The sequence below is a fragment of the Pedobacter kyonggii genome (genome assembly GCF_004310665.1).
Lineage (GTDB): Bacteria > Bacteroidota > Bacteroidia > Sphingobacteriales > Sphingobacteriaceae > Pedobacter > Pedobacter kyonggii.
The window spans coordinates 1-56,807 of the sequence record NZ_SIXF01000012.1 but is presented as its reverse complement, the minus strand read 5'-3'; the positions used below and the strand labels follow the sequence as shown (position 1 = coordinate 56,807).

At 38.5% G+C, this 56,807-nt stretch carries 60 protein-coding genes (1 of these 60 running past the window's edge); 36 read left to right on the top strand and 24 right to left on the bottom strand.

From position 1 onward, the window contains the following. Positions 1-533 carry the 3' portion of a Crp/Fnr family transcriptional regulator gene (locus tag EYS08_RS13675; protein WP_131030575.1) on the top strand. The gene continues 34 nt to the left of window position 1, outside the view, so only the last 533 of its 567 coding nucleotides appear in the window; the start codon falls outside the window, past its left edge; the stop codon is at positions 531-533. A 70-nt stretch (positions 534-603) separates the two neighbouring features. After that, the gene (locus EYS08_RS13670) at positions 604-924 is read left to right on the top strand and encodes a DMT family transporter (RefSeq protein WP_057931064.1); all 321 of its coding nucleotides are present in this window, start codon (positions 604-606) and stop codon (positions 922-924) included. Between the two features lie 352 nt (positions 925-1,276). Here EYS08_RS13670 and EYS08_RS25745 read toward each other — a convergent pair whose 3' ends face one another. Next, on the bottom strand, positions 1,277-1,417 hold the full coding sequence (locus EYS08_RS25745) for a hypothetical protein (protein WP_165456456.1): 141 nt from the start codon (positions 1,415-1,417) through the stop codon (positions 1,277-1,279). Positions 1,418-1,639: 222 nt separating this feature from the next. On the opposite strand from EYS08_RS25745, the gene EYS08_RS13665 reads away from it, so the two are divergent. Together EYS08_RS13665 and EYS08_RS13660 are read left to right on the top strand one after the other, a co-directional pair. Continuing rightward, positions 1,640-2,221, top strand: a complete 582-nt coding sequence (locus tag EYS08_RS13665) for an RNA polymerase sigma factor (RefSeq protein ID WP_131030574.1) — start codon at positions 1,640-1,642, stop codon at positions 2,219-2,221. Continuing rightward, positions 2,218-2,700, top strand: coding sequence for an anti-sigma factor family protein (locus tag EYS08_RS13660; RefSeq protein WP_131030573.1), 483 nt, complete (start codon positions 2,218-2,220; stop codon positions 2,698-2,700). The genes EYS08_RS13665 and EYS08_RS13660 overlap by 4 nt, the downstream gene beginning before the upstream one ends. 97 nt (positions 2,701-2,797) lie before the next feature. Here EYS08_RS13660 and EYS08_RS13655 read toward each other — a convergent pair whose 3' ends face one another. The 6 genes from EYS08_RS13655 to EYS08_RS13630 form a co-directional block, all read right to left on the bottom strand. Next, on the bottom strand, positions 2,798-3,325 hold the full coding sequence (locus EYS08_RS13655) for an RBBP9/YdeN family alpha/beta hydrolase (RefSeq protein ID WP_131030572.1): 528 nt from the start codon (positions 3,323-3,325) through the stop codon (positions 2,798-2,800). Between the two features lie 103 nt (positions 3,326-3,428). Then, complete coding sequence (locus EYS08_RS13650) at positions 3,429-3,620, bottom strand: cold-shock protein (protein ID WP_025141747.1); 192 nt, start codon at positions 3,618-3,620, stop codon at positions 3,429-3,431. A gap of 104 nt (positions 3,621-3,724) precedes the next feature. Next, positions 3,725-4,651, bottom strand: coding sequence for a hypothetical protein (locus EYS08_RS13645; protein ID WP_131030571.1), 927 nt, complete (start codon positions 4,649-4,651; stop codon positions 3,725-3,727). Between the two features lie 69 nt (positions 4,652-4,720). Then, on the bottom strand, positions 4,721-5,596 hold the full coding sequence (locus EYS08_RS13640) for a phosphodiester glycosidase family protein (RefSeq protein WP_131030570.1): 876 nt from the start codon (positions 5,594-5,596) through the stop codon (positions 4,721-4,723). 163 nt (positions 5,597-5,759) lie between these two features. Beyond that, positions 5,760-8,264: a zinc-dependent metalloprotease gene (locus EYS08_RS13635; protein ID WP_131030569.1), complete on the bottom strand. Its 2,505-nt coding sequence runs from the start codon at positions 8,262-8,264 to the stop codon at positions 5,760-5,762. A 92-nt stretch (positions 8,265-8,356) separates the two neighbouring features. Beyond that, positions 8,357-9,445, bottom strand: coding sequence for an aspartyl protease family protein (locus tag EYS08_RS13630; RefSeq protein ID WP_165456455.1), 1,089 nt, complete (start codon positions 9,443-9,445; stop codon positions 8,357-8,359). A gap of 210 nt (positions 9,446-9,655) precedes the next feature. Here EYS08_RS13630 and EYS08_RS13625 point away from each other — a divergent pair, with 210 nt between their 5' ends. From EYS08_RS13625 to EYS08_RS13610, 4 genes are read left to right on the top strand one after another with little or no spacing between them, the layout of a single operon-like run. Further along, positions 9,656-10,984: a D-alanyl-D-alanine carboxypeptidase gene (locus EYS08_RS13625; protein ID WP_131030567.1), complete on the top strand. Its 1,329-nt coding sequence runs from the start codon at positions 9,656-9,658 to the stop codon at positions 10,982-10,984. 30 nt (positions 10,985-11,014) lie between these two features. Next, on the top strand, positions 11,015-12,031 hold the full coding sequence (locus EYS08_RS13620; protein ID WP_131030566.1) for a glycosyl hydrolase family 18 protein: 1,017 nt from the start codon (positions 11,015-11,017) through the stop codon (positions 12,029-12,031). 1 nt (position 12,032) lies between these two features. Beyond that, positions 12,033-13,079 carry an aminotransferase class I/II-fold pyridoxal phosphate-dependent enzyme gene (locus EYS08_RS13615; RefSeq protein ID WP_131030565.1) on the top strand — a complete coding sequence of 349 codons (1,047 nt, stop codon included), beginning with the start codon at positions 12,033-12,035 and terminating at the stop codon, positions 13,077-13,079. Positions 13,080-13,117: 38 nt separating this feature from the next. Next, positions 13,118-13,618: a histidine phosphatase family protein gene (locus tag EYS08_RS13610; protein WP_131030564.1), complete on the top strand. Its 501-nt coding sequence runs from the start codon at positions 13,118-13,120 to the stop codon at positions 13,616-13,618. 311 nt (positions 13,619-13,929) lie between these two features. On the opposite strand, the gene EYS08_RS13605 is transcribed toward EYS08_RS13610, so the two are convergent. The 4 genes from EYS08_RS13605 to porX form a co-directional block, all read right to left on the bottom strand. Continuing rightward, entirely contained in the window at positions 13,930-14,613 is a 684-nt protein-coding gene (locus tag EYS08_RS13605; protein WP_131030563.1) for a M15 family metallopeptidase, read from the bottom strand. A 170-nt stretch (positions 14,614-14,783) separates the two neighbouring features. Further along, positions 14,784-16,010, bottom strand: coding sequence for an alanine dehydrogenase (locus tag EYS08_RS13600; RefSeq protein ID WP_131030562.1), 1,227 nt, complete (start codon positions 16,008-16,010; stop codon positions 14,784-14,786). A 74-nt stretch (positions 16,011-16,084) separates the two neighbouring features. Continuing rightward, positions 16,085-16,501 (bottom strand): tRNA (adenosine(37)-N6)-threonylcarbamoyltransferase complex ATPase subunit type 1 TsaE, encoded by a 417-nt coding sequence (tsaE, locus tag EYS08_RS13595; RefSeq protein WP_131030561.1) that lies wholly within the window; start codon positions 16,499-16,501, stop codon positions 16,085-16,087. A gap of 171 nt (positions 16,502-16,672) precedes the next feature. Beyond that, positions 16,673-18,226, bottom strand: a complete 1,554-nt coding sequence (gene porX / locus EYS08_RS13590; RefSeq protein ID WP_057931049.1) for a T9SS response regulator signal transducer PorX — start codon at positions 18,224-18,226, stop codon at positions 16,673-16,675. 111 nt (positions 18,227-18,337) lie between these two features. On the opposite strand from porX, the gene EYS08_RS13585 reads away from it, so the two are divergent. The 10 genes from EYS08_RS13585 to EYS08_RS25740 all read left to right on the top strand — a co-directional run bounded on the left by EYS08_RS13585 (position 18,338) and on the right by EYS08_RS25740 (position 26,665). Further along, positions 18,338-19,561: an HD domain-containing protein gene (locus tag EYS08_RS13585; protein ID WP_165456454.1), complete on the top strand. Its 1,224-nt coding sequence runs from the start codon at positions 18,338-18,340 to the stop codon at positions 19,559-19,561. Between the two features lie 122 nt (positions 19,562-19,683). Continuing rightward, positions 19,684-20,760, top strand: a complete 1,077-nt coding sequence (lpxD, locus tag EYS08_RS13580; RefSeq protein WP_131030560.1) for a UDP-3-O-(3-hydroxymyristoyl)glucosamine N-acyltransferase — start codon at positions 19,684-19,686, stop codon at positions 20,758-20,760. After that, positions 20,750-22,162, top strand: coding sequence for a bifunctional UDP-3-O-[3-hydroxymyristoyl] N-acetylglucosamine deacetylase/3-hydroxyacyl-ACP dehydratase (locus tag EYS08_RS13575; protein WP_131030559.1), 1,413 nt, complete (start codon positions 20,750-20,752; stop codon positions 22,160-22,162). The genes lpxD and EYS08_RS13575 overlap by 11 nt, the downstream gene beginning before the upstream one ends. Further along, positions 22,162-22,947 carry an acyl-ACP--UDP-N-acetylglucosamine O-acyltransferase gene (gene lpxA, locus EYS08_RS13570; RefSeq protein ID WP_029274294.1) on the top strand — a complete coding sequence of 262 codons (786 nt, stop codon included), beginning with the start codon at positions 22,162-22,164 and terminating at the stop codon, positions 22,945-22,947. Before EYS08_RS13575 ends, lpxA begins: the two co-directional genes overlap by 1 nt. A gap of 69 nt (positions 22,948-23,016) precedes the next feature. Then, a complete protein-coding gene (locus tag EYS08_RS13565; RefSeq protein WP_131030558.1) occupies positions 23,017-23,499 on the top strand; it encodes a GNAT family N-acetyltransferase in 483 nt (160 codons plus the stop codon). 5 nt (positions 23,500-23,504) lie between these two features. Beyond that, positions 23,505-24,119 (top strand): ABC transporter ATP-binding protein, encoded by a 615-nt coding sequence (locus EYS08_RS13560; RefSeq protein ID WP_131030557.1) that lies wholly within the window; start codon positions 23,505-23,507, stop codon positions 24,117-24,119. A 446-nt stretch (positions 24,120-24,565) separates the two neighbouring features. Continuing rightward, entirely contained in the window at positions 24,566-25,126 is a 561-nt protein-coding gene (efp, locus tag EYS08_RS13555) for an elongation factor P (protein WP_131030556.1), read from the top strand. Positions 25,127-25,257: 131 nt separating this feature from the next. Further along, positions 25,258-25,818 (top strand): elongation factor P, encoded by a 561-nt coding sequence (efp, locus tag EYS08_RS13550; RefSeq protein ID WP_131030555.1) that lies wholly within the window; start codon positions 25,258-25,260, stop codon positions 25,816-25,818. 117 nt (positions 25,819-25,935) lie between these two features. Next, positions 25,936-26,496 carry a 5-formyltetrahydrofolate cyclo-ligase gene (locus EYS08_RS13545; protein ID WP_131030554.1) on the top strand — a complete coding sequence of 187 codons (561 nt, stop codon included), beginning with the start codon at positions 25,936-25,938 and terminating at the stop codon, positions 26,494-26,496. A 10-nt stretch (positions 26,497-26,506) separates the two neighbouring features. Beyond that, positions 26,507-26,665 carry a hypothetical protein gene (locus EYS08_RS25740; RefSeq protein WP_157255332.1) on the top strand — a complete coding sequence of 53 codons (159 nt, stop codon included), beginning with the start codon at positions 26,507-26,509 and terminating at the stop codon, positions 26,663-26,665. Positions 26,666-26,899: 234 nt separating this feature from the next. On the opposite strand, the gene EYS08_RS13540 is transcribed toward EYS08_RS25740, so the two are convergent. The 3 genes from EYS08_RS13540 to EYS08_RS13530 all read right to left on the bottom strand — a co-directional run bounded on the left by EYS08_RS13540 (position 26,900) and on the right by EYS08_RS13530 (position 29,969). Continuing rightward, the gene (locus EYS08_RS13540) at positions 26,900-27,892 is read right to left on the bottom strand and encodes a formimidoylglutamase (RefSeq protein ID WP_131030553.1); all 993 of its coding nucleotides are present in this window, start codon (positions 27,890-27,892) and stop codon (positions 26,900-26,902) included. Further along, complete coding sequence (gene hutI / locus EYS08_RS13535) at positions 27,885-29,126, bottom strand: imidazolonepropionase (RefSeq protein WP_131030552.1); 1,242 nt, start codon at positions 29,124-29,126, stop codon at positions 27,885-27,887. The genes EYS08_RS13540 and hutI overlap by 8 nt, the downstream gene beginning before the upstream one ends. Positions 29,127-29,201: 75 nt before the next feature. After that, positions 29,202-29,969, bottom strand: a complete 768-nt coding sequence (locus EYS08_RS13530) for an exodeoxyribonuclease III (RefSeq protein ID WP_131030551.1) — start codon at positions 29,967-29,969, stop codon at positions 29,202-29,204. A 90-nt stretch (positions 29,970-30,059) separates the two neighbouring features. On the opposite strand from EYS08_RS13530, the gene EYS08_RS13525 reads away from it, so the two are divergent. Continuing rightward, positions 30,060-30,290, top strand: a complete 231-nt coding sequence (locus EYS08_RS13525; protein WP_131030550.1) for a hypothetical protein — start codon at positions 30,060-30,062, stop codon at positions 30,288-30,290. Beyond that, positions 30,281-30,571 carry a type II toxin-antitoxin system RelE/ParE family toxin gene (locus EYS08_RS13520; RefSeq protein WP_131030549.1) on the top strand — a complete coding sequence of 97 codons (291 nt, stop codon included), beginning with the start codon at positions 30,281-30,283 and terminating at the stop codon, positions 30,569-30,571. The genes EYS08_RS13525 and EYS08_RS13520 overlap by 10 nt, the downstream gene beginning before the upstream one ends. Here the strand turns inward: EYS08_RS13520 and EYS08_RS13515 are convergent. Then, on the bottom strand, positions 30,564-31,286 hold the full coding sequence (locus EYS08_RS13515) for a peptidylprolyl isomerase (RefSeq protein ID WP_131030548.1): 723 nt from the start codon (positions 31,284-31,286) through the stop codon (positions 30,564-30,566). The two genes, EYS08_RS13520 and EYS08_RS13515, sit on opposite strands and share 8 nt — an antisense overlap. A gap of 94 nt (positions 31,287-31,380) precedes the next feature. On the opposite strand from EYS08_RS13515, the gene EYS08_RS13510 reads away from it, so the two are divergent. The 8 genes from EYS08_RS13510 to EYS08_RS13475 all read left to right on the top strand — a co-directional run bounded on the left by EYS08_RS13510 (position 31,381) and on the right by EYS08_RS13475 (position 37,072). Then, positions 31,381-31,782, top strand: a complete 402-nt coding sequence (locus EYS08_RS13510) for an HYC_CC_PP family protein (RefSeq protein ID WP_131030547.1) — start codon at positions 31,381-31,383, stop codon at positions 31,780-31,782. Positions 31,783-31,868: 86 nt separating this feature from the next. Further along, the gene (locus EYS08_RS13505) at positions 31,869-32,405 is read left to right on the top strand and encodes a heavy-metal-associated domain-containing protein (protein WP_131030546.1); all 537 of its coding nucleotides are present in this window, start codon (positions 31,869-31,871) and stop codon (positions 32,403-32,405) included. 1 nt (position 32,406) lies between these two features. Further along, complete coding sequence (locus tag EYS08_RS13500; protein WP_131030545.1) at positions 32,407-33,219, top strand: hypothetical protein; 813 nt, start codon at positions 32,407-32,409, stop codon at positions 33,217-33,219. 97 nt (positions 33,220-33,316) lie between these two features. Then, entirely contained in the window at positions 33,317-33,820 is a 504-nt protein-coding gene (locus EYS08_RS13495; RefSeq protein WP_131030544.1) for a DUF3347 domain-containing protein, read from the top strand. Beyond that, positions 33,820-34,383 (top strand): helix-turn-helix domain-containing protein, encoded by a 564-nt coding sequence (locus tag EYS08_RS13490; protein WP_131030543.1) that lies wholly within the window; start codon positions 33,820-33,822, stop codon positions 34,381-34,383. Before EYS08_RS13495 ends, EYS08_RS13490 begins: the two co-directional genes overlap by 1 nt. Before the next feature lie 196 nt (positions 34,384-34,579). Next, entirely contained in the window at positions 34,580-35,152 is a 573-nt protein-coding gene (locus EYS08_RS13485) for a YceI family protein (protein WP_131030542.1), read from the top strand. Positions 35,153-35,274: 122 nt separating this feature from the next. After that, a complete protein-coding gene (gene ygiD, locus EYS08_RS13480) occupies positions 35,275-36,099 on the top strand; it encodes a 4,5-DOPA-extradiol-dioxygenase (RefSeq protein WP_131030541.1) in 825 nt (274 codons plus the stop codon). Positions 36,100-36,352: 253 nt separating this feature from the next. Continuing rightward, positions 36,353-37,072, top strand: a complete 720-nt coding sequence (locus EYS08_RS13475) for a heavy-metal-associated domain-containing protein (protein ID WP_131030540.1) — start codon at positions 36,353-36,355, stop codon at positions 37,070-37,072. A 2-nt stretch (positions 37,073-37,074) separates the two neighbouring features. Here the strand turns inward: EYS08_RS13475 and EYS08_RS13470 are convergent, their stop codons facing one another. The 3 genes from EYS08_RS13470 to EYS08_RS13460 all read right to left on the bottom strand — a co-directional run bounded on the left by EYS08_RS13470 (position 37,075) and on the right by EYS08_RS13460 (position 39,671). Next, complete coding sequence (locus EYS08_RS13470) at positions 37,075-37,551, bottom strand: DUF6265 family protein (protein ID WP_131030539.1); 477 nt, start codon at positions 37,549-37,551, stop codon at positions 37,075-37,077. Further along, a complete protein-coding gene (locus EYS08_RS13465) occupies positions 37,533-38,072 on the bottom strand; it encodes a YfiT family bacillithiol transferase (protein WP_131030538.1) in 540 nt (179 codons plus the stop codon). Before EYS08_RS13465 ends, EYS08_RS13470 begins: the two co-directional genes overlap by 19 nt. 138 nt (positions 38,073-38,210) lie before the next feature. Then, on the bottom strand, positions 38,211-39,671 hold the full coding sequence (locus EYS08_RS13460; protein ID WP_262711733.1) for an aldehyde dehydrogenase family protein: 1,461 nt from the start codon (positions 39,669-39,671) through the stop codon (positions 38,211-38,213). Positions 39,672-39,773: 102 nt separating this feature from the next. Between EYS08_RS13460 and EYS08_RS13455 the strand changes: the two genes are divergently transcribed. The 5 genes from EYS08_RS13455 (at position 39,774) to EYS08_RS13435 (ending at position 45,050) form a co-directional block, all read left to right on the top strand. Beyond that, positions 39,774-40,961: a hypothetical protein gene (locus EYS08_RS13455; protein WP_131030536.1), complete on the top strand. Its 1,188-nt coding sequence runs from the start codon at positions 39,774-39,776 to the stop codon at positions 40,959-40,961. Positions 40,962-41,137: 176 nt separating this feature from the next. After that, positions 41,138-43,522, top strand: a complete 2,385-nt coding sequence (locus tag EYS08_RS13450; protein ID WP_165456453.1) for a S9 family peptidase — start codon at positions 41,138-41,140, stop codon at positions 43,520-43,522. 324 nt (positions 43,523-43,846) lie between these two features. Next, the gene (locus EYS08_RS13445; RefSeq protein WP_131030535.1) at positions 43,847-44,479 is read left to right on the top strand and encodes a peroxiredoxin; all 633 of its coding nucleotides are present in this window, start codon (positions 43,847-43,849) and stop codon (positions 44,477-44,479) included. 14 nt (positions 44,480-44,493) lie between these two features. Beyond that, positions 44,494-44,802: a thioredoxin family protein gene (locus EYS08_RS13440; protein WP_025141703.1), complete on the top strand. Its 309-nt coding sequence runs from the start codon at positions 44,494-44,496 to the stop codon at positions 44,800-44,802. Then, a complete protein-coding gene (locus EYS08_RS13435) occupies positions 44,802-45,050 on the top strand; it encodes a DUF6952 family protein (protein WP_131030534.1) in 249 nt (82 codons plus the stop codon). The genes EYS08_RS13440 and EYS08_RS13435 overlap by 1 nt, the downstream gene beginning before the upstream one ends. 313 nt (positions 45,051-45,363) lie before the next feature. On the opposite strand, the gene EYS08_RS13430 is transcribed toward EYS08_RS13435, so the two are convergent. From EYS08_RS13430 to EYS08_RS13410, 5 genes are all read right to left on the bottom strand, one after another. After that, positions 45,364-47,949, bottom strand: a complete 2,586-nt coding sequence (locus tag EYS08_RS13430) for a phosphoenolpyruvate carboxylase (RefSeq protein WP_131030533.1) — start codon at positions 47,947-47,949, stop codon at positions 45,364-45,366. A gap of 262 nt (positions 47,950-48,211) precedes the next feature. Beyond that, the gene (locus tag EYS08_RS13425) at positions 48,212-49,759 is read right to left on the bottom strand and encodes a DHA2 family efflux MFS transporter permease subunit (protein ID WP_131030532.1); all 1,548 of its coding nucleotides are present in this window, start codon (positions 49,757-49,759) and stop codon (positions 48,212-48,214) included. Between the two features lie 7 nt (positions 49,760-49,766). Then, positions 49,767-50,846 (bottom strand): HlyD family secretion protein, encoded by a 1,080-nt coding sequence (locus EYS08_RS13420; protein WP_131030531.1) that lies wholly within the window; start codon positions 50,844-50,846, stop codon positions 49,767-49,769. Positions 50,847-50,853: 7 nt separating this feature from the next. Next, the gene (locus EYS08_RS13415) at positions 50,854-52,173 is read right to left on the bottom strand and encodes a TolC family protein (protein ID WP_131030530.1); all 1,320 of its coding nucleotides are present in this window, start codon (positions 52,171-52,173) and stop codon (positions 50,854-50,856) included. After that, positions 52,170-52,796 (bottom strand): TetR/AcrR family transcriptional regulator, encoded by a 627-nt coding sequence (locus EYS08_RS13410; protein ID WP_131030529.1) that lies wholly within the window; start codon positions 52,794-52,796, stop codon positions 52,170-52,172. The genes EYS08_RS13415 and EYS08_RS13410 overlap by 4 nt, the downstream gene beginning before the upstream one ends. Before the next feature lie 117 nt (positions 52,797-52,913). On the opposite strand from EYS08_RS13410, the gene EYS08_RS13405 reads away from it, so the two are divergent. The 3 genes from EYS08_RS13405 to EYS08_RS13395 all read left to right on the top strand — a co-directional run bounded on the left by EYS08_RS13405 (position 52,914) and on the right by EYS08_RS13395 (position 56,380). Then, entirely contained in the window at positions 52,914-55,418 is a 2,505-nt protein-coding gene (locus EYS08_RS13405; RefSeq protein ID WP_131030528.1) for a glycoside hydrolase family 9 protein, read from the top strand. 71 nt (positions 55,419-55,489) lie between these two features. Further along, the gene (locus EYS08_RS13400) at positions 55,490-55,675 is read left to right on the top strand and encodes a hypothetical protein (RefSeq protein ID WP_025141696.1); all 186 of its coding nucleotides are present in this window, start codon (positions 55,490-55,492) and stop codon (positions 55,673-55,675) included. Between the two features lie 135 nt (positions 55,676-55,810). Beyond that, positions 55,811-56,380: a DUF2911 domain-containing protein gene (locus EYS08_RS13395; RefSeq protein ID WP_131030527.1), complete on the top strand. Its 570-nt coding sequence runs from the start codon at positions 55,811-55,813 to the stop codon at positions 56,378-56,380. A 143-nt stretch (positions 56,381-56,523) separates the two neighbouring features. On the opposite strand, the gene EYS08_RS26055 is transcribed toward EYS08_RS13395, so the two are convergent. Further along, a partial coding sequence (locus tag EYS08_RS26055) for a hypothetical protein (protein WP_208745856.1) occupies positions 56,524-56,807 on the bottom strand: 284 nt, incomplete at its 5' end.

The window sequence follows — 56,807 nt, the reverse complement described above, 5'->3', positions numbered from 1 at the left end:
AGCCGCTCAGCAATGAAGCTTTAGAAAAGCTAGCTGCTGTTTCTAAACGGGTAGAACATCAGAAAGGAACGATTTTAATTTATGCCGATAAAATAGAGCCTTATTTCTATATCCTCGAAAGTGGTATTGCCAGAGCCTATTCTGACGGCGAAAACCAGCAGATAACCTTTTGGTTCGGACAAAGTGGTGCCGTTCTTTTTTCTTTTAACAGCTATATTAATAATGGTCCGGGGTACGAGAACATTGAGTTATTGGAAAACTGCAGTTTAATTCAAATCAGGCTAACCGATCTTTTTTCGCTTTACGATCAACATTTAGAAATTGCCAATTGGGGCAGAAAAATCGCAGAACAGGAGCTAATTGCTACTGAAAGAAGATTAATTGACCGGGCTTTTAAAGGTGCAGCAGAGCGATATCAGGATTTTCTAGATCAATCTCCCCGGCTGATTAAAAGCGTAGCCTTAAAACATATTGCCTCATACCTGGGTGTAACACAGGTTACCCTGAGCAGAATAAGAGCAGCTCATAAATAAAATTCATTTTTTAACATTTGTAAAATGTTGCCTAATAAATGTGCCTTAAATTTGCAGAAACACATTTATTATGAACTGGATTATCTTAATTATTGCGGGCCTTTTTGAAGTTGGCTTTACCACCTGTCTTAAATTATCGAACAATTTTTCGAATATAAAATGGAGTACGGCTTTTTTTGTCTGTATTATTTTGAGTTTCTTATTGCTAAATAAAGCAACCCAAACTTTACCCATGGGAACTGCCTATGCTGTTTGGACGGGTATCGGTGCCGTAGGAACAGTAATTATCGGCATTTTTTATTTCAATGAACCAGCAACCTTTTGGCGGATATTTTTTATCTGTACGCTTATAGGTTCCATTGCAGGATTGAAGTTCTTTGCTTCACATTAGCGATCGCTTGCGAAGTTTAATTATATTCGTTAGCTGGTGAGCAAAAAAATGGTTGATTCCTTTTTTTGGAGCGCAATGCCTGTGCAGGTAATTAAGTTCGTGCCCGTGTTGCGCTTGTACGCTTTCCCGAAAAATCGGGATTCCTCTGTCTGCCGGGTACCGCTTCACCCGGGGCTAAATGGCTAAAACAGCATTTCATTTTTAGGGTTGCAGGGTGCACGCACGCTGTTCGTAAACCTGATGGCTGCGGCAGCCCCGAAGCATGAGGGCTACAGCGAACAGCAGGACTGCAATCTCCAATGAAAAACCGCCCTTTTGTTTCCAATCAATAAAAAATTATATCGCCTATCTATCAAGTAATTTCCTTTTGAAGCGCAGTGCCTGTACAAGAAAGTAAATCTATTCCCGTGTTGCGCTTGTACGCTTCGGCTTCGTTCCTCAGCCTGCAGGGTAACACTTCACCCAGGGCTAAATGGCCAAAACAGTATTTCATTTATAGGGTTTTCAAGGCGCCACAACTTTGTGCATAAACCTGATGGCAGCGGCAGCCCGAAGCATGAGGGCTATAGCGAACAGCAGGACTGCAATCTCCGATAAAAAACTGCCCTTTCGTTTCCAGAAAAACAATTTTACATTCTTCATCTGGCTATAATAATTCCCTTAATTATGTTTCACGTGTAACCTCCTTATCTTTAATGTAGTCTTATTGCTAAACATGGAGCAAAAACTTACAGATTTAGAGCTGATCGAGAAGGTATTGAACGGCGAAACCGATCAGTATGCTTTGTTGGTAAAACGCCATCAGCGATTTGTATTTACGCTTGCTTTAAGGTTTTCGAAAAACAGGGAAGATGCCGAAGAAATTGCTCAGGATTGCTTTGTAAAGGCATATAAAGCACTAGGTACGTTTAAACAAACGGCTAAATTTAGTACCTGGCTGTACACGATAACCTATACTACCGCCATGACTTTTTTAAGGAAAAACCGTTTAGATACCACATCAATACATGATGAAGGTACCGTTTTACAACTCGAAAACCAGACCTCCAGCTTTAACGCAAATGGTTACGAGCGACAGGATAGCCATGCTTTTTTAAATATTGCCATTAACCAGCTTCTACCAGACGATGCCGCTATTATTACGCTATTTTATAAAGGTGAACAGAGTTTAGATGAAATTGGCGAAGCGCTGCACATGGAACCCAATACTATAAAAGTAAAGCTGCACAGGGCTAGGCAAAGACTTAAAGAAAAATTACAATATTTGTTAAAAGATGAAGTAAAGGAGTTACTATGAACACAATAGAACAACAGCTTTGGGATTATATTGATGGGAATTTGGATGATTCTTCAAAAAAAGCCATCGAAGAAAAAATTGAATCGAATGCTGAGCTTAAATCGCAGTACGAGGATCTGCTAAAGCTTAATTTAGTTTTTAATGAGATCGATCTTGATGAACCTTCCATGTCTTTCAACAGGAATGTGATGGAAAGTATTGCTTTAGCTCCTGCCCCGGTAGCGATGAAAACCAAGGTCGATAAAAAGATTATTTACAGCATTGGGGGCTTTTTCGTGATCTCGCTACTCGCCTTATTGGGTTATGTGTTTTATAACGCTAACTTCGAAATGCCTCAATTCGATTTGAAGGTGAATTTGGATTTCAATTTAGAGAAATACATTACACCTACCGCCATTTATGCCTTTCTTTTTGCAGATCTGGTGATCGGATTAATTTTTCTCGACCAGTTTTTAAGGAAGAAAGTTGCGCAGAAGTAAGAACGCTTAAATTGCTCCCGCAGATCAAATTGATTTACGCAGATTTATGCTCATCTGCACTTTTCCCGAAATCTGCGGGAACTCAGCAAGGTAAATATTACCCCAAAGTTTTTAAAATCTCTAACCCCTTTGGCCACTCCCCGAATCCAGCATCGGCATTAATATGGCCGGCATTACCGATATTAATAAATTCACTGCCCCAATTTTCGGCAAAAAACTCAGCCCTTTTTATCGTTACCCATTCATCATTTGAACTGGCTACAACAATGGTTTTAAAGTTTATTTTATCAAGCGGTACGTGATCAAAACCTACCGTTGAGAACGTATATCGGGGCGCTTCCAAGTCGCTGGGTGCTACCAATAGTGCGCCCTTAATTTTCTTTTGATATTGTTTTGCCCAATTGGCAATTGCGGTACAGCCTAAACTATGGCCAATTAAAATCACATCGGCCAAATTATAATCAGCAATGGCCTGATCTATTGTTTCGATCCAATCTTTGCTGGCGGGTGTATTCCATTCTCGCTGATTAATCCGGATAAAATGATCCCCAGATTTTTCGAAATGCGTTTGCCAATGATCTGGGCCTGAATTACCCAAACCAGGAACAATAAAGTAGTAGGTCATAAAAAGTGAGAATAGCCCTGAATGAATTCGGACAGCGAAAAATAAAACAAAAAAAGGCCGCCATCGCAAGAAAGCAGCCTTCTCTGTAAATATGATAAATAAATTAAATTACTTTCACATTAACGGCATTTAAGCCTTTTTTACCGTTAGCAACTTCGTACTGTACTTTGTCGTTTTCACGGATTTCGTCGATAAGACCTGTTGAATGAACAAAAATTTCGCTATCGCCATTTGCAGGTACGATAAAGCCAAAACCTTTAGTTACATTGAAGAATTTTACTGTGCCTTCTTGCATTGTATTAAATATTAAAATTAAGTATGCAAGGTAAGTTTTAATTTTTAAAATCAAAATAAATTTTAACATTTTTTTAACGTTAAAATTTTGTAAATAGCAGATTACTAAGGCTTTTTAATTGCCTTCCCAATTATTGTTAAAGTAATTTCACTATTATGCGGAATCCCGAGTGTTGTTCCGGGAGCCACATCAAAAAGGTTTCTAACATAGATATCGGCTATCCCCTGAGCCACCTTTTTTTTAGCTTCAGCATTCTCTGGAAGCACATTATAAATCGTTTTTACGTGTATCCCTCCCTGAAAATCTATCACCGCAGCAACCTGGTAAGCAAAATCTTTGTAAGCCCTATCTATCCTGATAATATATTGTGGAAACATATAATCGTAAGCTTCGGTCCTGTTGTTGGCCCGATCAACCGTACTGATTTTTTCTACCCTTACAATTTTACTTTTTGGTATAAACTGAACCGGATCTGTTGCGGCAAAAGCACTATCGCTATTCATATTAACTTTGGCAGCACGCTTCTCTATAAAAGCAGTATCGGCCTTGCTTGGTTTTTGCAGATCGGCAGCCTTGGCCTTCAATTTGTTTTTAATATAATTCTGTGCGTAAAAAGTCATATTTACATCCGAGCGAACATCTGAAGCAATTACCTTTCCATCAACCTGAATCCGCTGAAAAACCAAACTATCTTTACTGATGTGTTTTACTTTAAAAAATTCAGCAGCAAAATTATATACATTCCCGTGATCGTACTGCATGTAGAATTTTTGCATTCTTTGCTTCTGTGGACTCCAGGCCGACATGGTATCTTCTTTAACCACCTCAATGATCCAGGATGGTTTTTGCATAAAACCTTCCGCATTAAAAGAAAGTCCGTTTTTAAAACGTCGTTTTACCTCTTGATAACGGATGCCTTTTACAGGCTCGAAAGTAAAATCTCTTAAAGTTGGGTCGCTGGTTTTAGAGCCAAACTTACAGGCAGAAAGCATCAGCACAAAAAAGAAAAAGTATATTGTATTTTTAATCATTTCAACAAAAATCTTGGCTAAAATAAGTTTTTTTAACCAGAGCTAAACATGGTTGTTATAGATGCAGGTTTATCTCCTGGCTTGTTTTTTCACCAAAATAACGTTAGCTACTTTGCGCTGCCCTTCATGGTCCCATTTTTTATTATCACTTGGATAGTTGACAACACCATTACCGGGCATTCCGTTTATCCACAAAGTAGTAGAACCACCACCATCAAAATTAATGGCACTGGCACAGCCTAGCCAACGCATTAATTTGGTTAGCTCGAACAAACTCATGCCCGCCGAGTTTTCATTTCTTCCGTCAACAGTTAACAAAATCACTCTCCCATTGGGCTTTATCCCCAGGCAGGTACGCGGATGGCGCAAACGGCTAAATCCAGCTGTATCTAGCTTTTCATCAATACCATTTAAAGTTAATAATGGGCCATTTAACAAAACATCTTGAGCGGCCAGTTTTGTTTCCCAATCGCTTGTTCCATCCCACTTTTTGATCGAAATTTTTCCATTCTCAATTACAACAGCAGCTTCCTGATGCCTTGCCCGATTTCCGTTTTTATCCAAGCGGTTAGCATTAATGGTTTTTCCTTTAACCCGAACAAAATCTACCGAACCTCCATTTTTTACATCGAAAAAATTGCCATTTACCGCGGCAATTGCTGTATCGCGTAATCCAAAATTACTGGTGGTAATTAGTTCTTTCTCTTCTGCACCAATAGCAAAAACTGCCTTTCGACCAGTATTTTTTATTTCTAAAAACGAAATGTTTTCATTTGCAGCGAAAAGATTTTTCTGACCGTAGTGATACTGGAATAAAGCTACCTGTTTGGCAATTCTGTTTTTATGCCATTTGGTTTTTATAACCGTTAACGAATCAGTAGTTTGGCCAAAAGCAGATAAACTGTATGTAAATAAGGTAAGGGCAAATAATAATCTTTTAAGCATAATAGCTGTTTTAACCATAAAATTAAAAAACTGCTGTGCGTTTAGCTTAAAGCATCAAAAATTATACAAATGAAAATACAAAAAAACGGAGCGATCATTAAATTGATCGCTCCGTTTCTGTGTTCGTGGTAACGGAATTAACAGTCAAAAATCCTGCTTAAAATTATTTTTTCGGATCTAAAATATCTTTAATTCTGATATTCAAATCTTCATAATGTGCTTTGGTAATGGCATCGCCTGCAGCTGCTCTGGCTTTTGTAGTAGCCAATAAGGCTTTTAACTCTGCTCTAACCAGTGGTCTGATATCAGATAAACCAACATTAATTGGCGTTAAACCGTAACTTGCTGCATAATCTACAGGGAATCCAACCGGAAGTTCTGCTTCTTTGGTCATTAAATCCTGTAAACGGTCTACATAAGCACGTTGTAAATTACGTTTAAATGCATCTGCTCTTCCTGCAACAAAAACCGACGATCTTAAGTCCGTAAATAATTCAGGTAAGGTGTATGCTTTTGCTGCACCGTTTTTAGTTTCGTTATCTAATAAACGAGCAATACGCGAAGCGGATAATAAATTGCCTAAAGTATTCGCTTGAACACTTTTAATGCGGTTTAGCAATACACCATTATCAAATTTACTGAGTTGATCATTGCTGATTAACCAAAGTGGGGTAGTAAATAATTGTTGATTGAAGAAAGCAACGGCTTCTTTTTGTTTTGCTTTAGGCAAATAGGTGTAAACTGGCCCTTTTTGCTCGTAGGTTTTAAAGTTTTCGCTTAATCCACCAACGTTTGTTGCCACATGCCCCATATAACGGTTAAACTGACCAACAATTTCGGTGTAGATTTCTTTTAAATCGCTATAGTCTTTACCCTTTTGATAAGTCCATTTTTCTACGTTAGGCAAAATACGTTTTAAGTTGGCAATACCATAAGTACTTGCTTTCATTGCATTGTCGCCCAAATCTTCGCTCTGCAAACGAGGATCTAATGAAGTTCCCTGACGGCCATAGAAATACAATGGATTACCTGCATTTTTCAATGTCCACTGGTCTAAAATTTCTTTTTCCTGTTCTGCAGTTTTGTTTCCAGCGATCCAAGAATATCCCCATTTCACTACCCATTTATCGTATTCTCCAATTTGCGGGTGAAGTTTGGTTACGCCATCACCAGGTTGAGCAATGTAGTTAAAACGTGCATAATCCATAATAGATGGCGCAGTACCATGTTTATCTGTAAATGCTTTTGAACGTAACGAATCAACCGGGTAAGCGTAGCTCGAGCCAAAGTTGTGTGGTAAACCTAAAGTATGGCCAATTTCGTGTGAAGAAACAAAACGGATTAATTCGCCCATTTGCGCATCGCTAAATTTAGCTTTACGCACTTCAGGATTAATAGCAGCTGTTTGTACAAAATACCAGTTACGCAATAGGTTCATTACATTATGGTACCAACCAATATGCGTTTCTAAAATCTGTCCGGTACGTGGGTCGCTAACATGCGGGCCGTAAGCATTTGCAATATCAGATGCAAAATAACGAACAACTGAATACCTGGAATCCTCAACGCTAAACTGAGGATCTTGTTGAGGCGTTGGCGCTTCTTTACCCATAATGGCATTTTTGAAACCTGCAGCCTCAAAAGCTACCTGCCAATCGTTAATCCCTTGAATTAAAAACGGAACCCATTTTTTAGGCGTTGCAGGGTCGATATAAATCACGATAGGTTTTACCGGCTCTACCAATTCGCCACGTTTATAGGCGTTGGTATCTTTTGGAACCAAATTCCAGCGATGAATGTAGGCCGTACGCTCTGCCTTTTGTGCGTTGCTTCCATAATCTATTTGAGATTGACCAAAGAAACCCACCCTGCTATCCATTATCCTTGCTTTTACAGGGATTTTTGGCAATAATAACATCGATGTATTAAATTCGAAAGTAACGGCTCCATTACTGTTATCAGTTGGTGATTCTGCTGCACGGTACGTTTTAGCTGTTTTTACTTCAACATTAATAGGGAAAGTTTTTACCGTATCGATATAAGAGCGTGTTGCATCATACATCGTGACTTTATAAGCTTTACGGATCTGATCGGTAGCACCAATTGCCATTACATCACCGTTATAAAAATCGGTCACATCAATTACAACGCCTGTAGTATCTTTGTTATAAGCTTTAATTTCAAAGCTGGCTAAGATCTGCTCAAGATTAGAGTTTTGTACCGATTCGTACATATCGCTGTTTGGATCGGCCTTTGTTGAATAGCTTGGTACGCGAATATAAACCTGTTTGCCTCTACGCTCCCATTTCCATATCTGTTCATTTAATTGTTCACCACCATATTGCTGGTTGCCAACTTTTACTCCCGCAGGCACTTTTGCCAACCGGGTAACCACAAGCATTTCGCGGTTGATCATCGAATCTGGTATCTCAAAATACCATTTATCGTCTACCTTGTGTGTTTTAAATAAACCGTTTGTTGTTCTGGCTTTTGCGGTAATTACCTCAGAAAATGGTTTAATTCCTTCTTTTTTTGGTGCTGCTGCCGGGGCTGCTGGAGTAGCTCCTTTTGTTGTTTTAGTTTTTTTCTGGGCATATACCGAACCTGATCCGGCTACACCAAGCACTACGATACCTGCTAGGGCAAGTACCTTAAAGTTTTTCTTCATGTGTATATAAAAGTTAGTTTGCTTGGCAATAAGAGGTTAAAGTTAGACCCTTGTTACACGACAATTCTTTTGTAACTGGAAAATTACGCTTATCAGATCCTCTTCTCAAGGCGCACCACTTTAAAATAGACTTGATTGTCTCTAAAAATTTCAAAAATTACATTTCTATCTGCTTTTGATTTAAACATTTCGGTAAGCTCATTTAAAGAATAGGCATCTATGCTTTTGAAATTTACCGCAATAATTTCATCATCAGGGCATAACCCCGCTTTTTCTGCCGGGCTATTTTCGTCTATTTCCCCAATCAATACCCTTTTATACTCTTTCTGATCGAGATAAATCACCATACCTATCATATCGTGCTCGAAAGGAACTTTGCTTAAACCGTTAGGCTTAACATAAATAAAACCTCCCTGGTAGTTAAACTGGATATTAAATTTCCGCAGTAAATCCGCTCCTAAATTTCCATTCCGCTTTGATAAATCGATCTTATCTGCAATACTCTTAAAATCAGGGAATCCTGCAACAACGTCTTTAAAAACATAACCACCTACATTAAACTTGCCAACACGGCCAACGTGCCCCTTAATCTGGCCACTAAGGCTCATTCCTAAATTTGCTTTGATTTTTTTTTCAGGTAGCGGGAATTCGGTTCCATGGAGCATTTCGAGCGATAAAGCATGGCTGGCTCCTGTGTCCATTAAAAACCTTGCCTCAACGGTTTTACCACCAGGAACATCAACAGTAGCTAAAATATACGGTTTCTGATTCTGAATCTCAATAGGTATTTTTTTTCCGCGGTATTTGATCTTGGCATCGTGATCGTAAATAATCAGCCTATTTTCACTGTACCTTATATCAACAATAAAGCTGTTAAAAAAACTAAAGCCCAACAAGCCGTAAATTTTCAGCCCCAAATGCCCCGACAGGTTAAAGAGATCTTCTTTTAAGATTGCCGTTGGTATATTTTCAATGCTTGCACTGCCCACTTTAACATCCAGACTTTGAGAAACATAGGCCTCAACGGTTTCAATGCCCAAGCCAGATACTTTAATTTTACGAAGTTTACTAAAATTCAACGAATCGATAATGGATGGATCGGTAATAATCATCGGTCCAACTCCAGTGTCAAGAACAAAATCATACGGCCCCTTACCATTTACATACACCTGAATAACCATTATGTTTTTGATGCACTTAAAAGTAATTGACTGTTTTTGCCGGTTTCTTTTAAAAAGGAATTCCTGACCAAACACAGAAGATGCAAGAAATACCAACCCCAAACAAATTGTGAATTTGCGTAAACAGATTATTACACTGGGGTTATATTTGGTTAACATTAAACTAAATTTAATAAATTAGTTGATAATTATGTCCCCTAAATTTAGAACATGTTTCCCTTAAAAAATCATAATTTTATTTTTGTTGCATTCGCATTATCTATTTGTTTGTTAACAAGTTGCTCAACCAATAAAGTCATTTCAAAAAAAGTAGCTAAAGAGTTTAAAAATTCCCAGGTAATTAAACAGTATCAGGTTGGCTTCGCCCTTTACAATCCTTCAGATAAAAAAATGGTCTTTCAGAAAGATGCCGATAAGTATTTCACCCCAGCATCCAACACCAAGCTTTATACTTTTTTTGCGAGTTTAAAAATGCTGCCAGATTTAATGCCTGCTTTAAAATATATTGAACGGAATGATTCATTGATTTTTTGGGGCACAGGCGATCCGGCTTTTTTACAGTTTGCAGTAAAAGACAAATCGGCTTACAATTTTCTTTTGGCTTCGAACAAAAAACTATTTTTTTCTCCCGGACGATATTCGGGCAGTTTTTTTGGCGATGGCTGGTCATGGGATGATTACGATTATTATTATCAGCCAGAAATTACCGAAATGCCAATTATGGATAACATGGTTACTTCTACTTATGCCACTCCAAATAAAATCAATATTGAACCCAAAGTGTTTGCTTCCTGTTTCGAAATAGATTCTACTAAAAAAACGGGGAGTTTTCAGGTAAGCAGAGATTTTTTAAGCAACCGCTTTCATTATCCCGCCGTTTCAGTGCAACCAGGCTACAATCAGCAAAACCCATATAAAACCAGTGCACGGGTTACCGTCGAAATATTATCAGATACCCTGCATAAACCTGTCGGCATTATAAACTTAAAAATACCATCGTATGCTAAAACTTTATCGGGCGCAAAGCGCGATTCTGTTTTAAAACACATGATGCTACCCAGCGATAACTTTATCGCCGAACATTTGTTATTGGTTTGCTCCAATCAGATTGGTGATACGTTGAGTACAACAAAAGCCATTGATTACATTACGAAAAATTACCTTTCTTTTTTGCCTGATAAAGTAAAATGGGCTGATGGATCTGGTTTGTCCCGTCAGAATTTATTTACACCGCGTGATAATGTATACCTCCTTGATTCCATTTATAGATTGGTAAACAATCCGGAAAAGCTTTTTGACTTGTTGCCTGCAGGAGGAAAAAGTGGCACTTTAAAAAACGCTTATCCTAAAACCGACAAACCTTTTGTTTTCGGAAAAACGGGTTCGCTCGGTGGCGTTCATAATCAAAGTGGATACGTACTCACAAAAAAAGGCAAAACGTACATTTATTCTTTCATGAACAACAGCTTTGTAAAACCAACTGCCGAGGTACGTGCAGAAATGGTGAGGATAATCACTTATATACACAATACTTTTTAAGTATATGTAACATCAAATAACCCCTATTCTATGAAGAAATTCTATTTATTAACTGGCATCTCTACCCTGCTTATTATATCAGCTTGTAAGAAAAATGATCCCATAAGTGAACCTCCTATCCCTACTACACCATACGTACCCGACAATAGCTTTAAAATTGTAAGCTATTTCCCAAGTTACCGAGATCCAGCCAGTGTTGTAGATTCGAAGTTCAAAATGATTACGCACCTCTTTTATGCATTTCTAAACCCCAATACCGATGGAAGTTTAGCAGCGTTAGAACAACCCGCTCGATTTACAACTATAATGCAAAAAGCAAGGGAAAATGGCGTAAAAACAGGCATTTCGATATCGGGTACGAAAAGTATTTTTGTAACCATAGCGGCATCTGCAAAGGCGAGAAAGCTGTTCGTAAAAAATGTGCTAACTTTTGCCAAAACAAATGATCTGGACGGGGTAGATATGGATTGGGAGTATCCAAGTACCAGCGATGGATCAGCAGATAATTACGTGCTGTTAATGAAAGAGCTTTCAGATTCGCTACACAAATACCATAAATTTTTAAGTGCGGCCATAACCCCAGGTGTATACGCCGGCAGTATTCGGGATGGATTAAAATCGGAAGTTTTCCCTGCTGTAGATTTTTTTAATATTATGGTGTATGATGGCATTGGCTGGGATAAAAATGAGCCTATACAACATGCATCTTACAACATGGCCGTTGCCAGTTTAAATTATTGGTTAAGCACCCGCGGTATGCCAAAGGAGAAAGCAGTTCTGGGCATCCCGGCTTATGGTAAAAATGCCAATAACTCGGCTAAGGCCTATCGCGATTTTGTAACAGTGGGGGCTGATGTAAGTTTAGATAATGCATTGATTGATGGCGTTCAATTTTACTTTAATGGAACCATAACCACCAAGAAAAAAGCTAAACTCGCTAAAGATATTGCAAATGGAATCATGTTCTGGGAATTCTACCATGATGACAATGGCGATAAATCTATTATCCGTGCTGCAAATGATGAGCTTGGAAGAAACTACAATTAATATGAAGCCGAACTTTAAATCGATTGAGCAACCTTTTTCTAACCACATAAATATTGCAGGAAACACCTATTTATATTTTGGAGGGACGGCTTATTTGGGCATTCCTAAAAATCAGGACTTCATCAATCTGTATATCGAAGGGATTAAAAAATTCGGTTTAAACAACGGAACAAGCCGCACCAACAACATTCAGCTTGGCATTTACGATGATGCCGAAAAAGTAGCAGCAGCACGGTATGGAGCAGAAGCTGCGCTGATTACTTCAAGCGGATATTTAGCAGCACAGCTTACCGTTAAGGATTTATCCAGATTGGGGAAAGTAATTTATGGCCCTGCAGCACACCCCGCACTTTGGTTGGTAGAAAATCAAATCAAAAACGTAAAATTATTTCGAGATTGGAAACAGGAAACGATTGAAAGAATAAATTCATCTGAAGAAAAAACCTGGATTCTGATTAGTAATTCCATGAATAATCTTGTACCCGAAATTTATGATTTCGACTTTGTAAAAGAAATCCATAAGGATAAAAATATAATCCTTGTTGTTGACGATTCTCATGGAATTGGCGTAAACAATAATGGTATGGGTGCCATCTTAAATCTTCCCAAACAAGAAAACATCGAAAACGTAGTAGTTGCCTCCATGGCAAAAGCACTGGGTGTAGATGCAGGTATTGTTTTGGCCTCCAATAAAATAATCAATAAACTTAAAAGTACAAATACCTTTATTGGTGCTTCTCCACCAAGTCCCGCCGCACTTTATGCATTTATTCATGCCGAAGATATATATAGAAAGGCCCTAAATAAACTGAAAAACAATATGGTAATACTTGAAAGAGCATTAAATCTTACCTGGAAACACGAATGGGATTTCCCTGTGTATCTACTGGGTGATGTAAATTTTTCACAACGTATCTTGCAAAAGCAGATCCTGATTTCGTCTTTTCCATATCCAAATCCTACCGACGAAATTTTAGATCGTATAGTGCTTTCTGCCTGGCATGAAAAGGAGGATGTTGAAAAGCTAATCGCTGCCATATCTTTTTAAAGCTTTTCTTATCCAATTAATTTTTGAATATTTATAACATGAAAAAACTGCTAGTATTACTGTCGTTAACGCTTCTCTTTGCCAACATAATTTCAGCACAAACTACCACAGTTTGGATTGTTAGGCATGCAGAGAAAGATAAATCGAACCCACAGGATACCAACCCTAATCTCTCTGATGAAGGAAGAGTTCGTGCAGGAGATTTAGCAACCTACCTAAAAAAGGTAAAATTTGATGTTGCTTTTGCCACGCCGACAAAAAGAACACACCAAACATTGGATTCATTGGTGGTTCCGAAGGTAATCGATTATAAAGACATTAAATCGCTTGTAGACAGCATTAAAACCAATTATACTGGCAAAACCATTATTGTAGCAGGCCATTCTAATACCGTACTCGAGATTATTGAAGCCCTTGGCGGCAAAAAGCCTAAAGAGGAATTAACAGATGATGATTACGATTACATTTTTGAACTGGCTGTAAAAGAGGATAAAGCGAAGGTAAAAATGGAACAATTCGGGAGGCCACATCATTTGTAGTTTGTGACGTCAGGTGTTACCACCTGACAATTGGAGCGCTAAATTTAGTGTAAGATGGTAACATCTTACACCACGGAAAAGGTTAGATTTCTCCATTCCACTGTGTTCCATTCGATAGCCATCGGATCGAAATGACGAAACTAATTCGGTATGCTCTCAGACTAATGACTATTGAAATAATTTACCATTGAGAAGTTAAGAAAATTAAGGTTTCAAGGATGTAGGATCAGATCCTGAAACAAGTTCAGGATGATGCTCGTCCTAAAAATTACAACTTGGCACCCAAACTAATGCTATTGGCTAATTAACCTCTAAAGCTTCTCAAAGGGAATATCCATTAAATCGTACTTTTTCCAGCCTGAAAAATCATAGTGCCACCATTCGTTCTCTAGCACATTCATCTGATATTTACCCATTATAGCAATTAAAAAATCGCGGTTCTTTTTAGCCTCTGGCTCTACCTTTTCGTATTTCGCCGCAGCGGCAGCCGAGAAGCTGTCGTAAGGGGTCGGCATTGTTATTTCTTTACCTGTTTTTAAATTGATCAATGTTAAATCTACCGCACAACCTCTGTTGTGTTTAGATCCCTTTGCCGGATTAGCTACAAAGTTTTTATCACTGGCCTTTTTATAAAACTCAATGGTAACAGCATAAGGCCGATAACCATCGAATATCTTCAAGCCATAGCCTTTTCTATTTAATTCCTTTTGGATTTTTTTTAACGATTCTACTACTGGTTTTCGGGCAAAAGCCCTTGCCTGTTTATACATTACCTGCTGCATAAAGTTATTCTTGGTGGCGTAGCGGATATCTAATTTGATATTGGGAATGGCTTTTTTGATTTCAACCAATTCGTTATTCGGATCTGTTTTTATTGATGCCAGATATTGATTATAGGAGCTCACCACCACCAGTTTTTTTAACGGAGCAGGTTTGTTTTGAGCGTAAACTACCACCGAGAGGAAAAGAAATAACGTAAAGAGATTGATTTTCATATAATTGGTATTTGGCATAGGTCATTACCGCTGTCAAGTTAAAACGGTTGTCAGTCTGAGCCTGTCGAAGACCTTTACATTTGAATAACGAACAAAATGTCCTTCGACAAGCTCAGGATGACATCTAGTTGGTTTATCCGCTAAATAGATAGTCTCCTTATTGCAAAGTTCTACTGATTCGAAACCACCAACAACTCAAGATCCTTAAATGGCAGATTGAACATATCGGACAGATCTTTATTGGTACAATTACCCTGGTAAATATAAAGTGCTTCACGAATGCCCGGATTATTCCATACCATATTCATTAAACCTCCAAACTCACCAATATCCAATAAAATTGGAGCAAAGATGTTCGTTAAAGCGTAAGATGCCGTTCTTGGCACACGCGAAGCGATATTTGGCACACAATAGTGGATTACATCGTATTTTCTAAACACTGGATTGGTGTGATTTGTCACTTCAGAAGTTTCAAAACAGCCTCCTTGATCAATGCTTACATCAATTACCACCGAATGTGGTTTCATCCGTGCAACGGTTTCTTCCATTACTATGCATGGACTACGCCCGTGGGTAGCTCTAATGGCGCCTATTACTACATCGCAGGTTACAATAGCCTTATTCAAAACAATAGGTTGCATTACCGAAGTAAACACTCTGCTTCCTAAATTATTCTGCAGGCGGCGTAAGCGGTAAATGGAGCTATCGAAAACCTTTACCTCGGCCCCCAATGCCAAAGCTGTTCTGGCGGCATATTCACCCACCGTTCCAGCACCCAAAATGACAATTTCTGTTGGAGGAACACCAGTAAAGCCGCCAAGCATTAAACCTTTTCCGCCTGTTACATTGCTCAAATACTCTGCAGCAATCAAAATAGAGGTCGAGCCCACTATTTCGCTCATAGCGCGTACCACGCTGAGTACATTACCTTCATCGCGAAGATTCTCAAAACATAATGCGTTAATTTTTTTATGCATCAACGCTTTCAGATAATCCTGCTTTAGCGTTCCCGTTTGCAACGAAGAAATAAGTGTTTGCCCTTTATGCATCATCTCAATCTCTTCCAACATGGGAGGTGCAATTTTCATCAGGATATCGGCATCGAAAACTTCTTTTTTGTTATAGGCAATTTTAGCGCCCTGCTCAGCATACTCGGTATCAGAAAAATTAGCTCCAATGCCGGCTCCACTTTCCAGAACAACGCGGTGCCCATTATTTACCAATAATGCAACAGATAAAGGGGTTAATGCAATTCTATTTTCCTGGAAAGAAATCTCCTTGGGTATTCCTATATATAGACTGTTTTTTTTATTTCTGGTTTCTAGCTTTGCCTCTTGCGTTTGTAGTAAACCCTGACGAGCTATATCGGCCATTCCTTCGCGTAATCCTGTAGCCATGTTGAATTTAAAATTTTGATAGTTTTAGGTTGTTCAAGATAAGGAAAATCTGTTAATTTATTGATAACTAATTGTTATACCTTCGAAAATCTGAATAATCTGCGGTTTTCATCCAGCTCATTTATCTCAATTTTAATATGTTTTTCGGGTAGTAACCCTTCCACTCGTTCAGGCCATTCTATTAAACAAACTCCACCACCATAAAAATATTCTTCATAGCCCAGGTCATAAGCTTCGTGAATATCTTTTATTCTATAAAAATCGAAATGGAAAACCGAACCCTTAGGACTTTCATATTCATTAACGATAGAATAGGTAGGGCTCGAAACCACATCATCAACACCTAAATGTTTACAGAAATTTTTAATAAAGGTTGTTTTCCCAGCCCCCATATCGCCCTCAAAAATGAAGACTTTTTGGCCACTGGCAAAATCTGATAGCTGTTGTGCAACAGCAGGTAAATCGGCTAAACTGTTAACTTCGATATCCATTTTAAAAAAATAAAGGCAAAAGTAATACATAATTGCATTGCTTTTGCCTGATTATTTGCGATTTGTCAGTCTGAGCCTGTCGAAGACCCTACAATCGCGACAGATCCTGAAATAAGTTCAGGAGGACGATTCTATTGAAAATTAACAGTCTCATGTCTCAAATCCCTTAACCTACCTCGGTGAATACGTCACCACCGGTATAATCATTTCCTCAAGTGAGATACCTCCATGCTGGAAGGTTTCGTTATAGTAATTCACAAACTGATTGTAATTATTAGGATAAACGAAATAGCTATCTTCTCTTGCAAAAATATAACTGCTGCTGATGTTAATTTTAGGCAACAACGCATCATGAGGATTTTTAATCAAAAACACTTCTTTTGCATTAAAATTAAGGTTTCTACCTTGTTTATACCTTAAATTGGTGTTTGTGCTCCTATCGCCTATTACTTTAACTGGTTTTTTAACACGGATGGTTCCGTGATCGGTTGTGATGATCACTTTTACCTTTTTCTGTGAGATTTTTTTCAACAAATCCCAAAGTGGCGAATGTTCAAACCAAGATAAGGTTAACGAACGGTAAGCGGCATCATCATTGGCCAGCTCGCGGATCATCTGCATATCCGTACGGGCATGGCTTAACATATCAACAAAGTTGAATACGATGGCATTGAAATCGTTCTGCAACAAGTTATTGGTCTGATCAACAAGATCTTTCCCTTGCTCAAAAGTGAGGATTTTATTATAACTGAATTTACAATCTTTTCTTAAACTACGTTTAATGTTATCGGCCAGAAAAGCTTCTTCGTGCATGTTTTTTCCACCTTCATCATCATCGTTCTGCCACAGCTGTGGGAAACGTTTCTCCATATCCAAAGGCATCATGCCCGAAAAGATGGCGTTACGGGCATATTGTGTCGCTGTTGGCAAAATGCTCGTGTACATATCTTCTTCATCAATTCTGAAATATTCAGAAATTAGCGGATTAATGATTTTCCACTGATCGTAACGTAAATTATCAATCAGAATAAAAAAGACCGGTGTGGTATCGTTAATATGAGGGAAGGCTTTTTTCTTTAGCAATTCATTAGAGAGCAAGGGGGCTTTATCTTTTTCTTTAATCCAGCCTAAATAATGTTCTTCGATAAATTTAGTAAACTGTGTATTGGCCTCCTGTTTCTGCATGGTTAAAATTTCATGCATTTGCGGGTCATCGAGTTTTTCAAGTTCCAGCTCCCAAAAAACGATTTTTTTATACACATCCACCCACTCTTCGTAATTCAGCCTGTCGCCAAGCGTCATACCCAATCGGCGGAAATCCTGCTGGTAAGCCATAGAAGTTTTCTCGCTTACCAGGCGTTTGTTATCGATCAGCTTTTTAATGGTTAGTAAAACCTGCTTTGGATTTACGGGTTTGATCAGGTAATCATCAATTTTGCTGCCTATCGCATCCTCCATCAAGTTCTCTTCTTCACTTTTGGTAATCAGCACAACAGGAACATCGGGATTTAAATTTTTAATGGCCGATAAGGTCTCAATCCCACTCATCCCCGGCATATTTTCGTCCAAAAAAACCAGGTCAAAATGAGCTTTTCCAAATGCCTCTAATGCATCGTTTCCATTGGTAAATGTAGTTACATGGTAACCTTTATCATTGAGCAATAATATATGAGGTTTTAATAAGTCGATTTCATCATCGGCCCATAATATTTTAGTTTCTTGCATGTTATTGTAAAAATAGGTAAGTATTGCCTTTTAATTTTGGCAGGTAAATCAAACTATAAATAAAAATAGCAATTTTTGTACCGTATCTTTCTATTTAACTATTTTTAACGATTGAACAAGAAGAAAATAATAAATGATCCGGTTTACGGTTTCATCAGTATTCCATCCGAATTAGTTTACGATGTGATATCACATCCTTATTTCCAGCGTTTGCGTTACATCAAACAGCTTGGGATGACTCATTTGGTTTATCCAGGTGCATTGCATACGCGTTTCCACCATGCTTTAGGGGCCATGCATTTAATGAGTTTGGCCATAAATCTTTTAAGAAGTAAAGGACATACCATAACCGATGGCGAAGAAGAAGCCGCCATTTTGGCCATTTTACTACACGATATCGGCCACGGCCCTTTTTCGCATGCATTAGAACATTCTTTAGTAACTGGAATTAAACATGAAGATATTTCGGCAAAACTGATGCGCGATCTAAATGTGCATTTTGAAGGGCGGTTAACCCATGCCATCGAAATTTTTAATGGCACCTATCCCAAAAAGTTTCTTCACCAACTGATTTCCGGTCAGTTAGACTTAGATCGGATGGATTATTTAAACCGCGATAGCTTTTTTACGGGTGTTAGTGAAGGTGTAATCAGTTTCGATCGGATTATTAAGATGTTTAACGTTTACGATGATGATCTGGTGATTGAGGAGAAAGGCATTTATTCTATCGAGAAATTTTTAATTGCCCGCCGGCTGATGTACTGGCAGGTTTATCTGCACAAAACTGTTATTGCTGGCGAGATGATTTTAGTAAAGCTACTAGAGCGTGCAAAAGAATTATCAGCCACTGGAGCCGATTTATTTGCTTCGCCATCATTAAATTATTTCTTAAAAAACGATATTAACGAGGCTAATTTCTTCTCTCAACACGAAAATCTGGAACATTTTACCAACCTTGATGATCAGGATATTTATGCAGCTGTTAAGGTCTGGACCAAACATCCTGATAAAATTTTGTCTACGTTATGTAAAATGCTTACTTCAAGAAATCTTTACAAGGTAGAAATGGGCAACGAAATGGCCAATCTTAACCGCGTAACCTTTTTACAGGATGCCGCGGTTAATTTATTAGAAATCAAACCCGAAGAAGCACGGTATTTTGTTTTTACCGATTCGATCCAAAACCGCGCATATAACGCAGGGGTTGGAAATATCAAGATTTTGATGAAAAATAATGATATTGTTGATATTGCAAAGGCTTCAGATTTGTCTAATCTGGAGTCGCTGCAAAAAACTGTAGAAAAATATATCCTGTGTTACCCCAGAGGGATTTAAGGTTATTTAACAAAATATTTAACTTTTAGTGCCGTTTTAAGTCTTATTATTGTGTAAAATATACACAGTTTAACCCGAGCAGGTTTTTTTGTTCATATCAATTTAACATATACCTTTGTACGATGCAATTTACTGCCACGCAGATAAGTCAGTTTCTAAACGGTTCCATTGATGGCAACCCCGATGTAGCCGTTACCGAACTTTCTAAAATAGAAGACGGAAAGGAAGGCTCCTTGTCTTTTCTTTCGAACCCTAAGTACGAAAATTTTTTGTATTCTACTCAGGCGTCAGTCGTTATCGTATCAAAGGATTTCGCCCCTACGCAACCATACACCAGTACATTAATACGTGTAGAAAATCCATATAGTGCTTTTACAATCTTGTTGGATAAATATAATGAAGCTGTTAATGCCCAGACCGCACAATCTGGAATTGACAAACTGGCGTTTGTTCACCCTACAGCGAAAATTGGCAAAAACGTGTTTATAGATGCTTTTGCTTATGTGGCCGAAAATGTAGAAATTGCAGATGGCTGTAAAATAAATGCGCAAACCTTTATCGGCGCGAATTCTAAAGTCGGCGAAAACAGCACTTTTTTCCCTGGTGTAAAAATTTATCACAATTCAATAATCGGCAGCAGGGTCGTTATTCATTCCAATACCGTTATAGGAAGCGATGGTTTTGGTTTTGCCCCACAAAAAAACGGCACTTACAATAAAATCCCTCAGATTGGAAACGTTATAATTGAAGATGACGTAGAAATTGGCGCAAATACAACTGTAGATCGTGCAACAATGGGATCAACAATTGTAAAGAAAGGTGCAAAAATCGATAACCTGATCCAGATTGCGCACAATGTAGAGATTGGCGAGAACACGGTTTTAGCCGCACAGTCGGGTATATCAGGAAGTACAAAAATTGGCCCTAACAGTGTTGTTGGCGGACAAGTTGGTATAGCCGGGCACTTAACTTTAGCAAAGGGCACTCAGATTGGCGCACAGGCCGGTATCAATTTTAATATTACAGAAGAAAATAAACAATGGCACGGTAGTCCGGCGCAGCCATTGCGCAACTGGATGCGTGCCTCAGTAATTTTTAAACATCTTCCAGATGTAGAAAAAAGAATAAACGCGCTCGAACAGGAATTGAAAAAGCTTACAGCTGAACTGGAAAAGAATACAATACACAATGAACGTTAGACAAAAAACGATTAAACAAGAAATATCGGCATCTGGTGTTGGTTTACACACAGGCGCTAATGTTACTTTAACATTTTGCCCGGCCCCCGAAAATCATGGCTTTAAATTTCAGCGTATTGATTTAGATGGCCACCCGATTATCGAAGCCGATGCAGATAACGTTACCGATACCTCACGAGGCACTACGCTTACCCAAAATGGCGCTAGCGTTAGCACTGTAGAACACGTAATGGCATCGCTGGTTGGTATGGACCTCGATAACGTACTAATTAAATTAGATGGACCAGAAACCCCAATTATGGACGGCAGTTCTATCCAGTTTGTTGATTTACTGGAGGAAGTAGGTACAGTTGAGCAAAATGCAGATCGCGAGTATTTCACCATCCCACATAACATTACCTATACCGAAGAAGATAGAAAAGTAGAAATTGTAGCCATGCCGTTAGACGACTATCGTTTTACGTGTATGATTGATTATAATTCTCCTGTTTTGGGCAGCCAGCACGCTGGCATTAATACCATTGCAGAGTTTAAGAAAGAAATTGCTTCTTGCCGTACCTTCTGTTTTCTACACGAATTGGAATACCAATTATCGCACAATTTAATTAAGGGTGGTGATTTAAATAACGCCATTGTAATTGTAGATAAAGAAGTTACCAAAGATGAATTACGCCACCTGGCTAAATTATTTAACCGTAAAGATATCGATGTTGCCCCCCAGGGAATTTTGAACAACATGGAGCTGCGTTACCAAAATGAGCCTGCCCGTCATAAATTATTAGATATGATCGGCGATTTAGCTTTGGTTGGCATGCATTTAAAAGGCCATATTATGGCTGCCCGCCCGGGCCATGCAGCAAACGTTGCTTTTGCTAAAAAAATTAAAGCAGCGATTAAAAAAGAGAAAAACAAAAAAATACAAAAGGTTTACGATCCAAGTGCAAAACCATTGTATGACGTTGTTCAGATTATGGATATTTTGCCGCACCGGCAACCATTTTTATTCGTTGATAAAATATTAGAACTTTCTAAAAACCATGTGGTAGGTGTTAAAAACGTAACCATGAACGAAGAGTTTTTTAAAGGTCACTTTCCTGGTGCACCAGTTTTTCCGGGTGTAATTCAAATCGAGGCTATGGCTCAAGTTGGTGGTATATTAGTGTTAAGCACCGTTCCAGATCCTAGAAATTATTTAACCTATTTCTTAAAAATAGATAACGTACGTTTTAGGGCCCAGGTTCTTCCTGGCGATACTATTGTTTTCCGCTGCGATTTACTTGAACCAATCAGAAGGGGCATTGCCCAGATGAAAGGTGTAGGTATGGTTGGGGAAAAAATCGTTGTCGAAGCCGAAATGATGGCTCAAATTTCAAAAGTTAAACAAGCAGAACCCGCCCAATAATGATACAACCTTTAGCATACATACATCCGCAGGCAAAGATTGCCGAAAACGTGGTAATCGAACCCTTTGTAGTGATACATAAAGACGTTGTAATTGGAGAAGGAACCTGGATCGGATCGAACGTTACCATTATGGATGGTGCACGTATCGGCAAAAACTGCCGCATATTTCCTGGCGCTGTTATTTCTGGCGAACCACAGGATTTAAAATTTGCCGGCGAAGTTACTACTGCAGAAATTGGCGACAATACAACTATCCGCGAATGTGTAACCATTAACCGTGGTACAAAAGATAAATGGAAAACCACTATCGGTAGCAATTGTTTAATTCAGGCATACTCACATATTGCGCACGATTGTGAAGTTGGAAACAACTGCATTTTCTCAAACAGCACCACCTTAGCTGGCCATATTACCATTGGAAACAATGTCGTTTTAGCAGGCTTGGTTGCTATACATCAATTCGTTAAAGTGGGTTCTTATGCCTTTGTAACTGGTGGTTCATTGGTACGCAAAGATGTTCCTCCTTATGTAAAAGCAGCTCGCGAGCCACTTTCTTATGCAGGCATTAACTCTGTGGGTTTGCGCAGAAGAGGTTTTACTAACGAGCAGATTGACGAAATCCAAGAGATTTACCGTGTGCTTTTTGTAAAACACAATAACGTAACGAAAGCTTTAGACATGATTGAAGCCGAATTTAAACCAACGGAAATCCGTGATGAAATTGTAGATTTTATCCGTAATTCTAACCGCGGGGTAATGAAGGGTTTCGGAATGGGAAGCTAATAAGGTAGAAGCGGAAAGGTTTAAGGTGAAGGGTAAAATCCATTGCCTTAACCAAATTCAAATATATTCATGAGTGATTTAATGCTAATCAGAACCGATTCAGACAATGCCGATTTTAGGACTTTGGTTGCTTTATTGGATAAGGATTTAGCTGTTAGAGATGGTGACGACCATACTTTTTATGCACAGTTTAACAAGGTTGATGCCATTAAAGAAGTTATTGTAGCTTATCACAATGCAATTGCTGTTGGCTGTGGTGCCATAAAGCTTTTTTCAGCAACAGAAGCCGAAGTTAAAAGAATGTTTGTACATCCAGATTATAGAAAGCAAGGCATAGCTGCCAAAGTTTTAAATGAATTAGAAAGCTGGGCTGCTGAACTCGGTTTTACTGCATGTGTTTTAGAAACAGGCAAGAAACAACCGGAAGCCATTGCACTTTACCTAAAATTGGGTTACCACATTACGCCCAACTACGGGCAATACATTGGTGTTGATAATAGCGTTTGCATGATAAAAACGATCACCGCCAAACTCCAAACGCCTAGCGCTTAACCCAAATGAATATCACTTTACAAAATGTTGGCAGAAGGTTTAATAAGGAATGGATTTTTAGAAATTTAAGTACTGAATTCACCTCTGGCAATAGTTATGCAATACTGGGACCTAATGGCTCTGGTAAATCAACTTTATTAAGCGTTTTAACGGGTAGCTTATCTCCTTCGGAAGGAGAAATTTCATTCTCAGACACCAAAGAGATTTCTGTAGAAAATATTTATAAATACATCAGCCTGGCTGCCCCATATCTCGAACTTGTTGAAACATTTACCTTAAAAGAGAGCATTGATTTCCATTTTAAGTTCAAAAATTTTGCTCCGGGACTCGATTCAAAAAAGCTGATCACCATATTAGGATTAGAAAAAGCAGCGAACAAAGAAATCAAGTACTTTTCATCGGGAATGAAGCAAAGAACCAAACTAGCTTTGGCATGTTGTACCGATACACCAATTTTATTTTTAGACGAGCCAACGAGCAATTTAGACGTTCAGGGAATAAATTGGTACCGCGAACTGATCGAAAATTTTGGAAAGGACCGCCTGACAATAATTGGCTCTAATCAAATACAAGAATACAATTTCTGCACAAATCAGATACAAATATCAGATTATAAGTAAGTTACCTTAAAACCCATCCCCTTACAGAACGTCCGTTTTGTCATACATTTGTATTAAAAATAAATTTTTCTAAAAATATTTTGTGATTCACAAATTGTTCGTACCTTTGCACCACCAAAAAGAGAAACAATTATTTAATTTATCTCTTGAAGTAAAAGATCATATTTTCCGTATTTCGGAATCAAAATATATAGCCCGTAAAGGCAAAGAGTTTTTCATAGTTTAGTTTGAGGTTTAGGTTGATTATGCCTTTGGAGTGGTTCCCAAAGGCATTTCTTTTATGTGGATATTTTTTTACCAGTTAACATTCACTAAAACCAAAAACCGAATACCCTCCAGACTAATGGCTACTGAACCAGTGAACAACGGATTTTCCTTTCCAAATCATCATTCCTTTTTTTTAACTTTGGTGCTCAAAAATTAACAAAACTAGATTTCATTATAAAATGGCAAAGGCATCAGAAGTAAAAAGCGGAAATGTGCTTCGTTTTAACGGAGAGTTGGTAAGTGTAGAAGAATACATCCACCGTACTCCAGGAAATTTAAGGGCTTTTTATCAGGCCCGCATGCGCAACGTAAAAACTGGCAAAATTGTAGAATACCGTTTCCGGACCGATGAAGAGGTGACCATTTGCCGTGTAGAAACCAACGACTATCAATACCTTTATGAAGATAGCGATTATTTGGTGGTGATGGACAACAACACTTTTGAGCAATACAATATCCCCAAGTTGCTTTTCGGAAACTCCATTAAGTTTTTAAAAGAGGGCATGAATGTAACTATTGCTTTTGAGAGCGATGAACCGATTGTTGCACAGCTTCCTAATAGTGTAGAGTTAGAAGTTACTTATTCCGAACCCGCTGTAAAAGGCGATACCTCTACCAGTGCACAAAAATATGCCACTGTAGAAACCGGCGCAGAAATAAGGGTTCCTTTATTTATTAACCAGGGAGATAAGGTTAAAGTTGACACCAAAACCGGCGAATACATGGAGCGGGTAAAATAGCAGAACTGAGGCTTTAGATCTCCTTAAACCCTAAGCCTTATACCTTAAACCTTTATAGGTTTTTATCAAAATAATTTTACCTTTGCCGTCACGAAAAACTGAAATATAAATCCAATTTAGGATAACACAATATGGCAAAAGCATCAGAAATTAAAACAGGCAACATTCTTCGCATAAACAACGAGCTGGTTACTGTTGACGAATGGAATCACCGTACACCAGGAAAAGGTGGAGCATTTTACACTGGTAAATTCCGTAACATTAAATCGGGCAGAATTGTTGAAGCTCGTATGAATACCGACGAGGCTGTAGAAATCTGCCGCGTTGAAACCAATGATTATCAATATTTATACGAAGAAGGTGATTATCTGGTAGTAATGGACAACAACAATTACGAACAGTTTAACGTTGAGAAAGCTTTATTCGGTTCGGCTATTAAATTCTTAAAGGAAGGCATGAACATTATTGTTTCTATGGAAAGCGAAGAAGCAATTATGGCTCAATTGCCAAACTTTGCTGAATTTGAAATTACCTATTCGGAGCCAGCTGTTAAAGGCGATACTTCTACAAACGCATTAAAAGCGGCAACATTAGAAAATGGTGTTGAGGTGAAAGTTCCGATGTTTGTAAACCAAGGAGACAAAATTAAAATCGATACCCGCACCGGCGAGTACGTTGAGCGTGTAAAATAATTTGATTAAAATATATGGAAGCCTCTGAAGTGAACTCTTCAGGGGCTTTTTGGTTTCTACATCTGTAAAAAACAACCTGCTTCGCTATCTTGTTATAAAAACATAAATTTGAATATTATGTTAAAAGCCGAAATCAGAAAGCAAGCATTAAAAGACAGGTTATTGCTAAGCGATGCGACATACGAAAGCCTGAACGATGCACTTTTAAAACAGCTTAAAACACTCGATTTTAGCCAAATTAAAACACTACACATCTTCTTACCCATTACAGAGAAAAAAGAGCCTAATACTTTTTTACTGATCGAGTGGCTTAACCAAAATCACCCCAGAATTAAAATCATTGTACCTAAAGCCGATTTTGAAACCGCTTTAATGACCAATCACGAATATTTAGGAGTAGGCGATTTAAAGAAAAACCTTTATAACATCCTGGAACCGCAGAAAGGAAACCTACATGAGGGCGAAGTAGATCTTGTTGTTATTCCACTTTTAGCTTTCGATAAACAAGGTTACCGGGTGGGTTATGGCAAGGGCTTTTACGATCGTTTTTTACAGGATATAAATGCTCAAAAAATAGGCTTATCTTTGTGCCCTGCTATTGAAAAAATCGATGATGTAAATGAACACGACATCAAGTTGGATTTTTGCATTACGCCAACAGAAATTATAAAATTTTAAGCTTACCAGCATGCCACAGGAAATCGTTATCAAAACCGAAAAACAATACGAAGACAATATGATTGCGGTATTCGAGTTACAGGAAAAGGAGGAATTAACGGCTGAAGACCTGAAACAGATCGAACTGATGCTGAAAGCTGGTGAAAAATACGAAGCTGAGCACCTGTAAGGGCTCATTAGTTCAGTGGCCATTAGTTTTCGGTCTGGGTGCTTCATAAAAAAGTCTTCACCCTTCCCCAATTTTTCGTCATCTCGACTGGAACACAGCAGAATGGAGAGATCTAAATCAAAAGTACGCTCGAGACAGATTTCTCGGCTGCGTTACACTCCACTCGAAATGACGGCTTTGGCGGACAACCCAACACAGGAATACTCCGTGTTTTCCATGAATACGTGCCTAAACTTAAGAACTATAGCCTTTAACAAAATCGCTCACCAGATAAGCAACCAGTTTAGCGGTCAACCTACTCACCCTCCCATCCAACATTCGGGTTGCCCCCTCGCTTAAATGCAAATAAGAAAATTTCTTTGCGCTAGTCAAAATTAACTTTCTAATATCGTTAATTGCGAAACCAGATGGTGTTTCGGCGCTGGAAAGTACATTTTGAACGCAGTCCAGATCAATTTCCAAGCCTACAACTGAGCCTATTTCATTCACTATGTCAGTAAAGTCAGCCCCGGTTAAAATATCTTCAAAAAACACAGCCTTAAACTTTGGGTTCGTATCTATTTGATTTAAAATGGCTTCATTATTATAATTTTGATGCAAGCCATACATGAAATAATTATTCAGGTAGTTTTCCTTTAGCGCGTAAGAAAATCCGTTCCCGCTATGCCTACCTTCCAGTTCTCTTAAATCAGCATGCGCATCCACATTTAAAACCGCTATTGGCTCTTCATGTGCTAAAGAAGTACCCTTAATTATGGGGTAGGCATTATTATGACCACCACCAATCACAATAGGTATTTTACCTGCAGCTACAATTTTTTCAATTACGGGATAAACCAGCTCATCAATCTGTGCTACTTTATTTCTTAAACCCATTAAGGAAGAATCTTCGGGCTCATCGATTTCGAAATGGCCTAAAACCAAAACCTCCTCTCCGTTTAAAAAGCGATTGCTCTGGATATTTAAAAAAGCCACCAAACTTGGCCGCCACATAGAGGCTGCACCTGCGATACCCAGGTTTGCACGCACGCCTATGTCTTCCGGAATACCGAACAATACAAATTTCGAACTACTGGCTTTTAATCCATCTACCGAAATACTATCACCTGATAAAGCTCGCTCCTCATGTTGATATACATTAACCCTTTCGCCCAGTTTGATTTCGCCATCACGAGCGATCAGTAAATGATCGATGTTGCCCTGCGAATATATTTTAAGGTTATCCATTGTAAATTTCACCGTTTAAAATAACAGTTTCTATTTGCGTTTCGCCAAAGCTGTACGGCAAATAGGCAATTGAAGACATCGGTTTGGTTATAAACAGGTTCGCTCTTTTACCAACAGCAATGCTCCCATAATCTTCACTTATCTCCATTGCTGCCGCACCATTTAATGTTGCAGCATTTATCGCCTGCTCAGGGAGCATCTTCATTTTAATGCATGCAAGTGAAACCACAAAATTCATGTTTCCTGAAGGTGTTGAACCAGGATTGTAATCGGTAGCCAAAGCAACCGGCAAATCGGCTTTAATAAAGCTTTTGGCATCAGCAAAAGGAATACCCAGATAAAACGAACAAGAAGGGAGTAATGTTACAATGGCATCAGCATTTCTTAACGTTTCTATTGTTTCTTCATCACTTTCTTCGAGGTGATCAACTGAAATGGCTCTATTTTGCACAGAAACCGCTATTGCCCCCGAAACGGAAAGCTGATTGGCATGTACTTTTGGTTTTAGTCCATATTTTGCACCCGCCTTTAATACCTGATCGGTTTCTTCGACAGAGAAAAACCCTTTTTCGCAAAAAACATCAATATAGTCAGCCAATTTTTCTTCTGCTATTTGAGGCAACATTTCATTAATAATTAAATCGATATAACCCTGATGGTTGTTTTTAAATTCAGCCGGATAAGCATGAGCGGCTAAGAAAGTTGCTTTTATAGGAATCGGGAACTGATCTTTTAGCCTGCGGATTACCCTGAGCATTTTGATTTCGCTCTCTGTGGTTAACCCATATCCGCTTTTAATTTCAACGGCACCAGTTCCCAGAAGGATCATCTGCTTTAATCTCACAGATGCACTTTCAAACAATTCGTCTTCTGAAGCTTTTTGGAGTTTATTTGCCGAATTTAGAATTCCACCTCCCGCAGCGGCAATTTCCTCATAGCTTTTGCCTTGGATTTTCATGGCAAATTCTTCCTCGCGCGAAGCAGCAAAAACAATGTGTGTATGGCTGTCGCACCATGAAGGGAAAATATATCTGCCCTTTGCCGAGACTTGAGATGGGAGATTTGAGATATGATACGGGATTGAATCCATCTTGCCAAAATCTTTGATCAGACCATCTTCGATTAAAAGCCATGCATTTTCAAGAACAGCTAAATGACCTAATTCACTGCCACGCAGCACTAATTTATCTTTGGAATGTAAGCCTACCAGGCCTTTTATATCTGTGATTAGCATTTGGTTAGCTGAAGGTTAATTGGTTAACTATTTAAATCGGTTAATCGTGAATAACAAAACGGTTAACCAAATACATTAATCTATCTCTAAAAGAACCGGGCAATGATCTGAATGTATCGCATCGGGTAAAATTCTAACATTTTTCAGGCGGTTTTCCATAGGTTTGGTAGCCAAATGGTAGTCGATCCGCCAACCCAGGTTCTTCCCTCTGGAGCCCGCGCGATAACTCCACCAGGTATAATGGTGTGGATCTTTATTAAAATGACGGAAAGTATCGATGAAACCATTATCCAAAAATAACTGCATCCACTCCCGTTCTTCTGGTAAAAATCCAGATGAATTGGCGTTTGATTTCGGGTTATGGATATCTATTGAGGTGTGGCAGATGTTATAATCGCCGCTTACAATCAAATTCGGGATCTCCTTACGCAATTCTCCGATGTACTCATCAAAGAACCGCATAAATTCGTACTTTTTAACCTGACGTTCATCTCCGCTTGAGCCAGATGGCATATAGAGACTCATTAAAGAAAAATCGTTAAAATCTGCCCTTAAAATTCTACCCTCTTTATCGATCCATTCTTCACTGCAGCCAAATTCGATATGATTCGGTTTAATTCTGGTCAGAATTGCCACACCGCTATATCCCTTTTTTTCAGCGGGGAACCAATAATGGTGGTAGCCAAGTTGCTCAATCAGGGCAATAATTTCAGGAATCTGCGATGGCAAAGCTTTTACTTCCTGCAGGCAGACCATATCAGCATCTGTAGCCTGAAGCCAGCCAAAAAAGTTTTTGGTACTTGCTGCCCTAATCCCATTAACATTATAGGAGATAATCTTCATTCAGTAAATTTCAATTGTTGTGGGCGGTAAATTTAGAAATTAATTAAATAAATGCTTAGTAATTCAGATTTGCTTTCGTTAAATTTGTTTATGAGCATTGAAGAGCTAAAAATAGAGATCGCAAAAAAAGTATTCGAAACTGATGACGAAAATCTCCTGTCAGAGTTAGAGATACTTTTGAATCATAGTGAAAAAGTTATTTTAGAGGAATTACCGAAACATGTTCAGGAAGGTATTAAAAGAGGATTAAAGCAAGCTGAAGAAGGGAAATTAATCCCTTATAATGAAGTTAAAAGAAGACTCTCTGAGAAATGGCATTAACAGTTTCTTTTTCAGAAGAAGCATACGAAACACTACTCGGCATTGGGATGTTCATCGAGGAAGTTTGGGGATATGATTACGCTGAAAAATTCATCCACAGTGTTTATAAAAAAATTGATTTAATTGCCATTCAGCCATTCGTTTACGAACCCATTTTATTAAACAATCAAGTTAGAAAAGGCGTAGTTTCGAAATATACTTCTTTCTATTATAGGGTTTATCAAGAAGAAATTAGAATCCTATTCTTTTTCGACAACAGACAAGATCCATTAATTACATAACCATTTTATCTTTCAAAGAAGCTTGTAACAACTGCTTCTCTAATTTCTTGGCCGCTCTTCTTTTCAATATTGAAACTTCCATTTTCACATTCTGTTTTGGACGATTGTTTTTATCAGTTGCCAGAACAGCTATTTTATCAACCATATCCAAACCAAGCACTATTTCGCCATAAACGGTATAGTTTCTATCCAAATGAGGCGTGCCACCTATCGTTTTATATACCTCACGCTGCCATTCAGGAATTTTGAATTTAAGTCGTTTTTCTTCAACATTATCCAATTGCTGGTCGGTAAAAACTTTTCCCTGAACCAGGTAAAACTGACTACCGCTTGATGCTTTGGCCGGATTAACATCATCACCTTCCCTGGCCGCAGCCAGAACGCCTTTTTTGTGAAACAAGCTATCATTAAACTCTGCCGGAATGGTATATTTAGGTCCACCCTCACCCAATAAAGAATCAGGTTTGGCATTTTTAGAATCCGGATCACCACCCTGAATCATAAAATCTTTGATCACCCGATGAAATAAAATACCATTATAATAGCCTTTTTTAGTCAATTTCAAAAAGTTATCACGATGTAAAGGGGTTTGATTATATAGCCTAACGATGCACTCTCCAAATTCAGTTTTGATGCGGACATATTGGTTTTTAGGCTTTGCCGCAAAAGCAGAAAGTATCGAAAAGGCGCAGAGGAATAATAATATTTTCTTCATTTAATTGGTGTTTGAGGCTAAATTAAGCTAAAAAATGAAATTCAATAAATAATTGCTCGCATTATTAGATATTTTTTCCTTTACCTTTGTATTAATGAAGTTAAAACAAAAAATAGCACTTTCTTTGGCTGTATTCTATGCAGTTAGTGTTATGGGTTTGGCTTTAAGTCTCCATTTCTGTGGGGGCAAATTAGAAAACGTTAAACTTTTTAGCAACGAGGTTTCCTGCAAATTCTGCAAGGAAATTCCAGCCGAAAAGAAAGATGATGGATGTTGCAAAAACACACAGGTAACGGTTAAAGTTAAAGATAGTCACCAAGCAGAGGCACAGGTACAAATGCCGAAGTTATTTTCTATCCAGCTTTTCCTTCATCCTCCAGTTTTAGAATTTCTGACGAACATAACACCAAAGTTTTTCAGTAAGATTTCGAATAAAGCTCCGCCGCTTTCCTCGCGGATTGCCTTGCACATTTTCAATTGTTTTTTTAGGAATTAGGATTTTAAACCTCGGCTCGTCAATGCATCGTTTTGCATTTGACAGGCTCAATTTGACATTCTCTTAAATTCTAATTCAAAAAAATCATGAAAGCAATAAAAATTTTCAGCATCATTATGCTGTTCTTCACCGTTAATGTATCGGCACAACAAATATCTTCAGCAGATTTACAGGTAACAGGCTTAACCTGCTCAATGTGTTCAAATGCAACACAAAAATCGTTAGAAACCCTAAACTTTATCAGCAGCGTAAAGCCCGATTTAAACAAAAACATCTTTGTTCTAACCTTTAAAAAGGACGCTAACATCAATCTTGATTTGGTTCGCAAAAAGGTTCAGGATGCTGGTTTTTCTGTTGGCGGCTTAACTGCAAGTTTCAATTTTAACCAGGTAAAAATAGACGATAAAGGTCAGGCAATTGTTGATGGCAATGTGTACCGTTTTGTAAATGCCAAAAGCAAAACACTTAACGGAACTGTAAAAGCCAGTGTGGTTGATAAAAACTTCATTTCTGGTTCAGCATTTAAAAAACAAGCAACAACGGCTAATTCTGATGCCTATGCGAGTGGTACTGGCGTAGTTAACGGAAAAAAAACGCGTATATACCATTTAGTTCTTTCTTAATATGAAGAAGATATTCGTATTAGCGTTGATAATTATCGGCGCCTATACAAATGGTTTTGCACAAGAGCTATATGTATTTACTGAACCTGCGAGTAATATGCCAACCAAATCGATTGGTATAAGAATTACGAACGAAGGCATGTTTAACTATCCAGGTTATGTAAGTAGGACTATTCCTGAAGTAATGATCGGTTTTAACAAAAACCTGATGATGCATGCTCAAGGTTTTTTATCTGATATGGATGGAAAATACCGCCTGGAAGGCGGAAGTCTTTACGCCAAGTATCGGTTTTTATCTCTGGACGAAGCGCATAGCCATTTTAGGGCATCAGCCTTTGGAAGAGTAAGCACAAGTAAACGGCCAACCTACACCAGAGATATTAACCTGGAAGGTGACAATAGTGGCATACAGAGCGGATTAATTTTTACGCAACTTTTGCATAAACTCGCCCTGTCAACAACTTTGGGTTATGCGCATGCTTTCGAAAACAACAACAGGCAAATTGCTGGCATGCCACAACCTAAAAACATGTTATCCTACAGTTTATCGTCAGGTTATCTGGTTTTGCCAGTGGTTTACAAGGATTATAAGCAGCCGAACTTTAACGTATATTTAGAGCTACTGGGCAAAACAGATCCAAGTAGTGGCCAATCGTACTTAGATATTGCCCCAGCCATACAGATGATTTTGAACAGTACAACCCGGATCGATTTAGGCTACCGCTTTCAGGCAACTGGAAATATGGATAACCGATACACCAAAAATATGTATCTGCTTAGGGCAGAATTTAATTTCTTTAACGTTTTAAAATAAAATACAACAAACGAAACCATCATGGTTTTTCAGATTAATTTCAGTCAGATTAAAACCATGATCGCTTCATCACCATTAAAAAAACAATATAAAACCGATGAAAAAAATATTAGGAATAGTTGCCATCATAACAATCGCAACAACAGCTTTAACTTACGCACAAAGCAAAACAGATGTAGCCTTAAATCAGGCGCTAACAGCTTATTACGAGGTGAAAAATGCTTTAGCCGCTGACAAAAAAGATTTAGCCATCGAAAAAGTAAAGGTTTTTTCGGCAAAAGTAAATGCAGTGAACCATAAAGATCTACCTGCCGATCAGCATAAAATATTTATGGAACAAGCGGGCATCATTAAAAGTAAAGCTGCTCAACTTGCAGGTTCTAATGACATTAAAACACAAAGAAAAGCTTTTGAAGGAATTTCTTATGCCATGATCAAAACCTTAAAGGGTTTAAAGTTTAATAGCAAGACCGTTTACATTCAACATTGCCCAATGGCAAAGGCAAGCTGGTTAAACGAAAAAGAGAACATCGAAAATCCATATTATGGAAGTATGATGTTCAATTGTGGTGACGTTTCTGAAACCATAAAATCGAACTAATGAAGCTGCATATCAAAAACATGGTATGCAACCGTTGTAAAATGGTGGTTAAAGCTGAGCTGGAAAAGCTCGGCTTTAAACCATTATTGGTTGAACTTGGCGAGGTTACCTTGGCTGAAAACATTTCTCCTGAGGATAAAATCAAGATATCGGATAGTTTGACTCATTTTGGATTCGAATTGCTTGAGGATAAGAAAACCCAAATTGCAGAACAGATTAAAACCGCAATTATTAATCTGGTACACTATGCCCAAGAGCCATTAAAAATCAATCTTTCTGCCTATCTCAGCGAGCTGTTAAAATTGGAATACACGAGCTTAAGCAGCATTTTTTCGGAGGTGGAAGACCAAACCATCGAGAAGTATTTCATTGCTCAAAAAATAGAAAAAGCAAAAGAGATGCTTACTTATGGCGAACTTACCTTGAGCGAAATTGCCTATCAATTGAACTACAGTAGTGTTGCACATTTATCGGCACAGTTTAAAAAAGTAACCGGAATTACACCCTCAGCTTATAAAGCAGCATCAATGGATAGCAGAAAAACACTAGATGAGGTGAAATAGTTGATGGCTCATGGACAATAGCCTATAAGCCGTATACTAACCTCAAATTTCTTACCATAGATCAATACTAATCGATTGATCTTCAGCTATCTTTGTAGCTAAATAAATTTACTAGTATGAAACCATCATGATTTTTCAAACCACATTGGTAAAAAATCTGATAGCTTCATCACAGTTAAAACTAAATTATAACCTGATGAAAAAATTATTCTTATTTCTGATCGCTACCTCAATTAGTGTAGCATCATTTGCACAAACAAGCTGGAAAATAGATCCGATGCATTCATTTGTTAATTTTTCGGTTAAACACATGGGTATTTCTTTCGTTGACGGTTCGTTTAAAAAATTCGACGGAACAATTACGGCTTCTAAACCAGATTTGACGGATGCTAAAATTAGCTTTAGCGTTGATGTGAATAGCATTACTACGGGTGTTGACATGAGAGACGGACACTTAAAAACTGACGATTTTTTTAATGTGGCGACTTACCCTACGATGAAGTTCGAAAGCACTTCTTTCAAAAAATTAAGCGGAAACAACTATGAGTTAAGTGGAAAGTTAACCATCCGCGATGTAACCAAAGAAGTAAAATTTGCTGTAGTTTATGGTGGTACGGCTAAAGATCAACAAGGAAACACTAAAGCCGGATTTGGTGCTACAACGACCATTAACCGTTTAGATTATAACATTAAATATGATCCAACTGGTGCCGGCGTTGCAAAAGATGTAGCTATTAAATTAAACCTGGAGTTTGTTCAGGCGAAATAACACCTGAATCGTCATTTCGAGTGAAGCACAGCGAAATCGAGAAATCTTTTAGCCTATGATGGTTTATAAGCTTTAAAGATTTCTCCACTTCGGTCGAAAAGACGATCACCTAATAGAAAATCATGTCTACATTATCTCAATTCAGAAGTTTTACTCAGCGCTTGCCTCAAACCGACTTGATGCCAGCACTTTTTATTGGCCACGGTTCACCCATGAACGGTATCGAGAATAATGAGTTTAGTCAGAGCTGGGCTGAATTGGCAAAAAATATTCCTGTTCCAAAAGCAGTGTTAGTGGTGTCGGCGCACTGGTACACACATGGAACCTTTGTTACGGCAGTGGATTTTCCAAGCACCATTCACGATTTTGGAGGGTTCCCCCAGGCGCTTTTTGATGTTCAATATCCTGCACCAGGCGATCCAAAACTGGCTGCAGAAATTCCGAATTTAATTCATTCCACTTCTGTTGGTTTAGACCACGATTGGGGATTGGATCATGGTACCTGGACAGTGGTTAAACACATGTACCCAAATGCCGATATTCCAGTTTTGCAATTGAGTATCGATTATACCAAATCGCCTGAACAACATTACGAAATTGCCAAAGAAATTTATGCGCTCCGTAAAAAAGGAATATTGGTTTTGGGCAGCGGGAATATGGTGCACAACCTACGCATGTTAAGTTGGGAAATGATTAATGGCGGAGGTTATGATTGGGCGATTGAAATGAACGATAAGTTTAAAAATTTAATTGCCAACGGCGATCACAAACCTTTGATCAACTATCGTAACCTGGGTACCGATGCGATGTTGTCCATCCCTACACCAGAGCACTATTTACCGCTCATTTATACCCTTGGAATGAAAAATGATAAGGAAGAGGTTTCTTTCTTCAATGACAAAGCTGTTGGTGGTTCGTTAACCATGACATCGGTTTTGGTGGGATAAGCAGGGTTTAGGGTTAGGGTAAACACCTTCTATAGTGGCTTGTTTATAAAACGTTGATCAAGCCTTAATTTCTTAATGATAACTATTTAAACGGTGAGGGAATTATCGCACAATCACAGAGAACCGCCCGCCGCAGATAGAGATTCTTCACTGCGTTCAGAATGACAGCAGCCGAAAATTTTATAAAACTTTATGATTATTTTGTAACGCTTATGGCCCTATGAAGCGGTAAATTTGTATAAAGATTTTAATCATGACACACACCTATCAACTCACCGGCATGACCTGTGGCGGTTGCGAAAATAAAGTAAAAAGTAATTTGCTCGTTTTACCAGATGTAACTTCTGTTGAGGTTTCGAAAGATACCAATTCTGCCACCATTAGCATGGATAAACATATTGGCTTAGATACACTCCAACAAGCTTTGGGCGGATCAGAAAGCAAATATCAAATTTCTGCAGCCCACCATAGCGAAACACTTGAAGAAGCAAAATCGTGGGCCGAAACCTATAAACCTATTTTGTTGATATTTGGGTATGTTACTGTCATATCACTTGTGGTTTCGTGGCATTCTACCGGAATTGATTTCATGGTGTTTATGCGCATTTTTATGGCTGGTTTCTTCCTCACCTTCTCTTTCTTTAAAATGCTTAACCTGAAAGCCTTTGCCGAAAGTTATGCCATGTACGATATCGTAGCCAAAAAGTTTGGTGCGTGGGGATATATCTATGCTTTTATCGAACTCGGACTAGGCTTATCTTTTGCTTTAAACTTATCACCCGTAGCAGTAAACTGGGTTACGCTTGTCGTAATGACGATAAGCATCTTTGGTGTTTTGGAAAGTGTTTTGAACAAGAAAAAGATTCAGTGTGCCTGTTTGGGTGCGGTGTTTAACCTACCCATGAGTACCGTAACCATTGTTGAAGATGCCATTATGATTGCCATGAGTGCAGCGATGCTGATTTTGATGTAAGCCTATTGCCGCTTATACCTAAACTCCGATTTTCGGGTTTTACCATTAAGCTCGCCTTCAATCCAGGCGAGCATTTCATTTTTACCTTGATTTTGGTAAACTATTCTCTGCGGAAAATCATGGGTTTTATTCTCGAAAACATAAATTTCATCCTTGGTAGAAATCAATTTGAAACAAGTTTCCTTTCCTCCATTCTGTCCGGTTACGGTTGAGCAATAAAAAATCTCTTTTCCAATCTTTTTGATCCGAAGGCTTTCGGTAAGCAAACTATCCCCCTTGGTGTTTATTCTATAACTTTTGCCGCTTAGGGTTTTATCTGGATTTTGACTCCATAGTTCTACAATTTTTCCTTTCGGCGTTTGCATTTCCCATGAGCCTAGTGCAAAAGCAAAAGTTCTTGACGGGGCTTTTTGTGCTTGTAAATTGGTACAAAAGCCAATAAGGATTAAGACCATGAAATTTAAACGGGTTCTTTCCATTTTGCTATCGTATTTGTAAGGTGTGCCAAATGATGCTTTCCATGCCAAGCGTACATACCCAACATGTTTGCTAAAGTAAGTTCTTTTCCTTGAGCCGGATGGATATATCTTCGTTGATAATCTTCTGGTTTTAGTGTTCTCAAAAAAGCAACCCAGCGTTGATGTAAACCAGTTAACAAATCAACTGATAATTTGACATCTCCGTTTTTGGCTTCCTCTGTTTCGGCCCAGCGCTCCTCGTAATAAGGCCTGATCACTGGAACATCCTCAGTAATGGCCTGCTTAAAACGGATGTAGGCATTGATGTGGCTATCTGGAATGTGATGAACAACTTGTCTCAACGTCCAACCTCCTGGACGGTACACTTGATTTAAATCTTCATCGGTCAAACCTTCGGTAGCTTTTTTAATCTGGTTTGGTAAAGCTTCGATTTCGGAAATCCATATGTCGATTTGTTTTTGATCGAAAATTTCGGGCATTGAAAATTGACCAATAGGGTATTTAAGCTGTTCTAAATCCATGAAACCAAAATAAGGAGAATTATTGAGTTTTTAACCGCAAAGAGATCACAGAGAGGAAGGCGCAGAGTACGCAGAGGTAGTCGCATACTGTAAACACAAAATCTGCGTATATCTCCTTAGATCTGCGGGATACTAAATCTACATCAATCTCTTCAACCATTTTAACAAGGTCATTTTTTTTCCGTAAGGCGGATAAATCATTTTGGTTAATCCCAACTTCGACTGGAAAACCACTGCCCTTTCGTGCGAAAAGGTTTTAAAACCAAAAACACCATGACAACTGCCTATGCCGCTATTGTTTACTCCGCCGAAAGGTAAATTTGGGTTACCGATATGGACCAATACGTCATTTACACAGGTTCCGCCTGCACTTGTTTCAGTAAGAATTTTATTTTGGTTCTGTTTATTACCCGAGAAAATATAAAGTGCCAAAGGCTTTTCTTTCCTGTTCACCAAATCAATTGCCTCCTGTAGATTGTTGTAAGTAATAACGGGCAAAATTGGTCCAAAAATTTCTTCCTGCATGATGCTGCTACCCTCGGCTACCGAAGTTAAAAGCGTTGGTGTAATGGTTAAATCTTTTTCGTTAGATTTTCCACCAAAGGCCAACACTGCTCCATCACGAAGAGCCTCTTCAATTAATTTATTTAAGCGGATAAACTGCTTTAGATTAATGATTTTGGCATAATCATCTTTGTTAATTTCCACTTCATCAAAAAACATTTTTCTGACAGCTTTTTCATAATGCGCTACAAAATCGGTCAGCAAATTATCTTTAATCAGCACATAATCTGGCGCAATACAGGTCTGCCCTGCATTAACCAATTTGCCCCAGGCAATTTTTTCAGCTGCTTTTTTTACATCGCAGGTTTCATCTACAATCGCCGGCGATTTGCCACCAAGCTCTAAGGTAACAGAGCTAAGATTTTTTGCCGCAGCTTCCATCACCACCTTGCCAATTGCGGTGCTTCCTGTAAAAAATATATGATCAAAAGGAAGTTTTAACAGCGCTGTAGAAACTTCGGCATCTCCCTCAAAACAGGCTATTTCTTTTATCTCAAAAGTATTTGAAATTAATTTATTGATCACCCCTGCCGTCGCCGAACTCAATTCAGACGGCTTAAGCATTACGCAATTTCCTGCTGCTATTGCCGAAACCAATGGACTCATGATTAACTGCAGGGGATAATTCCAGGGCGCAATAATCAGGCAAACCCCTTTTGGTTCATAATAGATTCTGTTCTTAGCGAAAACATTACTCATGGTTCTGCTTGCCGATTTTGGTTTCATCCAGCCATGCAGCTTTTTTATAGCGTGATCTATTTCTGCGTAGGTGAAAAACAGCTCGGTTACTGCGGTTTCAAACCGATTTTTGTGCAAATCGGTTTCTAATGCAGCATATATTTCCGCTTCGGCTTTTTCTAAAGCTTGCTTCAGCAACTTTAATTTTCCGATACGGGTTTTAGCATCCGTTTTACGCAACTCGAATTTGTGTTTCTCCTGTAAATCGAAAACCGTTTTAATTTCTTCTTCCATTTTGTTCGTTGTCCTCTTGAGCTTATCGAAAGGTTTAATGGTCTCTCTTAGAAATAAGCTCAAACTAGCCTATCTAAGTTGTGAGTTAAATTTAGTTAAAATGCATCCATTTCATTAAAAATTCATTCATTTAAAGCATATTGCAACAAATTTTAATATTCAAAGATGAAAAGATTGTGTTTTGTTTTCGCATTCATAATTCCTATGGTTATACATGCCCAAACCTTAAAAACAGATGTATTGGTTATAGGTAGTGGCGATGCTGCCTATGCCGCATCTTTTCAGTCGTTCAAATCTGGTGTTAAAACCATTCTCCTTACGCAAAAAGAACAACTTGATCTTAAGAAGGTTTCTGAAGGCCGGTCTAAAACAACGCTATCTTTTTATCAAAGTTTCCTAAAAAGGGAAATCGAAAATGCAAAAAGCTTAAGGGCCCCCAAACCAAAACCTGATAAAAAGAAGCCGGTAAAAGTGACAGTTGATAGCACGCAACTACTTAATGTGATCAATAATACGCCCTACACAGAAATTAAACGATCAGGCAGTGGCTGGGAGGTTAAACTCACGAAAGACAAAAGCATTAAGGCAAAGATTCTCGTTCTGGCCGATAAACCAGATCAATTAATGACTGCATTAAAAATTACAAACCTAAATTCCGCTGTTTCAAGTCCATTAAATTATAACGAAAATCTTTATAGAACAGCAGTAGCAAGTGTTTATTCAAAAGGGGCCAATTTTTTATCATTATATAACTTACTTATTCCTAACCAAGAAAACCTTTTATATATTCCTGCCGATCAATTTGAAATCGGCCCCGCGGCTGGTGCAACTGCCGCTTATGCGGCTTTTTTCGACACCAAAACCAGCATATCAAACCTGAAAAGGATTCAGGGCGAGCTACTTAGTTACAAACACACATTAATGCCTTTCGAGGATATAAAAGTGATAGATTCTAATTGGTTAGCGATCCAAAAAATTGGAATAACGGGCATTCTTAAAGCTGAAATAAAGCAAGATAAAGCCTATTTCAATCCCGAAAAAGAAGTTACCTACGATGAAATTAAACAGCCGATCAAAGATTATTATTACAAGGCTCAGATCTGGTTCGACGATCATCAAAATATTCAAATTAATTTAGAAAACACCATTGGCCTGATTTGTTATGTGGGTAATAAATCTGTTGAGGCAACCAAAACTGAGTTGCAAAAAAAATGGAACAAAAATTACAAATTCGCTTCTAAATACGATCTTAAAAAGGTGTTAACCAGGCGAGAATTTGCAGTAATCATCAACGAGTACCTAAAGCCCTTTGATGATGTAAACGTGGATAAAACAGGTAGGGTGATTCGCTAACCCTATCTAAGTTAATCCGGCTACTTCTGTCTTTCGCATCCCTCTCCTCCAGGAGAGGGAATGAACAGCCTTTACGATAAAGCACTACCGTTCATAGGGTGAGGTTGTTGTAACATTTCCATTTCCTTCTACAATTAGTTTGCTCTTTACCTAAATTGCAGCCAAACCTAAAATTCATGAAGAAATATTTACTTTTCCTTTTGCTTTGCACTGGCGAATATACTTTTGCGCAACAACTAGCGCCATTAACCGTCGAAAAGATAATGCGCGATCCAAAGTGGATGGGCGTTGCACCAACCAATTTCCGTTGGACTGCAGATAGCAAAACCCTTTACTTCAACTGGAACCCTGAAAACAAAGCTAAAGAAGAATTATTCAAAGTTTCAGCAACAGCTACCAAACCCGTTAAAGCAGCAGAAAAGGAAGATGAAAAGCTTTTAAGTTTAAACTATACCTATAATACCGACCGCTCACTTGGTTTAATCGAAAAAAGCGGCGACATCTACTTACAGAATTTCAAAAGCAATAAAGAAACCCGGTTAACCAGTACACAAGAGAGAGAGAACAGTCCTGTTTTTTTAACCAATGGAAATGTTGTTTATCAATTGGGCGATAATTTATTCGAAGTTGATTTAAAATCTGCCGAGACCAAACAGCTTACCAACTTTGTTAAAGGTAAAAAAGCAGGCCGACCAGAAACCAAGCCTGTTACCGAGCAGGACAAATGGCTGAAAATACAGCAAACCGAACTTTTCGATATCATCAAAAAGAGAAATGCTGAAACCAGAAACAGTTCCCGGGCAGGAAGAGGCCGTTCGGGTGCAGCCGCTGGAGATACAAAGCCGCTAAAAGAACTTTATACCGAAGATAAATTTTTAAACGGCGTAACCATTAGTCCAGATGGGCGCTACATCACCTATAAGCTCACCACTCCGGCACAGAATAACCATGGCACTATCGTTCCAAACTATATTACTTCTTCGGGTTATACGGAAGATATTCCTGGAAGAACCAAGGTTGGCGAAAATGAAAATACCTCGCATGGTTTTATATACGATACCCAAAGAGATTCTGTTTATGCGATAAAGACTTCTACCATACCGGGCATTAAAGATCTTCCTGATTATCTTAAAGATTATCCAAAAGAATTGGATACCCTAAAAAAGAAAAACGCAGACAGACCTCTAAATTTCTTTGGTCCGCTTTGGAACGGTAACGGAAGTACTGCAATTGTAGTTGCAACTTCAACGGATAACAAAGACCGCTGGATTTTAAAATTAGATGCCTTAACTGGAAAATTCTCTATCGTAGACCGTCAGCATGACGAAGCCTGGATTGGTGGCCCAGGCATTAGTGGTTATTACCAAGGCAGCACCGGATGGATAGATAACAACCGTTTTTATTATCAAAGCGAAGCTACCGGGTATTCGCACCTTTATATTGCCAATATTGCCTCAGGTGATAAAAAACAACTTACTTCTGGCAAATGGGAAGTACAATCTGTTCAGCTCTCAAAAGATAGAAGCACATTTTATATCAAAGCTAATAAAGAACATCCAGGGATTACTAATTTCTTTAAAATCAGTGTTAATGGTGGTGACCTTGTTCAGATTACCACCATGAAAGGCTTGAATGATATCACCCTCTCTCCTGACGAAAAATACATTGCCATTAATTATTCCTTTATGGATAAGCCTGGTGAGCTGTATCTTCAGCCTAATAAGGTTGGTGCTAAAGCCGAAAAAATTACCCAATCTACTTCTGCAGAGTTTAATTCCTACAAATGGCGTCAGCCAGATATGGTTACATTTAAAAACCGTTATGGTGTTGATGTTTACGCAAGGGTGTATAAATCGGATAATCCACACCCTAACCACCCTGCAGTAGTTTTTGTGCACGGTGCAGGTTATCTTCAAAACATTCACTTTGGCTGGAGTACTTACTTCCGCGAGTTCATGTTCAATAATTTACTGGCCGACAACGGTTATACAGTGATTGATATTGATTATACCGGAAGTTCTGGTTATGGTCGCGATCACCGTACTGGTATTTACCGCCACATGGGTGGAAAAGATTTAATCGACCAAGTGGATGGCGTTAAATTTTTGGTGGAGAAATATGGTGTTAATCCACAGCATGTTGGTTTATACGGGGGCTCGTATGGTGGCTTTATTACTTTGATGGCCATGTTTAACGAAGCAGATGTTTTTGCCAGTGGTGCAGCTTTACGTTCGGTTACCGACTGGGCGCATTACAACCATGGTTATACCTCAAATATTTTAAACGAACCGTTTAACGACCCGATTGCATACAAAAGAAGCTCGCCGATCTACTTCGCCGATAAGTTAAAGGGCAATCTTTTAATGGCGCATGGAATGGTGGATGTGAATGTTCATTTTCAGGATATTGTGCGCATTAGTCAACGTTTTATAGAGCTGGGTAAAAATAATTGGGAGCTTGCCGTTTACCCCGTTGAAGACCACGGCTTTATTGAGCCCAGCAGCTGGACAGATGAATATAAAAGGATATTTAAATTGTATGAAAATACATTGAAGAAGTAGCTTTTTATTTGGTCGTCATTGCGAGGAGGCTTTTTCAGCCAACGAAGCAATCTTACAACGATAGCTACTAGCTAGCGCTTTAAGATTGCTTCGTGCCTCGCAATGACGACCTTTTATATAAAGCATCCGCAACCTATGAAACAGATGCTTCGTGCCTGAGCATGACAGCAAAGGAAAGAAATAGAACTCAGCTATATTTTATTTCAACAATATAGCTTTCGTCTATATCGCTATCAATAAATACAATTAACAATTAGTGAAACGGGGTTGCTTGACATCTGTTTTAGCCTTACCTTTGTGGCATAAAATTAAAGACAAAAAATTATGGCAATAGTAGGCAAAAAATTCCCAAGTGTTAGTATTGATGCAATGTCAGACATGGGTGATGACTTGAAAATCAATGTATTTGAAGAGGCTGTAAATAAAAATAGCAAAGTGTTATTGTTCTGGTATCCAAAAGATTTTACTTTCGTTTGCCCTACAGAATTACATGCTTTCCAAGCTGCTTTACCTGAGTTTGAAAAAAGAAACACAATTGTAATCGGTGCATCTTGCGATACCAACGAAGTTCACTTCGCCTGGTTAAATACACCAAAAGAAAACGGTGGCATTGAAGGTGTTACTTACCCGATCTTAGCTGATACCCACAGACAGTTATCTGGTATCTTAGATATTTTAGATCAAGAAGTTAACTATGATGAAGAAGGAAACGAATCTTTCTCAGGATCAAATGTTTCTTTCAGAGCTACTTATTTAATTGACGAAACTGGTAAAGTTTTCCACGAAAGTGTTAACGATATGCCATTAGGTAGAAACGTTAAAGAATATTTACGTTTAATCGATGCTTACGCTCACGTTCAAAAACACGGTGAAGTTTGTCCTGCAAACTGGGAAGAAGGAAAAGAAGCAATGAATGCGAACAGAACTGGCGTTGCTGAATATTTAGCCGCTAACTAATTAAACAAAACGTTATGTTTTTAGAATTAACAGAAGATAATCTTCAACAGTATTTAGCCGATAACTCAAAGGTAATGGTTCAGTATGCTGCATCCTGGTGTGGAAACTGCAGAATCATGAAACCAAAGTTTAAAAAACTGGCTTCAGAAAATGAAGATGTAGCTTTCTTGATTGTTGATGCCGAAAAACTTCCAAACTCACGCAAATTTGCAAATGTTGATAATTTACCAACTTTCGCAGCTTTTGAAGGCGGTAGCTTGGTAGATCAGGTACAAACCAACAAAGCAGAAGGTTTAATTGAACTATTTAACAAGATAAAGTAATGAAGATTCCGGTTATAAGACAATTATTTCAAAACACCACTCCAGCACAACTGGAAACAACTTTGGAGGTTTTAGAGGCTTTTTGCGAGTTTAGAGGGATTAGCGAACACGAAGTTGATGTTGCAGGTGAAATGATTACCAATATTTGTGGTGCCTTAGAAGTACATCAAATGGTAAGCGAAGGTGCAGCCGAAAAAGACGCATTAAATGCTTTCGGCCAAAAAGTAATGGGTTCGATTGATCGATAATCGTTTTAAAGCTTAATCTGACTTTTATAATATAAAATCCCTCGTTGATGAAAAATCAGCGAGGGATTTTTGTTTAAAGGCGCTTTCGCAACGAGTATTAAAGCCACCTCAGTTTGTCTTTCTGAACGCAGTGAAGAATCTGCCTCATAGTAGCAAATTCAGAAAGTTGTGGCTCATTATTGAGTCCAGTAATTCTTATGTTAGAGATTCTTCGTGCCTCAGAATGACAACAGACAACAAAATTTGCCACAAAAAAGGCCTGTGAGGACACAGACCTTAGAAATATGTTATAAACCTAAAAGGATTGGCTTAATTAAGCTAAATTCCTACCCGCATTTACAATACCAAATACCGTTCTAACGGCAAGTTTTTCTAAAGCATGCTGGTCTTTCTCATTCTGGTCGTGTTGCAGTTTTTCTAAAGCGAAATGCTGAATCAATACCAATGGCAAAATGATTTTTTCGCGGGTGGCGATTGATTTTTTATCTACAGGATAATTAGCCATTAATGTTGGCTGTCCGGAAAGTTTTAAAAGCATCTCCTTAGCTAACTCGAATTCGTTATGTAATTGAGCCCAAAAAGCACCAAATTCCTTATCTGCGGCCAAATGCGCTGTAATGGTAAAGTCTGATTTGCTCATACTCATCATACAGTTATCTACAATCGTTTTCAGATAATCAGAATCTTGATAAACTTTAAGCACTTTATCCCAATTTCCTGCTTTCTCCTGATTTTTTAAAGCTGTTCCCATTCCATAGAAACCTGGAACATTCTGTTTCAGCATACTCCAGGCGGTAACAAAACTAATAGCCCTTAAATCTTCTAGCTTCATTTCGCCTCCACCGTTTCTTTTAACCGGTCGGCTACTAATGTTAGCTTGCGACAATAACTTTAAAGGCGATAATTTCTCAAGATAACTCACAAATAATGGGTGTTCACGCAAGTCGACAAAAGCCTTGTAGCTTTCTTCGGCCATTTCGTCAAGTAAGGTTTTATTCTCAGGATCTAACAGAATATTGTGTTTTTCTTTCAATCCAGAGGTTAATCCAGCGTTGATTAATTGCTCGATATTAAATTCAGCGCTTTCTACCGAACCATATTGAGAACTGATGGTTTGCCCCTGAACAGTTAACTGCATGTTCTTATTCGCAATTTCCTTACCCATAGAAGCATAAAAACGATGTGTTTTACCCCCACCACGCGCAGGCGGCCCACCACGGCCATCAAAAAACGCCAGTTGAATATTGTGTTTAGCAGAAACCGCAGATAATGATGTTTTTCCGTTAAAAATAGACCAATTGGCCATTAAATAACCTCCATCTTTGGTGCTGTCAGAATAACCAAGCATAATATCCTGTTTATTTCCACGGCTGGCTAAATGTGCCTTATAGAATGGATTACTATAAAGCGTATCCATAATTGCAGCTGCGCCCTTTAAATCGTTAACGGTTTCAAAAAGCGGCACAAAATCAATAGTCAACGATTCTTTACTCCAGCCATTCCAAAGGAAAAGCTCAATCAACTGAAGGATATCGCTCGCCTGCTGGCAATTACTGATAATAAAACGGTGACAGGCTTTTTCGCCATTACGTCTTTGAATGCCTTTAATTTCTTTGATTACTTCAATGGTATCTTTTGTCAAAGCATCGGGCTCACTGGTGTAAACAACAGTTGCCTCTTTAAAAGAGATTAAAGCTAATTTCTCTGCTTCGGATAGTTTATCATAATCAGCAGGATACAGCGAAGAAATCGGCTTATTTGCACGGCAATAGGTATGTACGTTTCTCAGTACGCGGCTATCCTGACGAATATCTAACGACGCAAAGTAGTTACCATATAAATCTATCTTACGGATCAGATCGTTAACCAGATCAACAAACAAACCTTCATGTTCGGCCAACAATGTTTCTTTAATTTTATTCAGGTTATCCCTTAGTTCATCAGAGATATCATGAAGCTCACAAGTCTGGTCGAAAGCATTTAGATACAGTACATCGTGCAGTTTTGCGATATTTTCTTCAACACCTCTAAAGGTGATGCGGCGTTTAATCACCCTGAAATCGCGGTAATAACAACGGAAAAGGATCTGGCGCAACATTTTAGAAACTTCTAAGGTCGTAGCGGCATGGATATTTGGATTTCCATCCCGATCTCCTCCAGGCCAGAAACCCAGTTCTAAAATTTTCTTGGTCTCCAGGTTGTATTCATCCAGGTTCTGGTCTATCTCTTCCTGAATATTCGCCGCAGCGAAGTAAAACGTATTTTCTAAGAACCAGGCCAGGTTTAGGGCCTCATCAACCGGTGTTGGCGATTTTTTGTTAAAAAATGGCGTTTTACCCAGTTGCTGTAACAGTGAGTTCATCGAAGTAAGGTCGTTATCACGAATGGCCTTAGTTAAATCGGTAATAATGGCCAATACACTTCCAGGGTAAAACTGAGTTGGGTGTGCAGTTAAAACCAAACGAAGCGAAAGTTCGTCAATCAACTTCTCAATTTTTGATAGCATGGGTTTATTATCTGCATTCTTTTTTAAGATGAACGCCAGCGTACTTTGCTCGTCAGTTGTATTTAACTTGGTAAAAGAAGCATCTTCAACGGCATCAAAAAGCACCACCTGACGCTCGATATACTGGATAAAACGGAAAAGCAGGTCAACAATATCCTTAGGGTCGGTATAACTGGTATACTTGGCAAAAAATTCTTCGATAATCTGTGCAGGTTTTTCTCCGTTTGCAATGCCTTCTTCACAGCTCTTAAAAAACAGCGGAAGCAATGTTCCGGTATCTTTAATTTTGTAAAAAGGCAAGGTGAGAAATAAACTATTAAATAGTTCGAATTTTGAGATTACCTCGTTATTAAAAATAGATTCTCGTTGCGTAGTTAAACGAAGTTTAGGCATAGCTTATGCAATAGTTTTGTATACCGTAATACTACAAAAAATGCATAAGGTATTAAAATTCTAAGGCTTACAATTTGGAAAATTGTAGAATAAATTTTAATTTTAGAATCTTATTTGGCGACAATGTGGTTAAGTAAGAACATTTGCAATGTTTAAGGGCATTGCATTGATTGTTAATTTTTTGGGTTAAAACAGCCGATGTAATAAAATACACCGGCTGTTTTTGTTTTTTGCCATTTTTTATGGCATTTCTTTGCAAATTTTAGTGCGCATCTGTCACAATGTTTGCATTTTTCTTAAACTTTTGAAGGTACAGCAAAGGTATAGAGAACAACATGATCAATCCTGCAACCCAATAAGCATCATTATAAGTAAGCAGCATGGTTTGTTTAATTACCGAACCTTCAATTGCTTTCATCGCCATTAATTTGGCATCAATAAACGATGATCCTTTAGCCATAAAACCACTTGTTAATGCATTTAACTTCTGAATAAATGCGGGGTTATATTCATTAACGTTTACAAGTAAACTACTTCTATGGAAACCTGAACGGATATGGATCAGTGTTGTTAACGCTGCGATACCAAAAGAACCGCCTAATTGTCTGCTCATGTTATTCAAACCAGAACCTTGACCAATCTCTGCCCCCGACAAATCCTGCATGGCTAAAGTGGTTAGTGGTACAAACAATAAAGCCATACCAAAACCTCTAATCACCAATGGCCAGAAGAAATCTCCTGTTCCGGAAGCCAATGTAGAATTGCTTAACATCCAGCAGAAAACGAAGAATAAAAACATGCCTCCTGTAGCCATAAATTGTGCGGGCACACCCTTTTTAAGCATAATACCAATGAAAGGCATCATAGCAATGGTACAAATACCACCTGCAATAAACAGCTTACCTGTTTGTAAAGGAGTAAAACCTAAAAGGTTTTGCGCAAATACGGGGAACACGAATACCGAGCCATATAATCCAAACCCTAAAATGAAGGAGGTAAACATCCCGATAGAAAAACTCCGTTTCTTCATAATCCTCAGGTTTACGATCGGGTATTCGGTAGCGGTTTCTCTCCAGATAAATAGAAGCAAACCAAAAACAGATACTACAGCTAAAGCCGTAATATATGGTGTAGAAAACCAGTCTTCACTTTCGCCTTTTTCAAGTACCGTCTGCAAACTACCAACAGCAATGGCCAATAGTGCTATTCCCCACCAATCAACGGGCTTACCTTTTCCATCTTTTGGCGTCTCTCGAATAAAAGTGTAGGTACAATAGGCGGCGAGGATTCCGACGGGAATATTTACATAGAAAATCCAAGGCCAATCAGCAATCTCTAAAATATAACCACCAATGGTTGGACCAACGGTTGGACCAACAACAGCACCTAAACCAAACAGTGCAGTAGCAATACCCACATCCTCACGTGGCCAAGTTTCAATCAGAATAGCTTGTGCTGTTGAAATTAATCCTCCCCCGGCTACTCCCTGCAAAATCCTAAACAAAATAAGTTCATTTAAAGATGTTGCGTTTCCACATAAAAAGGAAACAAGGGTAAAAACGATAATGGAGGTTAAGAAATAATTTTTGCGCCCGAAACGACTCCCCAACCAGCCCGACATAGGCAGGACGATTACGTTCGCAACGGCATATCCAGTAGATAACCAGGCGATATCCTCCAGGGTAGCGCCCAGGTTTCCCTGTATTTGTGGAATTGCCACGTTTACGATGGTTGTATCAATCAGCTCCAACAAAGAAGCTGTGATTACCGTAAATGTAATAATCCACTTTTTTAAACCTACTTCGGCCATTTTAATATTATTTAGTAGATACTGAGGCTTTAACGCTCATACCTGGACGTAATTTAGCCAACAGTTCTTTTGATGGATGGATTTTGATTTTTACCGGAACGCGTTGTACTACTTTAACAAAGTTACCAGTAGCATTATCAGGAGGCAATAAAGATCCTTTTGCGCCGGTAATCGGAGAGAAATTATAAACTTCGCCCTGAATTTTTTCGTCAGGATAAGCATCAACCTCGATCTCTACTTTAGAACCTTCTTTAATTTTTTCCAATTGGGTTTCTTTAAAGTTTGCCGTCACATAAATGCTTCCATCATTCACGATAGAAAATAAAGATTGACCCGCCTGAACCAATTGTCCCTTTTGAACATTCTTTTTAGAAACGATACCAGTTGCAGGGGCTTTGATATCGGTATAAGATAATTGAAGCTTTGCAAAATCGATATCATTTTGACGCTGGCTGATTACATTGCTGCTCACCGCTAACTGCGATTGTGTAGTACCAACCTGTTTAACTGCAGCATTATATTGATCTTGCGCTGCGCGGTATGCTGCCAGAGCAGATTGTCTTGCTGCTTCTGCAGATTCCTTACTCGCCTTTGCCTGATCGAAAGCTTGCTGTGTGATTGAACCATCTTTCACCAGGTTTTCGTAACGATTATAATCTTTCTGCGCTAAATTTAATTTAACATTGGCAGCCTCAACATTTGATTTTGCGGCATCAACGTTTGCTTTTGCAGTACCAGTATTGGCTTGGGTAGCCACAATTTGCGATTCAGCAACACCAACTCCTGCACTTGCACCTTTCTGACCAGATTCTGCCTGCTCTAATTTAACCTTGAAATCGTTATCATCAAGCTTTACTAAAACCTGCCCTTCGGTAACATGTGTATTTTCTTCAAAATTAATATCCTTAACATAACCGCCAACGCGTGCAACAACAGGGCTTATGTCGCCATCAATCTGAGCATCATCCGTATCTACATGTTTGCTATAATAATTCCATTCTATAATCCCGAAGATTATCCCTATTACTAGTAAAACACCTAAAATGATGGGTACTACTATGTTCTTTTTTTTCTTTTCAGTTGTCATTGCTGTATTATTGCGTTATTTTTCCTGTTGATTTTAATAGGGTATAGTAAGCCAAACCAGCGTCTGCCTTAGCTATCTCTAAGTTTATTTTTGCCTGGTACAATAAAGTTTCAGCATCGATGCGGTCGGTAACCGAAGCCACATTATTCTTGTATTTAGATGCCAATAACTTATCGTTTTCGGTGGCTTGTGCAATCGAAGTTTCCAAAACCTGGATCTTGTTCATCGCCACCTGGTAACTTTGAAAATTTTTGTTGATATCTGTTTTTACCTGATCAGATAAGATATCTTTCTGAATGGTAATTTCGCTTTGCTGAATCTTAGCTTCACTTACTTTGTTCTTATTGGTCCAAAGATTGCCGATATTCCACGATACCGTAGCGCCTAATGTAATGGGCATTAAGTACTGGTTTGTTGGCGGGATAAAATTGCCACTTGGATTAATATAATATAAGTTAGCACCAACACCAACGGTAGGCAACGTATTGGCTTTGATGGTTTTAATATTAAAATCGGCAACCTTGTTCTGCACGTCAAGTTGTTTTAGCTCCTGGCGATTAGCCATTGCCTGCCCGATGTATTCATTTAACGAGCCTGGGGTTTTTAAGCTAGCTGTTGGATCAAGAATTTTCACTTCAGTATCTTCTGGTAAACCTAACAAGATATCCAGGTTGTAATTGATTACTTTACGGTTGCTCTCGATATCCATTTGGGTTAGCGAAACATTTGCCTGTTGCAATTGAAAACGCAATACATCATTTTTGGTTACAATGCCCTGTTCGAAGAAACGCTGTGCCTGTTTAATCTGCGCTGCGATAGATTCCAAATTCTGATCAACCACTTTTCTGCTCTGCAATACTTTGTATAAAGCGTAGTAGGTATTGATTACCGCATAAGTGATTTCTTCTTTACTTTTATCAGCATCTAAACGCGCCACATCGGCCAATAATTTGGTCGATTCTTTTGCATATCTTAATTTACCACCCCCGTACACCAATTCTTGTACGGCTGCTGTTCCTACAAAAGCATCGGCTCTTTTAGGCAATTGTAAAGATGATCCGCCACCGGGCAAAGTAAAAGTGCTTGTTGGAATTTCAGCATGATTATACATAAAACTAGCATTTGCAGTAGGCAGAACATTGTCTTTGACAACTTCCAGCTGCGCAACAGCCTGATCGATTTTATTTTGAGAAAGTTTTAAGTTTTTACTATTGGCTATGCCGAGTTCTATTGCCTGGTTGATATTTAATTCCTTTGTATGCTGCGCAAATAAAGCAGCAGGAATTAATGATGCCACAAGCATTAGTCTAATTGATCTGGGTATCATTTTTTTGTTGTTAAATAAACTGTTGTTAGATCTTGTAAGTGAGCGATTGTCCGATCTTTAATAATTTTTTTGTCTTTTGGATTGTTCAGATCAAAGTTTGAATCAGGCATTACCTTGTTAGGCGAAATAACCACATTGGTTATGGTACCCATAATAGTGGCAATTACCATCCTTACATCCACTTTATTAAATGCGCCGTCTTCTATCCCGTCGGTAATAATGCGGTCAATAAGCTGCATATTATGACTCATGGCGTCTTTAATTTTATCGTACATTTCTGGCCTCTGGGTTAAAGACAGCTCTCTGTGCATCATTTTATGAAACGCCGTGTTATTCAGTATCCTGTTTACATACCCTTCTATCACCCTGTGCAATTTTTCTAATGCCGAAATCTTATCTTCATTGATGATTTTTAACTGGGATCCAAAGCTTGCAATACGCTCGTTCATAATCTCTACAAAAACCCCTTCTTTAGAACCGAAATAATAATTTATCATCGCCATGTTCGCTCCAGATTCCTTGGCAATCTGGCGGGTAGAAGTCCCCTCATACCCCGTCTCACAAAACAGCTTTTCAGCCGCCTGAAGAATGGCTTGTCTTTTATCTATTTTTTCTGTTTTCATTTCTTTTTTGACGACACAAAATTAATCAAACGATTGATTAATTTCCAAATGTTTGTATGTTTCTTTTACATTATCTTGATAAAACCCTAATTTTAAATGAAATAATCACCCATCCCAATGAAAAATAAGTTTTTTTTTGCCACAGCTTTCATCTCCGTCCTATGGTTTTTGTGTTCATTTATCGGTACCGCAAGAAAAAAACAGCAGAGCTGGATTAGGATTAATTTGCTCGGCTACCCTACAGAAAGTATTAAAGTTGCGGTATGGGCGAGCAAAACAGGCGAAATACCTACCCAATTTGAGCTAGTAGAGAAAGGGACCAATAAAATTGTTTATACCTCCACTAATATTAAAAGCTTTGGAAACTATGGCCCTTTTAACCAAACGGCGAGATTAAATTTTAGCGATTTTAAAAGTTCAGGAAAATTTTACATCCGTGCAAATGGCATTGTTTCTCCCCTGTTGCTAATCAATAATAATGTTTATAAAGGCTCAGCTGACTTTTGCCTACAATATATGCGTCAACAGCGGAGTGGTTTTAATCCCTACTTAAAGGATAGCTGCCACACCCACGATGGCTTTGTTTTATATGGCGCCAAAGCTGGCATTAAAGACAGTACACATTTTGATGCTTCTGGTGGTTGGCACGACGCCAGCGATTACCTCCAATATTCAACTACTTCAGCAAATGCGGCCTACCATCTATTAATGGCTTACCGCGATTTCCCTCAGGTTTTTGGCGACCGGCAACAGGCAAATGGTTTGGATGGAAAAAACGGCCTTGCTGATGTTCTGGACGAAGCTAAATGGGGATTGGATTGGCTGTTGAAAATGCACCCACAAAAAAACATCATGTTTAACCAACTGGCCGATGACCGTGATCATATCAATATGCGGATTCCAAAAGAAGACAGTCAATATGGAAAAGGTTTTGAGCGCCCGCTTTACTTTATTACTGGCGAAACACAGCAACGCGGTAAATTTATGAACAATACCACAGGAACCTCCTCCACAGCAGCCAAATTTACAAGTGCTTTTAATTTAGGCTCAGTTTTATTTAAAAAGCATGATCAAGCCTACGCCCAAACACTTACCAAAAAGGCCAAAACAGCCTATAAATTTGCACTTCAAAAACCAGGAGTAACGCAAACAGCCTCTGTAAAATCGCCATACATTTATGCTGAAGACAATTGGGTTGATGATATGGAACTGGCAGAAACATCATTCAATTTCGGAAGAGAAAAGATCGATCAAAAGAAAATAAAATTGGCCTTAAACTATGCCCAACATGAAAGCATCACACCTTGGCTGCAAAAAGACACCGCAGCGCATTATCAATATTATCCTTTCATCAACCTTGGTCATTACGAAATTACCAAACAAGATCTGAAAGATAAAACAGCTATCAACTATTATCTGCAGGGAATAAAGCAAGCTTGGAGCCGTGCAAAAAACAATGCCTTTTACCGTGGTGTTCCCTTTATCTGGTGCAGTAATAATTTAACCGTAGCCTTTGCCATGCAGTGTGGTTGGTATTCGGCATTAAGTGGCGATAAAACTTATGCAGAACTTGAACAGGCCAATTTTGACTGGCTTTTTGGTTGCAACCCCTGGGGTACAAGTATGGTTTACGGTTTGCCTCAGTGGGAAGATACACCTACCGATCCACACTCCGCTTTTACTCATTTAAAAAATTATCCCATAAACGGCGGATTGGTTGATGGACCGGTTTACACCAATATTTATAAAGGTTTAATCGGGATTAAATTAAACGATACTGATGAATATGCAGACTTTCAGAGTGATTTGGCTGTTTATCACGATGACTATGGCGATTATAGTACGAATGAGCCCACAATGGACGGTACAGCATCTCTTATTTACTTATTGGCAGCCAAGGAAGCACAGGCCAACCCCCTACCCGACCATAAAACTTATAGCTTGGGCGCGAACATCAGGGGCGATTCTACCCAAAAGAAAATATACCTGGTTTTTACAGGTGACGAATATGCTGATGGCGGCGAAAAAATAAGCAAGGTACTCGCACAGGAGAAAGTTAAAGCATCCTTTTTTCTTACCGGAAATTTTTATCGGAACCCTAATTTCCAATCATTGATTAAAAAACTAAAAAACGATGGGCATTACCTGGGCCCACATTCTGATAAACATTTATTGTACTGCGATTGGAATAAACGCGACAGCCTCCTTGTCACAAAAACAGATTTTGACACCGATTTAAACAACAATTATCAGGCAATGGCAAATTTTGGTGTTAACAAAGAAACGTCGCGCTATTTTTTACCCCCATACGAATGGTACAATCAAACCATAGCCAACTGGACCAAAGCACAGGGCTTACAATTGATCAATTTCACTCCGGGCACACGATCTAACGCCGATTATACCTATCCTGAAATGAGGAAAAGTTATCGGTCGAGCGATGAGATATATCGATCGATTACAACTTTTAACGAAACAAAACCCAATGGTTTAAATGGTTTTATTTTGTTGCTGCACGTTGGTACCGATGCCAGAAGAACTGATAAATTTCACAACAGGTTGGCCGAATTGATTATTTATCTGAAAAAGGCCGATTATAAATTGGCTAGAATTGATAATTAATTAGAATATTGGGTACAATGACAAATTAAAATTAAAATAAATATTAACTTTGCCTCCAAATAACAAAAAACATGAGTGTACAAGAAAACAGCAGCAATAATTTCAACTGGTTATATTATGCTTTAGGTTTATTCTTCGGAGTTTTAACTGGAGCAATCATTACTCAAAACTACATTTTCGCTTTGTTAGGTGGTGTTTTAGGTTTGTTAACAGCAGGCTTATTTTTAAACGCTATCGTAAAAGGAAGAAAATACTAGTTTTTTAGGCCTTTTATACCATTAGATCCTTTTAAGGATTAAAAATTTAATTCCACAGCACATGAGACCGTTATGATTTTACGAATAGCTGTAAAATCATGATTGCTCATCGCTACTGAAAACAAAAACCTACAAATGAAAAATATCTTCATTGTTGTTTTCGCTCTTCTTTCTTTTAGTGCAAAGGCTCAACAGGCCACTACCGCTGAAGTAAAATTTCCTGTTGCAGATTCAAGTCCTGCAGATATTGTTTATTTTCCGCTTAATGCCCCAAAGGCAAAAGCTGGTGACCCAACAAAACCGGTTATAAAAATTGTTTATTCGCGCCCACAGAAAAAAGGACGTGATATTTTTGGCGTTTTAGAACAGTATGGAAAGGTTTGGCGTTTTGGTGCCAACGAAAGTACAGAGGTTCGTTTCTTCAAAAAGGTAAGTATTGGTGGCAAAAAAATCAAAGCAGGTACCTATAGCTTATTCGCCATTCCAAACAAAGATACCTGGACGATTATTGTAAATAGCGAAACCGATAAATGGGGTGCTTTTACTTACAATCAGGCTAAGGACATTGTTCGTGTAAATGTTCCGGTTAAAACCCTGGCTAAACCGATCGAATACTTCTCCCTTTCCTTTGCAGAGATTACTGGAGGGGCGAACCTGGTTATTGGCTGGGACGGAACGCAGGTAGAATTGCCAATTAATTTTTAGGTCGAAAAGAAAGAAAAATATAAAGTCCCGGTTATGGCCGGGACTTTATTGTTTAAATCGCTTTTTATCTCCCTAACAGACTATAAAAATTAGTCTTCATTTCGACTGAAGCGCAGTCCCGAACCTTCCGCATGAGCGTCAAGTTAAGCTGAAAATAGTTGGTTTAAATTAATTCTGTGGTTTCTTTTTTCATATTTACAGTACTTATCTATAATATCTCTGAACTGTTTTCTACCTGTAGCGATTACCTCTTTCATGTTCAATACAAAGAACTTTACACATTTGATCAAGCTAACGGAGCCTTTGGCATATCTGACAACTGGCAAGAATATTTTTTGCATAAACAGGCATATAAACATCAACAGGAGGTATATATTCGTGCTAATCCGTTTTTCATTGGTACAACCATTATGTAGCAACTGCTGTA

What these genes read in the sequence shown, in the direction of transcription:
- EYS08_RS13660 (WP_131030573.1), top strand. Translation starts at nt 2,218, where the DNA reads ATGAACACAATAGAACAACAGCTTTGGGATTATATTGATGGGAATTTG.
- lpxA (WP_029274294.1), top strand. Translation starts at nt 22,162, where the DNA reads ATGATACAACCTTTAGCATACATACATCCGCAGGCAAAGATTGCCGAA.
- EYS08_RS13420 (WP_131030531.1), bottom strand. Translation starts at nt 50,846, where the DNA reads ATGACAACTGAAAAGAAAAAAAAGAACATAGTAGTACCCATCATTTTA.
- porX (WP_057931049.1), bottom strand. Translation starts at nt 18,226, where the DNA reads ATGCAAGAAACTAAAATATTATGGGCCGATGATGAAATCGACTTATTA.
- EYS08_RS13410 (WP_131030529.1), bottom strand. Translation starts at nt 52,796, where the DNA reads ATGAAAACAGAAAAAATAGATAAAAGACAAGCCATTCTTCAGGCGGCT.
- EYS08_RS13415 (WP_131030530.1), bottom strand. Translation starts at nt 52,173, where the DNA reads ATGATACCCAGATCAATTAGACTAATGCTTGTGGCATCATTAATTCCT.
- EYS08_RS13560 (WP_131030557.1), top strand. Translation starts at nt 23,505, where the DNA reads ATGAATATCACTTTACAAAATGTTGGCAGAAGGTTTAATAAGGAATGG.
- EYS08_RS13605 (WP_131030563.1), bottom strand. Translation starts at nt 14,613, where the DNA reads ATGAAAATCAATCTCTTTACGTTATTTCTTTTCCTCTCGGTGGTAGTT.
- EYS08_RS13495 (WP_131030544.1), top strand. Translation starts at nt 33,317, where the DNA reads ATGAAAAAAATATTAGGAATAGTTGCCATCATAACAATCGCAACAACA.
- EYS08_RS13490 (WP_131030543.1), top strand. Translation starts at nt 33,820, where the DNA reads ATGAAGCTGCATATCAAAAACATGGTATGCAACCGTTGTAAAATGGTG.
- EYS08_RS13645 (WP_131030571.1), bottom strand. Translation starts at nt 4,651, where the DNA reads ATGATTAAAAATACAATATACTTTTTCTTTTTTGTGCTGATGCTTTCT.
- EYS08_RS13665 (WP_131030574.1), top strand. Translation starts at nt 1,640, where the DNA reads ATGGAGCAAAAACTTACAGATTTAGAGCTGATCGAGAAGGTATTGAAC.
- EYS08_RS13670 (WP_057931064.1), top strand. Translation starts at nt 604, where the DNA reads ATGAACTGGATTATCTTAATTATTGCGGGCCTTTTTGAAGTTGGCTTT.
- EYS08_RS13435 (WP_131030534.1), top strand. Translation starts at nt 44,802, where the DNA reads ATGAAGATTCCGGTTATAAGACAATTATTTCAAAACACCACTCCAGCA.
- EYS08_RS13625 (WP_131030567.1), top strand. Translation starts at nt 9,656, where the DNA reads ATGTTTCCCTTAAAAAATCATAATTTTATTTTTGTTGCATTCGCATTA.
- hutI (WP_131030552.1), bottom strand. Translation starts at nt 29,126, where the DNA reads ATGCTAATCACAGATATAAAAGGCCTGGTAGGCTTACATTCCAAAGAT.
- EYS08_RS13635 (WP_131030569.1), bottom strand. Translation starts at nt 8,264, where the DNA reads ATGAAGAAAAACTTTAAGGTACTTGCCCTAGCAGGTATCGTAGTGCTT.
- EYS08_RS13450 (WP_165456453.1), top strand. Translation starts at nt 41,138, where the DNA reads ATGAAGAAATATTTACTTTTCCTTTTGCTTTGCACTGGCGAATATACT.
- EYS08_RS13650 (WP_025141747.1), bottom strand. Translation starts at nt 3,620, where the DNA reads ATGCAAGAAGGCACAGTAAAATTCTTCAATGTAACTAAAGGTTTTGGC.
- EYS08_RS13575 (WP_131030559.1), top strand. Translation starts at nt 20,750, where the DNA reads ATGAACGTTAGACAAAAAACGATTAAACAAGAAATATCGGCATCTGGT.
- EYS08_RS25740 (WP_157255332.1), top strand. Translation starts at nt 26,507, where the DNA reads ATGCCACAGGAAATCGTTATCAAAACCGAAAAACAATACGAAGACAAT.
- EYS08_RS13445 (WP_131030535.1), top strand. Translation starts at nt 43,847, where the DNA reads ATGGCAATAGTAGGCAAAAAATTCCCAAGTGTTAGTATTGATGCAATG.
- efp (WP_131030555.1), top strand. Translation starts at nt 25,258, where the DNA reads ATGGCAAAAGCATCAGAAATTAAAACAGGCAACATTCTTCGCATAAAC.
- EYS08_RS13525 (WP_131030550.1), top strand. Translation starts at nt 30,060, where the DNA reads ATGAGCATTGAAGAGCTAAAAATAGAGATCGCAAAAAAAGTATTCGAA.
- EYS08_RS13430 (WP_131030533.1), bottom strand. Translation starts at nt 47,949, where the DNA reads ATGCCTAAACTTCGTTTAACTACGCAACGAGAATCTATTTTTAATAAC.
- EYS08_RS13455 (WP_131030536.1), top strand. Translation starts at nt 39,774, where the DNA reads ATGAAAAGATTGTGTTTTGTTTTCGCATTCATAATTCCTATGGTTATA.
- EYS08_RS25745 (WP_165456456.1), bottom strand. Translation starts at nt 1,417, where the DNA reads ATGAAATACTGTTTTGGCCATTTAGCCCTGGGTGAAGTGTTACCCTGC.
- EYS08_RS13655 (WP_131030572.1), bottom strand. Translation starts at nt 3,325, where the DNA reads ATGACCTACTACTTTATTGTTCCTGGTTTGGGTAATTCAGGCCCAGAT.
- EYS08_RS13515 (WP_131030548.1), bottom strand. Translation starts at nt 31,286, where the DNA reads ATGAAGAAAATATTATTATTCCTCTGCGCCTTTTCGATACTTTCTGCT.
- EYS08_RS13425 (WP_131030532.1), bottom strand. Translation starts at nt 49,759, where the DNA reads ATGGCCGAAGTAGGTTTAAAAAAGTGGATTATTACATTTACGGTAATC.
- EYS08_RS13500 (WP_131030545.1), top strand. Translation starts at nt 32,407, where the DNA reads ATGAAGAAGATATTCGTATTAGCGTTGATAATTATCGGCGCCTATACA.
- EYS08_RS13540 (WP_131030553.1), bottom strand. Translation starts at nt 27,892, where the DNA reads ATGGATAACCTTAAAATATATTCGCAGGGCAACATCGATCATTTACTG.
- EYS08_RS13395 (WP_131030527.1), top strand. Translation starts at nt 55,811, where the DNA reads ATGAAAAATATCTTCATTGTTGTTTTCGCTCTTCTTTCTTTTAGTGCA.
- tsaE (WP_131030561.1), bottom strand. Translation starts at nt 16,501, where the DNA reads ATGGATATCGAAGTTAACAGTTTAGCCGATTTACCTGCTGTTGCACAA.
- EYS08_RS13510 (WP_131030547.1), top strand. Translation starts at nt 31,381, where the DNA reads ATGAAGTTAAAACAAAAAATAGCACTTTCTTTGGCTGTATTCTATGCA.
- ygiD (WP_131030541.1), top strand. Translation starts at nt 35,275, where the DNA reads ATGTCTACATTATCTCAATTCAGAAGTTTTACTCAGCGCTTGCCTCAA.
- EYS08_RS13465 (WP_131030538.1), bottom strand. Translation starts at nt 38,072, where the DNA reads ATGGATTTAGAACAGCTTAAATACCCTATTGGTCAATTTTCAATGCCC.
- EYS08_RS13610 (WP_131030564.1), top strand. Translation starts at nt 13,118, where the DNA reads ATGAAAAAACTGCTAGTATTACTGTCGTTAACGCTTCTCTTTGCCAAC.
- EYS08_RS13470 (WP_131030539.1), bottom strand. Translation starts at nt 37,551, where the DNA reads ATGGAAAGAACCCGTTTAAATTTCATGGTCTTAATCCTTATTGGCTTT.
- EYS08_RS13630 (WP_165456455.1), bottom strand. Translation starts at nt 9,445, where the DNA reads ATGGTTATTCAGGTGTATGTAAATGGTAAGGGGCCGTATGATTTTGTT.
- EYS08_RS13485 (WP_131030542.1), top strand. Translation starts at nt 34,580, where the DNA reads ATGAAAAAATTATTCTTATTTCTGATCGCTACCTCAATTAGTGTAGCA.
- EYS08_RS13565 (WP_131030558.1), top strand. Translation starts at nt 23,017, where the DNA reads ATGAGTGATTTAATGCTAATCAGAACCGATTCAGACAATGCCGATTTT.
- EYS08_RS13400 (WP_025141696.1), top strand. Translation starts at nt 55,490, where the DNA reads ATGAGTGTACAAGAAAACAGCAGCAATAATTTCAACTGGTTATATTAT.
- EYS08_RS13520 (WP_131030549.1), top strand. Translation starts at nt 30,281, where the DNA reads ATGGCATTAACAGTTTCTTTTTCAGAAGAAGCATACGAAACACTACTC.
- EYS08_RS13545 (WP_131030554.1), top strand. Translation starts at nt 25,936, where the DNA reads ATGTTAAAAGCCGAAATCAGAAAGCAAGCATTAAAAGACAGGTTATTG.
- EYS08_RS13640 (WP_131030570.1), bottom strand. Translation starts at nt 5,596, where the DNA reads ATGCTTAAAAGATTATTATTTGCCCTTACCTTATTTACATACAGTTTA.
- EYS08_RS13600 (WP_131030562.1), bottom strand. Translation starts at nt 16,010, where the DNA reads ATGGCTACAGGATTACGCGAAGGAATGGCCGATATAGCTCGTCAGGGT.
- EYS08_RS13505 (WP_131030546.1), top strand. Translation starts at nt 31,869, where the DNA reads ATGAAAGCAATAAAAATTTTCAGCATCATTATGCTGTTCTTCACCGTT.
- EYS08_RS13615 (WP_131030565.1), top strand. Translation starts at nt 12,033, where the DNA reads ATGAAGCCGAACTTTAAATCGATTGAGCAACCTTTTTCTAACCACATA.
- EYS08_RS13440 (WP_025141703.1), top strand. Translation starts at nt 44,494, where the DNA reads ATGTTTTTAGAATTAACAGAAGATAATCTTCAACAGTATTTAGCCGAT.
- EYS08_RS13530 (WP_131030551.1), bottom strand. Translation starts at nt 29,969, where the DNA reads ATGAAGATTATCTCCTATAATGTTAATGGGATTAGGGCAGCAAGTACC.
- lpxD (WP_131030560.1), top strand. Translation starts at nt 19,684, where the DNA reads ATGCAATTTACTGCCACGCAGATAAGTCAGTTTCTAAACGGTTCCATT.
- EYS08_RS13475 (WP_131030540.1), top strand. Translation starts at nt 36,353, where the DNA reads ATGACACACACCTATCAACTCACCGGCATGACCTGTGGCGGTTGCGAA.
- EYS08_RS13620 (WP_131030566.1), top strand. Translation starts at nt 11,015, where the DNA reads ATGAAGAAATTCTATTTATTAACTGGCATCTCTACCCTGCTTATTATA.
- efp (WP_131030556.1), top strand. Translation starts at nt 24,566, where the DNA reads ATGGCAAAGGCATCAGAAGTAAAAAGCGGAAATGTGCTTCGTTTTAAC.
- EYS08_RS13405 (WP_131030528.1), top strand. Translation starts at nt 52,914, where the DNA reads ATGAAAAATAAGTTTTTTTTTGCCACAGCTTTCATCTCCGTCCTATGG.